This is a genomic window from Streptomyces sp. NPDC006512, assembly GCF_040611935.1.
Taxonomy (GTDB): Bacteria; Actinomycetota; Actinomycetes; order Streptomycetales; family Streptomycetaceae; genus Streptomyces.
On the sequence record NZ_JBEXPG010000065.1, the window covers coordinates 1 to 52,972 of the forward strand.

The 52,972-nt window shown below is 72.2% G+C and carries 48 protein-coding genes; 12 read left to right on the forward strand and 36 right to left on the reverse strand.

All coding sequences use genetic code 11. The annotated features are described in order from the left end of the window. Positions 1-124 precede the first annotated feature (124 nt). From ABZZ17_RS32800 to ABZZ17_RS32810, 3 genes are read right to left on the reverse strand one after another with little or no spacing between them, the layout of a single operon-like run. Positions 125-871: an SseB family protein gene (locus ABZZ17_RS32800; protein ID WP_356881615.1), complete on the reverse strand. Its 747-nt coding sequence runs from the start codon at positions 869-871 to the stop codon at positions 125-127. A 2-nt stretch (positions 872-873) separates the two neighbouring features. Further along, complete coding sequence (gene mycP / locus ABZZ17_RS32805; protein ID WP_356881617.1) at positions 874-2,112, reverse strand: type VII secretion-associated serine protease mycosin; 1,239 nt, start codon at positions 2,110-2,112, stop codon at positions 874-876. Further along, a complete protein-coding gene (locus tag ABZZ17_RS32810) occupies positions 2,109-2,930 on the reverse strand; it encodes a hypothetical protein (protein WP_356881619.1) in 822 nt (273 codons plus the stop codon). The genes mycP and ABZZ17_RS32810 overlap by 4 nt, the downstream gene beginning before the upstream one ends. Before the next feature lie 144 nt (positions 2,931-3,074). Between ABZZ17_RS32810 and ABZZ17_RS32815 the strand changes: the two genes are divergently transcribed. Further along, positions 3,075-4,268 carry an amino acid deaminase/aldolase gene (locus ABZZ17_RS32815; protein WP_356881621.1) on the forward strand — a complete coding sequence of 398 codons (1,194 nt, stop codon included), beginning with the start codon at positions 3,075-3,077 and terminating at the stop codon, positions 4,266-4,268. A gap of 49 nt (positions 4,269-4,317) precedes the next feature. Here ABZZ17_RS32815 and ABZZ17_RS32820 read toward each other — a convergent pair whose 3' ends face one another. The 4 genes from ABZZ17_RS32820 to ABZZ17_RS32835 form a co-directional block, all read right to left on the reverse strand. Then, complete coding sequence (locus ABZZ17_RS32820; RefSeq protein ID WP_356881623.1) at positions 4,318-5,613, reverse strand: HAD family hydrolase; 1,296 nt, start codon at positions 5,611-5,613, stop codon at positions 4,318-4,320. Between the two features lie 131 nt (positions 5,614-5,744). After that, a complete protein-coding gene (locus tag ABZZ17_RS32825) occupies positions 5,745-6,530 on the reverse strand; it encodes a 3-oxoacyl-ACP reductase (RefSeq protein ID WP_356881626.1) in 786 nt (261 codons plus the stop codon). Between the two features lie 5 nt (positions 6,531-6,535). Then, positions 6,536-7,915, reverse strand: a complete 1,380-nt coding sequence (locus ABZZ17_RS32830; RefSeq protein ID WP_356881628.1) for an aldehyde dehydrogenase family protein — start codon at positions 7,913-7,915, stop codon at positions 6,536-6,538. Positions 7,916-7,964: 49 nt separating this feature from the next. After that, complete coding sequence (locus tag ABZZ17_RS32835) at positions 7,965-9,338, reverse strand: glutamine synthetase family protein (protein ID WP_356881630.1); 1,374 nt, start codon at positions 9,336-9,338, stop codon at positions 7,965-7,967. 77 nt (positions 9,339-9,415) lie between these two features. Here ABZZ17_RS32835 and ABZZ17_RS32840 point away from each other — a divergent pair, with 77 nt between their 5' ends. The 3 genes from ABZZ17_RS32840 (at position 9,416) to ABZZ17_RS32850 (ending at position 12,701) form a co-directional block, all read left to right on the forward strand. Further along, positions 9,416-10,162 (forward strand): FCD domain-containing protein, encoded by a 747-nt coding sequence (locus tag ABZZ17_RS32840; protein WP_356881631.1) that lies wholly within the window; start codon positions 9,416-9,418, stop codon positions 10,160-10,162. A 197-nt stretch (positions 10,163-10,359) separates the two neighbouring features. Beyond that, positions 10,360-11,838, forward strand: coding sequence for an ethanolamine permease (eat, locus tag ABZZ17_RS32845; RefSeq protein ID WP_356881634.1), 1,479 nt, complete (start codon positions 10,360-10,362; stop codon positions 11,836-11,838). A gap of 128 nt (positions 11,839-11,966) precedes the next feature. Further along, entirely contained in the window at positions 11,967-12,701 is a 735-nt protein-coding gene (locus ABZZ17_RS32850) for a gamma-glutamyl-gamma-aminobutyrate hydrolase family protein (protein ID WP_356881636.1), read from the forward strand. A 97-nt stretch (positions 12,702-12,798) separates the two neighbouring features. Here the strand turns inward: ABZZ17_RS32850 and ABZZ17_RS32855 are convergent, their stop codons facing one another. Then, positions 12,799-13,722, reverse strand: coding sequence for a LysR family transcriptional regulator (locus tag ABZZ17_RS32855; RefSeq protein ID WP_356881638.1), 924 nt, complete (start codon positions 13,720-13,722; stop codon positions 12,799-12,801). A gap of 70 nt (positions 13,723-13,792) precedes the next feature. On the opposite strand from ABZZ17_RS32855, the gene ABZZ17_RS32860 reads away from it, so the two are divergent. Then, entirely contained in the window at positions 13,793-14,923 is a 1,131-nt protein-coding gene (locus ABZZ17_RS32860) for a TDT family transporter (protein ID WP_356881640.1), read from the forward strand. Between the two features lie 28 nt (positions 14,924-14,951). Here ABZZ17_RS32860 and ABZZ17_RS32865 read toward each other — a convergent pair whose 3' ends face one another. The 3 genes from ABZZ17_RS32865 to ABZZ17_RS32875 form a co-directional block, all read right to left on the reverse strand. Beyond that, positions 14,952-15,671, reverse strand: coding sequence for a helical backbone metal receptor (locus ABZZ17_RS32865; protein ID WP_356881642.1), 720 nt, complete (start codon positions 15,669-15,671; stop codon positions 14,952-14,954). A 4-nt stretch (positions 15,672-15,675) separates the two neighbouring features. Next, on the reverse strand, positions 15,676-16,224 hold the full coding sequence (locus ABZZ17_RS32870; RefSeq protein WP_356881697.1) for an XRE family transcriptional regulator: 549 nt from the start codon (positions 16,222-16,224) through the stop codon (positions 15,676-15,678). 240 nt (positions 16,225-16,464) lie between these two features. Then, a complete protein-coding gene (locus ABZZ17_RS32875) occupies positions 16,465-18,447 on the reverse strand; it encodes a peroxidase (RefSeq protein ID WP_356881644.1) in 1,983 nt (660 codons plus the stop codon). Between the two features lie 374 nt (positions 18,448-18,821). Between ABZZ17_RS32875 and ABZZ17_RS32880 the strand changes: the two genes are divergently transcribed. From ABZZ17_RS32880 to ABZZ17_RS32890, 3 genes are all read left to right on the forward strand, one after another. Then, positions 18,822-19,727 carry a 5'-3' exonuclease gene (locus ABZZ17_RS32880; RefSeq protein WP_356881699.1) on the forward strand — a complete coding sequence of 302 codons (906 nt, stop codon included), beginning with the start codon at positions 18,822-18,824 and terminating at the stop codon, positions 19,725-19,727. Positions 19,728-19,845: 118 nt separating this feature from the next. After that, positions 19,846-20,625, forward strand: a complete 780-nt coding sequence (locus ABZZ17_RS32885; protein ID WP_356881701.1) for a siderophore-interacting protein — start codon at positions 19,846-19,848, stop codon at positions 20,623-20,625. A gap of 229 nt (positions 20,626-20,854) precedes the next feature. Further along, on the forward strand, positions 20,855-21,835 hold the full coding sequence (locus tag ABZZ17_RS32890; protein ID WP_356881646.1) for a pseudouridine synthase: 981 nt from the start codon (positions 20,855-20,857) through the stop codon (positions 21,833-21,835). On the opposite strand, the gene ABZZ17_RS32895 is transcribed toward ABZZ17_RS32890, so the two are convergent. The 13 genes from ABZZ17_RS32895 to ABZZ17_RS32955 all read right to left on the reverse strand — a co-directional run bounded on the left by ABZZ17_RS32895 (position 21,832) and on the right by ABZZ17_RS32955 (position 34,746). Continuing rightward, complete coding sequence (locus ABZZ17_RS32895; RefSeq protein ID WP_356881648.1) at positions 21,832-22,488, reverse strand: helix-turn-helix domain-containing protein; 657 nt, start codon at positions 22,486-22,488, stop codon at positions 21,832-21,834. The genes ABZZ17_RS32890 and ABZZ17_RS32895 overlap by 4 nt on opposite strands. A 90-nt stretch (positions 22,489-22,578) precedes the next feature. After that, a complete protein-coding gene (locus ABZZ17_RS32900; protein ID WP_356881650.1) occupies positions 22,579-25,431 on the reverse strand; it encodes a DEAD/DEAH box helicase in 2,853 nt (950 codons plus the stop codon). A gap of 46 nt (positions 25,432-25,477) precedes the next feature. Next, a complete protein-coding gene (locus ABZZ17_RS32905; protein WP_356881652.1) occupies positions 25,478-26,365 on the reverse strand; it encodes a diacylglycerol kinase in 888 nt (295 codons plus the stop codon). Between the two features lie 17 nt (positions 26,366-26,382). Further along, positions 26,383-27,339 carry a twin-arginine translocase subunit TatC gene (gene tatC, locus ABZZ17_RS32910; RefSeq protein WP_356881654.1) on the reverse strand — a complete coding sequence of 319 codons (957 nt, stop codon included), beginning with the start codon at positions 27,337-27,339 and terminating at the stop codon, positions 26,383-26,385. A 56-nt stretch (positions 27,340-27,395) separates the two neighbouring features. Beyond that, entirely contained in the window at positions 27,396-27,692 is a 297-nt protein-coding gene (gene tatA, locus ABZZ17_RS32915; RefSeq protein ID WP_356881656.1) for a Sec-independent protein translocase subunit TatA, read from the reverse strand. Between the two features lie 220 nt (positions 27,693-27,912). Then, the gene (locus tag ABZZ17_RS32920; protein WP_356881658.1) at positions 27,913-28,113 is read right to left on the reverse strand and encodes a hypothetical protein; all 201 of its coding nucleotides are present in this window, start codon (positions 28,111-28,113) and stop codon (positions 27,913-27,915) included. Positions 28,114-28,135: 22 nt separating this feature from the next. Continuing rightward, positions 28,136-28,420 (reverse strand): hypothetical protein, encoded by a 285-nt coding sequence (locus ABZZ17_RS32925; RefSeq protein ID WP_356881660.1) that lies wholly within the window; start codon positions 28,418-28,420, stop codon positions 28,136-28,138. 15 nt (positions 28,421-28,435) lie between these two features. Further along, positions 28,436-29,404, reverse strand: a complete 969-nt coding sequence (locus ABZZ17_RS32930; RefSeq protein WP_356881662.1) for a WYL domain-containing protein — start codon at positions 29,402-29,404, stop codon at positions 28,436-28,438. A gap of 43 nt (positions 29,405-29,447) precedes the next feature. After that, positions 29,448-30,404 (reverse strand): WYL domain-containing protein, encoded by a 957-nt coding sequence (locus ABZZ17_RS32935; protein WP_356881664.1) that lies wholly within the window; start codon positions 30,402-30,404, stop codon positions 29,448-29,450. A 126-nt stretch (positions 30,405-30,530) separates the two neighbouring features. Beyond that, positions 30,531-30,926 carry an FKBP-type peptidyl-prolyl cis-trans isomerase gene (locus ABZZ17_RS32940; protein ID WP_356881666.1) on the reverse strand — a complete coding sequence of 132 codons (396 nt, stop codon included), beginning with the start codon at positions 30,924-30,926 and terminating at the stop codon, positions 30,531-30,533. Between the two features lie 28 nt (positions 30,927-30,954). Then, positions 30,955-31,893: an FKBP-type peptidyl-prolyl cis-trans isomerase gene (locus ABZZ17_RS32945; protein ID WP_356881668.1), complete on the reverse strand. Its 939-nt coding sequence runs from the start codon at positions 31,891-31,893 to the stop codon at positions 30,955-30,957. A 134-nt stretch (positions 31,894-32,027) separates the two neighbouring features. Then, positions 32,028-33,389, reverse strand: coding sequence for a Pup--protein ligase (pafA, locus tag ABZZ17_RS32950; protein WP_356881670.1), 1,362 nt, complete (start codon positions 33,387-33,389; stop codon positions 32,028-32,030). A gap of 58 nt (positions 33,390-33,447) precedes the next feature. Then, a complete protein-coding gene (locus ABZZ17_RS32955) occupies positions 33,448-34,746 on the reverse strand; it encodes an MFS transporter (protein WP_356881672.1) in 1,299 nt (432 codons plus the stop codon). Between the two features lie 135 nt (positions 34,747-34,881). On the opposite strand from ABZZ17_RS32955, the gene ABZZ17_RS32960 reads away from it, so the two are divergent. Beyond that, positions 34,882-35,880, forward strand: a complete 999-nt coding sequence (locus ABZZ17_RS32960; protein ID WP_356881674.1) for a LacI family DNA-binding transcriptional regulator — start codon at positions 34,882-34,884, stop codon at positions 35,878-35,880. A 73-nt stretch (positions 35,881-35,953) separates the two neighbouring features. On the opposite strand, the gene prcA is transcribed toward ABZZ17_RS32960, so the two are convergent. The 5 genes from prcA to arc all read right to left on the reverse strand — a co-directional run bounded on the left by prcA (position 35,954) and on the right by arc (position 41,823). Beyond that, complete coding sequence (gene prcA / locus ABZZ17_RS32965; RefSeq protein WP_351295700.1) at positions 35,954-36,718, reverse strand: proteasome subunit alpha; 765 nt, start codon at positions 36,716-36,718, stop codon at positions 35,954-35,956. 46 nt (positions 36,719-36,764) lie between these two features. Further along, complete coding sequence (gene prcB, locus ABZZ17_RS32970; RefSeq protein WP_356881676.1) at positions 36,765-37,604, reverse strand: proteasome subunit beta; 840 nt, start codon at positions 37,602-37,604, stop codon at positions 36,765-36,767. A gap of 277 nt (positions 37,605-37,881) precedes the next feature. Continuing rightward, positions 37,882-38,094, reverse strand: a complete 213-nt coding sequence (locus ABZZ17_RS32975; RefSeq protein ID WP_030016348.1) for a ubiquitin-like protein Pup — start codon at positions 38,092-38,094, stop codon at positions 37,882-37,884. Between the two features lie 200 nt (positions 38,095-38,294). Beyond that, positions 38,295-39,806, reverse strand: coding sequence for a depupylase/deamidase Dop (gene dop, locus ABZZ17_RS32980; protein WP_356881678.1), 1,512 nt, complete (start codon positions 39,804-39,806; stop codon positions 38,295-38,297). 250 nt (positions 39,807-40,056) lie between these two features. After that, positions 40,057-41,823, reverse strand: a complete 1,767-nt coding sequence (arc, locus tag ABZZ17_RS32985; RefSeq protein WP_356881680.1) for a proteasome ATPase — start codon at positions 41,821-41,823, stop codon at positions 40,057-40,059. Positions 41,824-42,087: 264 nt separating this feature from the next. Between arc and ABZZ17_RS32990 the strand changes: the two genes are divergently transcribed. Further along, complete coding sequence (locus ABZZ17_RS32990) at positions 42,088-42,408, forward strand: ferredoxin (RefSeq protein WP_356881682.1); 321 nt, start codon at positions 42,088-42,090, stop codon at positions 42,406-42,408. Between the two features lie 4 nt (positions 42,409-42,412). On the opposite strand, the gene ABZZ17_RS32995 is transcribed toward ABZZ17_RS32990, so the two are convergent. The 3 genes from ABZZ17_RS32995 to ABZZ17_RS33005 all read right to left on the reverse strand — a co-directional run bounded on the left by ABZZ17_RS32995 (position 42,413) and on the right by ABZZ17_RS33005 (position 45,291). Further along, positions 42,413-43,033, reverse strand: a complete 621-nt coding sequence (locus ABZZ17_RS32995) for a hypothetical protein (protein ID WP_356881684.1) — start codon at positions 43,031-43,033, stop codon at positions 42,413-42,415. 209 nt (positions 43,034-43,242) lie between these two features. Continuing rightward, positions 43,243-44,139 (reverse strand): tRNA (adenine-N1)-methyltransferase, encoded by an 897-nt coding sequence (locus ABZZ17_RS33000; protein ID WP_030233594.1) that lies wholly within the window; start codon positions 44,137-44,139, stop codon positions 43,243-43,245. 18 nt (positions 44,140-44,157) lie between these two features. Beyond that, positions 44,158-45,291 (reverse strand): site-2 protease family protein, encoded by a 1,134-nt coding sequence (locus ABZZ17_RS33005; RefSeq protein ID WP_356881703.1) that lies wholly within the window; start codon positions 45,289-45,291, stop codon positions 44,158-44,160. A 210-nt stretch (positions 45,292-45,501) separates the two neighbouring features. Between ABZZ17_RS33005 and ABZZ17_RS33010 the strand changes: the two genes are divergently transcribed. Together ABZZ17_RS33010 and ABZZ17_RS33015 are read left to right on the forward strand one after the other, a co-directional pair. After that, positions 45,502-46,419 carry a RecB family exonuclease gene (locus ABZZ17_RS33010; protein WP_356881686.1) on the forward strand — a complete coding sequence of 306 codons (918 nt, stop codon included), beginning with the start codon at positions 45,502-45,504 and terminating at the stop codon, positions 46,417-46,419. Between the two features lie 68 nt (positions 46,420-46,487). Continuing rightward, positions 46,488-47,162: a response regulator transcription factor gene (locus tag ABZZ17_RS33015; RefSeq protein ID WP_356881688.1), complete on the forward strand. Its 675-nt coding sequence runs from the start codon at positions 46,488-46,490 to the stop codon at positions 47,160-47,162. 79 nt (positions 47,163-47,241) lie between these two features. Here ABZZ17_RS33015 and ABZZ17_RS33020 read toward each other — a convergent pair whose 3' ends face one another. From ABZZ17_RS33020 to ABZZ17_RS33035, 4 genes are all read right to left on the reverse strand, one after another. Further along, positions 47,242-48,825 (reverse strand): ABC transporter substrate-binding protein, encoded by a 1,584-nt coding sequence (locus tag ABZZ17_RS33020; protein WP_356881690.1) that lies wholly within the window; start codon positions 48,823-48,825, stop codon positions 47,242-47,244. A 71-nt stretch (positions 48,826-48,896) separates the two neighbouring features. Continuing rightward, entirely contained in the window at positions 48,897-50,498 is a 1,602-nt protein-coding gene (locus ABZZ17_RS33025; protein WP_356881691.1) for an ABC transporter substrate-binding protein, read from the reverse strand. A gap of 481 nt (positions 50,499-50,979) precedes the next feature. After that, positions 50,980-51,681: an HAD family phosphatase gene (locus ABZZ17_RS33030; protein WP_356881693.1), complete on the reverse strand. Its 702-nt coding sequence runs from the start codon at positions 51,679-51,681 to the stop codon at positions 50,980-50,982. A 113-nt stretch (positions 51,682-51,794) separates the two neighbouring features. Further along, positions 51,795-52,972, reverse strand: a 1,178-nt coding sequence (locus tag ABZZ17_RS33035) for a vitamin B12 dependent-methionine synthase activation domain-containing protein (RefSeq protein ID WP_356881695.1), incomplete at its 5' end; no start/stop codon positions are given.

The window sequence follows — 52,972 nt, forward strand, 5'->3', positions numbered from 1 at the left end:
CGTCTGGTGCGTGCTCTCGGTGCGCCGGGCGGAAGCCCGCGTACTGGACGTACTTGGCTTTCGCCCGGTGCGGCGAGAGCGCGTGCCAGGCGTCGTGGGGCAGACGGGAGTTTGACGACAGGCCCTAGCGGCTGAAGAGCGGTTCGCCCGGCGGTACGGGCCCCTGCTGCGGGAGCAGCGCCAGGTCCAGGCCCCGTACGAGCCTGCCGCGCAGGGTTTCGTCGGCGGCGAGCGCCCCGGCCACCCGGCGGGCGGCGGCCGAAGCCCGCTCGCGGTCCTCGTCGGAGAGCACGACGGCGAGGGTGCCGTCGGAGCCGGGGCCGCCGGGGACCAGGTGGGCGCGGAGCACGGCGGGCTCGGCCGCCACGGCGGCCCGTACGGCCTCGCGCACGGCGGGGTCGGCCAGCGGGTCCGCGTCGGTGCGGCCCTCGGCGAGCGCGAGCAGCGCGGAGCCGGTGAGCTGGTACGGGACGGGGCCGGCGAGGTCGACGACGATCGTGTCGGCCTTCTCGTGCGCGGCGGCGGCGAGGGCCTGGTGCAGCGGGACGGCCACGGGCCGGGCCGCCGGGTCCCACAGGGCGAGCGAGGCGATCGAGGTGAAGGCGGGCAGGGCCCGCCGGTTCCCCGCCGTGAGGGTGGGGACGGCCATGTCGCTGGTCTTCTCGCGCTTCAGGCCGGTCTCGGGGTCGGTCTCGACCTCGCCGAGCATCGCCACGACGGGCACCAGCAGGCGGGCGTCCTTCAGGGCCGCGAGCACCTGCGGTTCGGCCGCCCGGTCCGCCGCCCAGGCGGCCAGGGCCGCGCTCAGCCGGGGATCGGCGGTGCCGTCGTCGTCGGAGAAACCGGGATCGGGAATGTTCTTGGTCGCCACAGTTACCCGAGCCTATCCCGCCGTGCGGTGCGCGGGCGCCGGGCCAGGACGCCGGCCACCCCGAGCAGGGCGATCCCCGCGACGGCGGCGGCCGGGGCGCCGAGCCGGGCGGGCCGCTCGGCGGGGCGGACCGGCTCGGGGCCGGGGCCGAACCAGCGGCCCGCGGCCGGGACGGGGGACGGCACCGGCGCCTCGGGGCGCAGCGCGTCGGCGGCCTGGAGGGCGGCGACGGGGTCCACGGTGCCGTGCCCGCGGGCGTCGTCGCGGCCGCCGGCCGGGCCGTCGGCGGCGGTGTCCTCCAGCAGCTTCTTGACCTGGGCCGGGGAGAGGTCCGGGTGGGCGGCCTTGACCAGGGCCGCGGCTCCGGACACGAAGGCGGCGGCGGCGCTGGTGCCCCAGCCCTCGTAGTAGGAGCGGTCCGGGTCGGCGATGACCACGTCGACGCCGGGGGCGCTGACGGTGGCGTACCAGTGCCGGGTGGAGAAGGGTGCCTTGTGGCCCTGCCGGTCGACGGCCGCGACGGCGATGACCCCGGGGTAGGCGGCGGGGTAGGAGGTGTGGTCGCCGCGCTCGCCGCCGTTGCCCGCGGAGGCGACGACGACGACGCCCTTGCCGAGGGCGTACTGGACGGCCTCGTCCTCGGCGGATTCGTGGTGGGCGGAGTCGCTGTCGTCGCCGAGCGACAGGTTGATCACGTCGGCGCCGTGGTCGGCGGCCCAGCGGATGCCCTCGGCGAGGGCGCCGGACTTGGCGTCGCGGGCCCGGGCGCGGCCGGGGTCGCCCTCTTCGAGGATCACCCGGACCGGCAGGATCTTCGCCTGCGGGGCGATGCCGAGGACGCCCTGGCCGCGGTGGGGGCCGTGGCCGCGGCCCGCGATGATACTGGCCATCGCCGTGCCGTGCCGGGCCCAGGCGCGGTCGCCCCGGCCGGCGCCCATGCCGACGAGGTCGGTGCCGTCGAGGACCTGGCCGGCGAGGTCGGGGTGGGTGGAGTCCACGCCGGTGTCGAGGACGGCGACGGTGACGCCGTCGCCCTGGGTGGTGCCCCAGGCCTCCTCGGCGCGCAGGGCGAGCAGGCCCCACTGGCGGTCGCGGATGGTGTCGGCGGCGGCGGGGTGCGCGGCGGTGGCGGCGAGCAGGGCGGCCAGGACCACGGCTCCGGCCGAGCGGACGGTCAGCCGGGCGGCCGTACGGGGGCCACGCGCGCCGGGGGTGGGCGGGGTGGTGGGGGTGGGGGTCATCGGGCGGCCGTCGCGGTGGGTGGGGGTGTGGAGGCGGGCGGGGCCGCGAGGGTGGCCAGGCCGCGCTCGAAGCGGGCCGCGAGGGCCTTGGCCTCGTAACCGAGGCCCGCTTCGGCGACGACCCCGGTCGCGCCCTGGGCCGCCGCCTCCTCGGCGGGGACGGGCGCGTCCATGCTGCGGCCGTCGGCGAAGGCGGAGACGGTGTAGACGAGGACCGGGGCCCCGGCGACGACGGCGGTGCTCCAGGCGGCGCGGCGGGTGTCGGCGTACGCGTAGGCGGGCGGGGCCGGCAGGCGGCCGCGGAGGCCGTCCATGGTGGCGGAGTCGGCGGGGGTGAAGACCAGGCCGACGGTGATCAGGGAGCTGCGGGTGGAGTCGGTGTAGGTGGCGCGGAGCACGCGGGTGCAGCCGGCGGCGGCGAGCGCGGCCCGCCAGTCGGGGGCGAGGGCGGCCCCGCAGTCCGCGTCGGGCGCCAGCGCGGTCCGGGTCCAGCTGCGGGCGGCTCCGCCCGGGCCGGCTTCGGGTCCGTCGAGCACGGGCGGGAACAGGCTGTCGACGGGGGCGGACCGCCACAGCGAGGCGGCCTGGCGGTAGGCGGCGTCCGGGGGCAACGGCCGGTGCGCGGCGCGGTGTTCGCTCCAGGCGGTGGCGGCGGCTCCGGCGAGCAGGCCGGTGCCGAGGAGGGCGCTCAGGACGGCGGCGGCGACGTGGCCGGGGCGGCGCGGCGGGCGGGCCTCGGGTGCGGGCCGGGGGTGGGGCTCGGGCTCGGGCGGGCCGGGCTCGCCGAGGAACGCGGCCTGTGGTGTCGACGTGGTCATCCGGCGGCTCCGCCCCCCGTTCCGTACGGCTGCCTGCCCGTACTCTACGGGGCCCGCGCCCCGGCGGGGACGGGGAAGGGTGCGGCCACCGCGCCCCGCGCCGGGGCCTACCCACCGGTAGAGGCGTCTGGCAAGCTGCCGGGCATGACTTCCGACCGGGCCCGGTACGACCGGGCGACGGCGCACCTCGAAGCGCCGCTGGCCATCGTCGACCTCGACGCGTTCGACGCCAACGCCGACGACCTCGTGCGCCGGGCGGGCGGGAAGCCGGTCCGCGTCGCGAGCAAGTCCGTGCGCTGCCGGGCGCTCCTCGAACGGGTCCTGGCGCGGCCCGGGTTCGCCGGGATCATGTCGTACACCCTCGCCGAGTCGCTGTGGCTGGCCCGGTCCGGCTTCGAGGACGTGCTGCTCGCCTACCCGTCCGCGGACCGGGCGGCCTTCGCGGAGCTCGCCGGGGACCCGAAGCTGGCGGAGGCCGTGACCGTGATGGTCGACGATCCCGCGCAGCTGGAACTGATCGACCGGGCGCGGGACGGCGGGTCGCAGGAGATCCGGGTCTGCCTGGAGCTGGACACCGCGCTGCACCTGCTCGGCGGCCGGGTGCGCGTCGGGGCGCGGCGCTCGCCGCTGCGGGAACCGGAGCAACTGGCCGGGCTGGCGCGGGCGGTCGCGGCGCGGCCCGGGTTCCGCGTGGTGGGGCTGATGGGCTACGAGGGGCACGTCGCCGGGGTCGGGGACGCGCTGGCCGGGCGGCCGGTGCGGTCGCGGATGATCCGGCTGATGCAGGGCGCGGCCCGCAAGGAGCTGGCGGCGCGGCGGGCCGAGGCGGTGCGGGCGGTCCGGTCGGTGGTGCCGGACCTGGAGTTCGTCAACGGCGGCGGCACGGGGAGCGTGCAGCAGACGGCCGCGGAGGAGGCGGTGACGGAGATCGCCGCCGGGTCGGGGCTGTACGTGCCGCGGCTGTTCGACAACTACACCTCGTTCCGGGGCCGGCCCGCGGCGCTGTTCGCGCAGCCGGTGGTGCGCCGGCCGGGGGTGGGCGTGGTGACGGTGCTCGGCGGGGGCTATCCGGCGTCGGGGGCTCCGGGTGCGGACCGGCTGCCGGTGCCGTACCTGCCGGAGGGGCTGCGCTACGACCCCCAGGAGGGGGCGGGCGAGGTGCAGACGCCGTTGCTGGGGAGCCCGGCGGACGATCTGCTGATCGGGGACCGGGTGTGGTTCCGGCACGCCAAGGCCGGTGAACTGTGCGAGCGGTTCGAGGCCCTGCACCTGGTCGAGGGCGACCGGGTGACGGCCACCGCCCCGACGTACCGGGGCGAGGGCCGCACCTTCCTGTAGCGGGCGCGCCGGCGGCGGGTGCGCCGGCAGGACGTGCGCGGTCACGGCACTAGAAGACGGTGTCCGTCTGGTCGGGGATGACGCCGCCGTCGCCCCGGCGGACGGGTCCGGGGGTTCCGTCGTGGTCGACGTAGCCCGTCGTGGAGCAGGGGTAGGGGCTGGTCTTGCGGGACTTCGGGTCGATGAACATCGGGTTCACGATCCACTTGCCGTCGCCGTTGTCGTAGGCCCGGCACATGAGCTCGTTCTTGTTGCGGTTGACGACCAGGCGCAGGGCGGTCGCGTCGCGCAGGAAGGAGATGTCGGTGTCGGAGTCACCGGCGGCGAATACCTGTCGGCGGGCCGCGGGCTGGACCTTCTCGGCGGCCGCGCCGCGGACGCCGAAGACCTCCTTGTTGATCCAGCAGCGCTTGCCGTCGATGTAGGTGATCATCGTGTCGGCGCCGTCCTCGACGGTTCCGCAGCCCTGGAAGTGCGGGGTGAACGTGCCGCCGCGGGTGGTGGTGTTGCGTATGCCGATGACGCGGTCGGCGTCGATGCCGACGCCCCGGGCCCAGACCTCGACGACCGGCTGCGGTGAGGCGGAGCTGATCCAGACGTCGAAGCCGGCCCGTCGGAGCTGTTCGACGAGGTCCTTCTGCTGGTCGTAGTAGCGGACCCAGCCGGTGGCGGTGCCGGTGCCGACCCGCTGCGTGGCGCCGACGGGCGCGGCGAGGTTCTCGGTGCGGGCGGCGGCCGCGAAGCCGCGTACCTCGCGTGCGGTCCAGCCCTGCATCAGCTGGGGCAGCCAGGCGTACGCGGGTTCGGTGGTGCGGCGGTCCCAGCCGGCGAAGGCGGCGGCTCCGGTGCGGGTGGCGGCGGTGCCGTAGACGGCGTTGATCTCGTCGGCGCAGGCCGCGCCCGCCGGGGTGCCGGTGGGCAGGGGGGTGCCGGGGCGGGCGAGGGGGCCGCAGGCCGCGGCGAGGGCCCGGGCGGCCGCCGGGGTGAGGTGGCGGCTGGTGGTGGCCCAGTTCCCGCCGGCGGGCTGGCGGATCTTCCCGTTGCGCAGCAGCCAGAACATGGTGGCGTCGCCGACGTCGTTCTTGACGACGGTGTTGTCCCAGTCGAAGACGGCGACGGGCTTGGCGCGGCCCGGGCGGTGCGGGCCGCAGCTGCCGTACCGGTCGATGAGCTGCTGGAGCCGGGCCTGGTTGTCGCCGTACCAGCCGGCCGCGAGCTTCGGGGTGGTGCAGTGCGCGGCGGGGCGGGCCGCGTGGGCGGCGGGCCCGGCGGCGAGGAGGCCGCCGGCGGCCGCGGCGGCGGCGGCGAGGGCCTGGAGGCGCCGGGTGGTGCCGGTTCTGGTCACGGGGTGGACGCTCCTGATTCCGGTGAAGGTCGTCGGGGACGGTGGAGCACGACAGCCGGGCGTCGTGCGACGCCCGGCTGTCGGGAGGTGCGGTACGGGTGGACGCCCGGGGCGGCGTCCGGCGGGGCGGGCTACAGGGGGGTGACGTAGGCGCCGGCGATGCCGCCGTCGACGAGGAAGTCGGTGGCGTTGACGAAGGAGGAGTCGTCGCTGGCGAGGAAGGCCACGGCGGCGGCGATCTCGGTGGGTTCGGCGAACCTGCCGAGCGGGATGTGCACGAGGCGGCGGGCGGCGCGCTCGGGGTCCTTGGCGAAGAGTTCCTGGAGGAGGGGGGTGTTGACCGGGCCGGGGCACAGGGCGTTCACGCGGATGCCCTCGCGGGCGAACTGCACGCCGAGTTCGCGGGACATGGCGAGGACGCCGCCCTTGGAGGCGGTGTAGGAGATCTGGGAGGTGGCCGCGCCCATGATGGCGACGAAGGAGGCGGTGTTGATGATGGAGCCGCGGCCCTGGCGCTGCATGTAGGGCAGGGCGGCCTTGCAGCACAGGTAGACGGAGGTGAGGTTGACGTCCTGGACGCGGCGCCAGGCGTCGAGTTCGGTGGTGAGGATGGAGTCGTCGTCGGGGGGCGAGATGCCCGCGTTGTTGAAGGCGATGTCGACGGAGCCGTAGGTGTCGTAGGCCGTCTTGAAGAGGGCGTCGACCTGTTCCTTGTCGGTGACGTCCACCTGGACGAAGGTGCCGCCGACCTCTTCGGCGGCGGCCTTGCCGGCGGCCGGGTCGATGTCGGCGCAGACGACGTTGGCGCCTTCGGAGGCCAGTCGGCGGGCGGTGGCCAGGCCGATGCCGCTGCCGGCTCCGGTGATGACGGCGGTGCGGCCGACGAGGCGGCGGCAGATGATCTCTTCGTTCGACATGCTGGTCAGGCCTCCGTGCTGATGAAGACGTTCTTGGTTTCGGTGAAAGCGGTGAGGGCGTCGGGTCCGAGCTCGCGGCCGAGGCCGGACTGCTTGTATCCGCCGAAGGGGGTCCAGTAGCGGACGCTGCTGTGGGAGTTGACGGAGAGGTTGCCGGCGGCGACGGCGCGCGAGACGCGCAGGGCGCGGCCGACGTCGCGGGTCCAGAGGGAGCCGGAGAGGCCGTACTCGGTCGCGTTGGCCAGGCGTACGGCGTCCTCCTCGTCCTCGAAGGGGAGGACGACCGCGACCGGCCCGAAGACCTCCTCTACGGCGACGGGCGCCGTGGGGGCGACGTCGGTGACGAGGGTGGGCGGGTACCAGAAGCCGGGGCCCTCGGGGGCGGTGCCGCGGACGGCGGTGAGGTCGTCGGTGACGTACGCGCGGACGCGGTCGAGTTGCGCGCGGGAGATGAGCGGGCCCATCTGGGTCTTGTCGTCGAGCGGGTCGCCGACGCGGACGGACTCGACGGCGGGGGTGACGAGCGCGAGGAAGCGGTCGTAGACGGAGCGCTGGACGAGGATCCGGGTGCGGGCGCAGCAGTCCTGGCCGGTGTTGTCGAGGAAGGCCATGGGGGCGGCGGCCGCGGCGGCTTCGAGGTCGGCGTCGGCGAAGACGATGTTGGGGCTCTTGCCGCCGAGTTCGAGGGTGACGCGCTTCACCCGGTCGGCGCACTTGGACATGATCTGCTTGCCGACGCGGGTGGAGCCGGTGAAGACGATCTTCGCGATTCCGGGGTGCTCGACCAGTGCGTTTCCGGTGACCGCTCCGTGGCCGGGGAGGACCTGGAAGAGGTGCTCGGGGATCCCGGCTTCGAGGGCGAGTTCGGCGAGGCGCAGGGCGGTGAGCGGGGTGGTTTCGGCGGGCTTGAGGATGACGGCGTTGCCCGCGGCGAGGGCGGGGGCCAGGCCCCAGGCGGCGATCGGCATGGGGAAGTTCCAGGGGGCGATCACGCCGATGACGCCGAGGGGTTCGAGGAAGGTGACGTCGATGCCGCCCGCGACCGGGATCTGGCGGCCGGAGAGGCGTTCGACTCCCCCGGCGGCGAAGTCGAGCAGGTCGCGGACGTTGCCCGCTTCCCAGCGGGCGTTGCCAAGGGTGTGGCCGGCCTCGCGGACCTCCAGGAGGGCGAGTTCCTCGACGTGCGCGTCGACGGCCGCGGCGAAGCGGCGCAGGACTCTGGCCCGGTCCGCGGGGGCGGCGGCGGCCCAGCCGCGCTGGGCGGCGGCGGCTCTCAGGACGGCCGCGTCGACGTCGTCCCGTGTGGCGGCCGGGACGGTGGCGACGACCTCCTCGGTGGCCGGGTTCAGCACGGTCAGGTGGACGGGGGCCCGCTCGTCGGACACGTGGTGCCTCTCTGGTTCTTCGGGTGGGGCGGTGCGTGGGGTGCGGCCGTTACAGGCGTTCGAAGGAGCGGCGCAGCTCCCAGTCGGTGACGGCGGAGTCGTAGGCGTCGAGTTCGACGCGGGCCATGTTGCGGTAGTGGGCGACGACTTCGGGGCCGAAGGCGGCCTTGGCGATCTCGCTGTTCTCCCAGAGTTCCGCGGCCTCGCGCAGGGTCGCGGGGACGTGCGCGTAGTCGGCGGTGTAGGCGTTGCCCGGACAGGACTCGGGGAGTTCCAGGCGGTTCTCGATGCCGTAGAGGCCGGCCGCGACCAGGCCGGCGACGGCGAGGTAGGGGTTGACGTCGCCGCCGGGGAGGCGGTTCTCGAAGCGCATGGAGCGGCCGTGGCCGACGACGCGCAGGGCGCAGGTGCGGTTGTCGACGCCCCAGGCGACGGCGGTCGGGGCGAAGGATCCCGGGCGGAAACGCTTGTACGAGTTGATGTTCGGGGCGTAGAGAAGGGAGAAGTCGCGCAGCGCGGCCAGCTGGCCGGCCAGGAAATGACGCATCACGGGTGACATGCCGTGTTCCTGGCCGTGTCCGTCGCCGGCCATGGCGTTGTGCCCGTCGGCGTCGGCCAGGGAGAGGTGGATGTGGCAGGAGTTGCCCTCGCGCTCGTCGTACTTGGCCATGAAGGTGAGCGAGACGCCCTCCTGGGCGGCGATCTCCTTGGCTCCGGTCTTGTAGACGGAGTGCTGGTCGCAGGTGGTGAGCGCCTCGTCGTAGCGGAAGGCGATCTCGTGCTGGCCGAGGTTGCACTCGCCCTTGGCGGACTCGACGACGAGCCCGGCGGCCTGCATCTCGTTGCGGATGCGCCGCAGGAGGGGTTCGACGCGGCCCGTGCCGAGCACGGAGTAGTCGATGTTGTACTGGTTGGCGGGGGTCAGGCCGCGGTAGTTGGCGTTCCAGGCCTGCTCGTAGGTGTCCTGGAAGACCATGAACTCCAGCTCGGTGCCGACCATCGCGGTGTAGCCCTGTTCGGCGAGGCGTTCCAGCTGGTGGCGCAGGATCTGCCGGGGGGCGGCGACCACGGGCGTGCCGTCGCTCCAGGCCAGGTCGGCGAGGAGGAAGGCGCTGCCGGGGTTCCAGGGGATGCGGCGCAGGGTGGCGAGGTCGGGGTGCATGGCGAAGTCGCCGTAGCCCCGGTCCCAGGAGGACATCTCGTACCCGTCGACGGTGTTCATGTCGGTGTCGACGGCGAGGAGGTAGTTGCAGCCCTCGGTGCCGTGGGCGAGGACCTCGTCGAGGAAAAACTGTGCGGCGAACCGCTTGCCCTGGAGCCGCCCCTGCATGTCGGGGAAGGCCAGGACGACTGTGTCGATCTCACCGCTGGCGACGAGGGCACGGAGCTCCTCGGGCGCGAGCGGCGGCTTGCGGTCTACCACTGGAATCTCTCCTTCGGTGAGCCGAGTGCGCCTAAGGTATTGAACAGAACCATTGCTTGGGAAGGGGAGGAGCCGAGATGACCGACACGGCGAGCGAGGACGGCGCGATCGCGCGGCTGAATCCCGTGCTGCGGCAGGTGCGGGCGGGCAACGGTTTCGAGGAGGCGCTGGAGCAGATCCTCCAGGTGGTCCGGCTGGGTCTGGTGCCGGGCGGGGAACGACTTCCGCCGGAGCGTGAACTGGCCGAGCGGATGGGGATCAGCCGGGTGACCCTGCGCGAGGTGCTGAAGGTGCTCCAGGACCAGGGCCTGGTAGAGGCCCGGCGCGGCCGGTACGGCGGAACGTTTGTGCTGGCCCGCCCGGACACCCCGGCGAGCGGCGCCGAGGAGGAGCTGCGGCGGCGGGTCGCCGGTGTGGACATCGAGGACGCGCTGCGGTTCCGCGAGGTGCTGGAGGTGGGCGCGGCCGGGCTGTGCGCCGCGCACGGGCTGACCGAGGAGGGCTCCGAACGGCTGCTCCGCGCCCTGGCGGCCACCCACGACGCCCCGCTCGCCGACTACCGCCGCCAGGACACCCTCTTCCACCTGACCCTGTGCGAGCTGGCGGGCTCCCCCACGCTGACGGCCCAGTACGCGGCCGTCCGCGCGACCGTGAACGACCTGCTGGACTGCATCCCGCTGCTGGTGCGCAACCTGGAGCACTCCCAGCAGCAGCACACGGCGCTGGTGGAGGCGGTGCTGGAGCGCGACGCCGACGGGGCGCGCGAGACGATGCGCGAGCACTGCTGCGGCACGGCGGCTCTGCTGCGCGGGTTCCTCGCGTGAGGGCGGGCTTCCTCGCGAGGGGGCCGGTTTCCCCGCCTCCTCGCGTCCGCCCCGGCGCGCACTCCCCGTGACGAGGGGTGGGCAGCCGGGTGACGGGAGAGGTTTTCGTAACCCCTGTTTAACGCACGGGTCTTGCGCGCTCCACTCACCTGACGCAAAGGTACGCCTCACAACCATTGCCCTAGGCAGGAGCGCACATGGCCGACGACATCGCACCCGTGCCCGTCAAGACACCCCCCGGGTCCGGCTCCGGCTCCCCCGGCGGCGCTGACGCGGAGTACCTGCAACGCCGCACCCTGCGCCGCGGCAGCGCCGGCTGGCTGCTGCTGACCGGACTCGGGGTGGCCTACGTGGTCTCCGGGGACTTCTCCGGCTGGAACGTCGGCCTGGACAAGGGCGGGTTCGGCGGCCTCGCCATCGCCACCGTCCTGATGGGCGTCATGTACGCCTGTCTGGTGTTCTCCCTCGCCGAGCTGTCCACGATCCTCCCGACGGCGGGCGGCGGCTACGGCTTCGCCCGACGGGCACTGGGCCCCTGGGGCGGCTTCCTGACCGGCACCGCCATCCTGATCGAGTACATCCTGGCCCCGGCGGCGATCGTCATCTTCATCGGTGACTACGTCGAATCCCTGGGCCTGTTCGGGCTCACCTCCAGCTGGCCCGTCTACCTCGGCTGCTTCGTCGTCTTCATCGGCGTCCACCTGTGGGGGGTGGGCGAGGCCCTGCGCTTCAGCCTGGTGGTCACCGCCATCGCCGTCGCCGCGCTGCTGATCTTCGCGATCGGGGCCTTCACCGAGTTCGACGCCTCCTCCCTGAACGACATCGCGGTGGACACCAGCGCGTTCGGCGCCGGCTCCTGGCTGCCCTTCGGCGTCCTCGGGATCTGGGCCGCCTTCCCGTTCGGCATGTGGTTCTTCCTCGGCGTCGAGGGCGTGCCGCTGGCCGCCGAGGAGGCCAAGGACCCCGTCCGCTCCATGCCGAAGGCCCTCGCCATCTCCATGGGCATCCTCGCCCTGCTCGCCCTGATCACCTTCTTCGCCGCGACCGGCGCGCAGGGCGCCGACGCCGTGAGGACCGCCGGCAACCCGCTGGTGGTGGCCCTGGAAGGGGACGGCGGGCCGACCGCGCTGAGCCGGTTCGTCAACTACGCGGGCCTCGCGGGTCTGGTCGCCTCCTTCTTCTCCCTCATCTACGCCGGTTCGCGCCAGCTGTTCGCGCTCTCCCGGGCCGGATACCTGCCGCGGTTCCTGTCGCTCACCTCGAAGCGCAAGGCCCCGTACCTCGGTCTGGTGATTCCCGGTGCGATCGGTTTCGCTCTCGCGGCGTCCACCGGCAACGGCGCCCGCATGCTGAACATCGCCGTGTTCGGCGCGACGATCTCGTACGCGCTGATGGCCCTCTCGCACATCGTGCTGCGCCGCCGCGAGCCCGGCCTGGAGCGCCCGTACCGCACCCCGGGCGGCGTCCTGACCTCGTCCGTCGCCTTCGTGCTGGCCCTGTCGGCGCTGGTCGCCACCTTCCTGGTCGACAAGGACGCGGCGTTCATCGCGGTCGCCGTGTACGCCGTCGCGCTCGCCTACTTCGCCTTCTACAGCCGGCACCGGCTGGTGGCCTCGGCTCCGGAGGAAGAGTTCGCCGCGCTGGCGGAAGCCGAGGCGGAGTTGACCCGCGACTGAAATCCTGGGCCCGACCGGCAGGCCCGGACCGGCCCCGGCAGAACCGTCCGCAGATCCGTCAGCAGGCCCGTCGACGGGCCCCCGACCCCTGAGCCCCACCGTTCGGCACCACCTTCGGAGGTAGAACCGTGCCCAGGCCGCTCATCGGCATCACCACGTACGTGGAGGAATCCACCCGCTACGGCGTGTGGGACCTGCCCACGTCCCTCGTCCCCACCGGGTACCACGAACTCGTCCAGGCGGCGGGCGGCTCGGCCGTGCTGCTGCCCCCGGACGAACCGGGGCGGGCGGCGGAGGTGCTGGAGCGGGTGGACGGCCTGGTCGTCGCGGGCGGACCCGACGTGGACCCGGTCCACTACGGCGCCCCGCGCGACCCGCGCACGGGCGCCCCGGCGACGGTCCGCGACACCTGGGAACTGGCCCTGCTCACGGCCGCCCTGGAATCCGGCCTGCCGGTCCTGGGCATCTGCCGGGGCATGCAGGCGCTGAACGTCGCCCTGGGCGGGACGCTGGTCCAGCACATCGACGGCCACGTCCACACCCCCGGCGTCACCTCCTGGCACCCGGTCCGGCCGGTCCCGGGCACCCGGTACGGGGCGCTCGTCCCGGAGGAGGCGGACGTACCCACCTACCACCACCAGGCGGTGGACCGCCTGGGCCGGGACCTGCTCGTCTCCGCGTACGCCCTGGACGGCACGGTGGAGGCCATCGAGCTCCCCGCCCCCGGCCCGTGGGTGCTCGGCGTCCAGTGGCACCCGGAACGCGACAAGGACACCCGCGTGATGGCGGCCCTGATCGAAGCGGCCGCCGACCGCTCCGCGCACACGGACACCCCGGTCCTCACGGGCGCCACCGCCGGCTGACCCGGCCCGCCGGATCACGCGCACCGCCCGCGGGACCCGGCGGCCGCGCGCCGGACCAGGGCCGGAACCTCCCGCGGGCCGCGGGCCGGGGCCGGAACTAGGGGCGGGCCCGGGTCAGTGACAGGAGGTCGCGGGCCGGGCCCGCCGGGCGGGAGCCGGTGGGCCACACGGCGCGCAGCGCCCGGTCCAGCCCGGCCCCGGCCACCGGGACCGCCACCAGCCGGCGCCCGGCCAGTTCGTCCCCCAGCGCGAGCTCCGACAGCACGCACGGCCCGGCGCCGCTGACCGCGGCCGCCTTCACCGCCGTGGTCGACGCCAGTTCCAGCAGCGGATCCGCCAGCCCGCCGCAGCCGGCCAGCGCCGCGTCCAGGACCTGCCGGGTGCCCGAGCCCCACTCCCGCAGGATCAGCGGGGTCTGCGCCAGCTCGGCCGCGGACACCGGCCGGGTGCGCCGCGCCCAGGGGTGCGAGGGGGCCACGGCCACCACGAGCCGGTCCTGCGCGATGACCGCCGAGTCCAGTCCCTCCGGCACGGACAGCCCCTCCACGAAGCCGAGGTCCGCGCCGTGCGCGAGGACCCGCTGCGCCACGTCCGCCGAGTTCCCCGCGTACAGGGACACCGCCGTTCCGGGCCGCGCCCCGCGCAGGGCGATCAGCCACCCGGGCAGCAGGTACTCGGCGATGGTCATGCTGGCCGCCACCCGCAGCCGCGAGTCCCGCCGGCCCCGTAGCGCCTGCGCCCCCGCGTCGAAGGCCTCGGCCGCCTCCACGACCCGCCGGGCCCAGTCCGTGACCAGCGCGCCCTCCGCCGTGAGGGTCGACCCGCGCGGGGAGCGGTCGACGAGCGCCACGCCCAGCCGGACCTCCATCGCCCGGATCCGGCTGCTCGCCGCGGGCTGCGTGATGCCCATCCGCCGCGCCGCCCCGCTCAGACTGCCGACGCGCGCGACTTCGAGCAGCAGCTCCAGCGCGCCCAGGTCCGGCACGCGGTGCGCAAGCGGAACCCACTCCTCATTACCCATAACATCAGTTTATGGCCTCATAGGGATGCGACCTCTGCCCGCCCGCTCCCGCCGGGGCGACGCTGGACCCATGGCCACCACCCTCGCGCCGACCCGCGCCACCCGCACCACCCGCACCGCCCCCCGGACCCACAAGGTCCCGGCCCTGCGTCACCTCGGCCCCAACTGGTACGCCTCCGTCATGGGCACGGCCATCATCGCCAACGCCGGCGCGACCCTCCCGTACCAGCTCCCCGGCCAGCGCCTGGTCTGCCAGGGCATGTGGGCGCTGTCCGCCCTCGCCCTCGCCGTCCTGCTCACCGCCCGCGCCGGACACTGGCTCCACCACCGCGACCAGGCCCGGGCCCACCTGCTCGATCCCGCCGTCGCGCCCTTCTACGGCTGCCTGTCGATGGCACTGCTGGCCGTCGGCGCGGGCACCCTGCTCGTCGGCAAGGACCTGATCGGGGAGCCCGCAGCCCTCGCCGCCGACGCCGTGCTGTTCTCCGCCGGAACCGCGATCGGCCTGGTCATGGCCGTCGTGGTGCCCTACCTGATGGTGGTCCGCCACAAGGTCGAGGCCTCCCAGGCCACCCCCGTCTGGCTGCTGCCCGTCGTCGCCCCCATGGTCTCCGCCGCCGTGGGACCCCTGCTGATACCCCACCTGCCCGCGGGCCAGGCCCGCGAGGCGATGCTGCTGGCCTGCTACGCCATGTTCGGCGTCAGCCTGCTGGCCACCCTGCTGCTGCTCCCCCTGGTCTTCGGCCGGCTGATCGTCAGCGGTCCGCTGCCGCTGGCGCTGACCCCCGCGCTGTTCCTCGTACTGGGCCCCCTCGGCCAGTCCACCACCGCCGTGAACCAGCTCGCCGACGTGGCCCACCAGTCCATCCAGGGCCCCTACGCGGCCGCGTTCGGCGCCTTCGCGGTCGTCTACGGGGTCCCCGTCATGGGCTTCGCCCTGCTGTGGCTGGCCCTCGCGTCGGCGATGCTGGTCCGCGCCGCCCGCGCCGGAATGCCCTTCGCGATGACCTGGTGGGCCCTGACCTTCCCCGTCGGCACCTGCGTCACCGGCGCCGCCGGACTGGCCCGCCACACCGGCCTGACCGCCTTCTCCTGGCTGGCCGCGGCCCTCTTCCTCGGACTGCTCACCGCCTGGCTGCTCGCCGCCGGTCACACCCTGCGCGGCCTGTTCAGCGGCCGGCTGCTCGCCGCCCCGCGCTGACCACCCCCGCGGACGCCCCGGGAGGGATTCAGCGCAGCGCCGCCCGCAGGGCCGCCGCCAGTACCGCCGGAGCCTGCGCCAGCGAGGGCCCGTACCAGGTCAGGTGGCGGCCGCTGAGCAGCGCCGCGGGCAGGCCCGGGAAGGCCTCGGGCCCGTCGTCGGCGGTGAACCGGTAGGGCTCGTCCGGGAGAACCACCAGGTCGCAGCCGCTCGCGGCGAGCTCGGCCGCCGCGACCTTCGGGTACCGCTCGGCGTGCCCGGCGTAGGCGTTGCGGACCCCGAGCCGGGCCAGGAGGTCACCGGCGAAGGTGTCCCGGCCCAGCACCATCCAGGGCCGCCGCCACACCGGTACGAAGGCCGTGAGCTCCCCCACCGGCTCCGCCCGGGCCCAGGCCTCCTCGGCGTCCGCCAGCCACGCGGGCCGCTCCAGCCCCAGCGCCCCCACGAGGACCCGGTCCAGTTCGGCCAGTGCCTGCGGGAGGTCCCGGATCTCGGTGACCAGTACCTCCGCCCCGGCCGCGCGCAGCGCCGCCAGGTCCGGGGCCCGGTTCTCCTCCTCGTTGGCGATGACCAGGTCGGGGCGCAGTTCCAGGACGGCCCGTACGTCCGGGTTCTTGGTCCCCCCGATGCGCACCGCGCCCCCGAGGTCCGCCGGGTGCGTGCACCAGTCGGTCACCCCTACCAGCAGGCCCGGCGCGCTCACCGCGACCGCCTCGGTCAGCGAGGGCACGAGCGAGACGACGCGCACGGGCTCAGTTCCCGGGCGAGGGGGGCTCGGACGTGGCGTGGATGTGGTCGCCGACCGCCACGACCAGGATCCGGGTGTCCTCGCCGGCGGCCCGCCAGCGGTGGCGCACCCCGCCCGACAGGAAGAGGGCGTCGCCGCTCTCCAGCCGGTACGCCCGCCCCTCGGCCTCCACCTGGCAGGAGCCGGAGACCACGTACATCAGCTCGTCGTTGCGGTGCTGGTACTCCCGTCCGGCGTCCTGCTCCCCGGTGAACTCCAGGGCGTGCAGCTGGTGGTGTCCGCGGACGAGGGGGCGCACGCCGGGCACCGGTGTGAGCGCGGATTCGTCGCCCGCCCGTACGAGGTCCACGGTGCGGGCGGTGTCGGAGGCGGCCAGCAGCTCGACGGCGGTGGTCTCCAGGGCGTCGGCGACCCGCTCCAGGGAACGCATGCTGGGGCGGGCCCGCTCGTTCTCTATCTGGCTCAGGAAGGGCACCGACAGGCCGCTGCGGGCCGACACGGCGGCCAGCGTCAGGTGCAGGGCGCGGCGCCGCTTGCGGACGGCCACTCCCACCCGGAGCGGTTCCTTGGAGTCCTTCTCCTTGTCGTTTCCGACGGCGGGCCCGTTCCCGAAGCTCCCGCCGTCCGTGCCGTCCGCGATGTTCCCGTCTTCCTTGTCGTTCATGTCGGGGCTGCCCTCCCCTGTCCTCGGCGCACATCGGTGTGCTGTAAGCACCTTACGCAGCTACCGCCCCCGGATTCGCGTGCAAGAGCGGACCGGACCCCGCCCCGGCGACGTCCCGCGCCTCCTCGGTCACCCTGCGTGGCCGTCGGGGGCCCGCCACAGCACACGGTCGCCGTCGACGATCACCACGTCACCCTCCGGCCGGACGAGCAGCCGGGCCCCGGGGTGGCCGCCGGTGCCGCTGCTCCACACCGTCCGGGCGGCGTCGTCGCGCACGGCCAGCTCCCCGTCGCGGAAGACGGCGTCGTGCCCGCCGCCGCCGGTGCCCGCGCTCCAGGGGCGGCCGCCCTCGGGGTCCAGCAGGACGAGGTCGCCGTCGGCCCCGAAGGCCAGGCGGGCGTCGCCCGCGTCGAGGACGTCGCCGGCGCGCAGGACGGTGCCGGGGTGGACCTCGACGGAGGCGTCGAGGTCGCCGTCGACGAGGGCGCGGAGGGTGGGCAGGGAGGGGGTGAAGGCGTAGAGGGCGCCCTCGGTGCGCACGAAGCGGCCGAAGTGCAGGGGGGTCGCCCGGCTGCCGCTCTGCGCGGGGGTCTCGAAGGTGGCCGGGGTGTCGGGGCCGAGCACGGGGTCGGCGCCGACGCGGGGGTTGCGGCCGGGCGGGAAGTCGGCGTCGTTGATCCACCGTTTGGCGACGAACTCGAACTGCTGGACCAGGTCGGCCTGGTAGCCGATGAACAGCAGGCCGCGCGGGGTGTCCGGGCCGCCCTCGCCCTCCTTCGCGGCGGGATCGTAGGCGGGGCCGAAGGGGATGCCGCGCCGGATGATGCGGCGCCCGTCGAGTTCGGCGGCGGCGAGCGGGGGCCGGCCGGGGACGGTGACGAGGCCGTCGCGCGGGTTGCCCTTGCGGATGTGCGCGAAGAGCGGGGTGCGCCAGCCCTGCGGGTCGTCGGCGTACGCGAGGTCAGCGTCGGGGTCCCGGCCGGGCGGACCGGGCCGCTCGGCGGCCGGGCAGCCCGCGATGGGGGTTCCGCCGGGCCAGCGGCCCACCATGCGGGCGGCGAACCAGGTCGGGTCCGCCTCGGGCGGCGCCGCCCCGGCCTTCTTCAGTCCGGCCACCAGTTCCCCGGCCTGCTTCCACCACCCGGGGACGTCCTGCGCGAGCCGGCGGACCACCTGGAAGGAGCCTCCGGTGGCCCAGGCCGGCAGCCCGGCGGGCCGCTGCCCCGCCTTCTCCTGCCCTACGAGGAACTCCCCGGCCGGCACCAGCCGGGTGCCGGGCTTCCCCAGGACCGTGGCCGTACTCGCCGGGTCGGGGGCGTCGAAGCCGCGTACGCCGGGCTGGCTCATCCCGTCCGCGAAGCCGAAGTGCTCGTGCCCGCGCAGGGCTCCGGTCAGGGTCGCCCCGTCCTGCCGGAACACGACCGAGCCTCCACCCGCTCTGACGGCGTCCCTGTGGCGGGCCACGGCTTCGGCGAGCCGGTCCGGTTCGTCGGCGGCCAGGCTGAGGACGGCGTGGACGGCGCGTCCGGGTTCCTCGGCGCCGAACAGCCAGGAGTCGGGGGCGCTGGCGCCGGTGTCCCCGAGGGCCTCGGCCCGCTGGGCGGCGCCCTGGCTGAACGCCTCGGCGGTGCCGCCGGCGGGCAGGGCCGGGAAGGGGTCGCGCCCGGCGAGCAGGCGCAGCCCGGGGTGGGTGAGGGACAGGCCCGTCCAGAGCGCGGACAGGGAGGCCGGGTCGGTGCCGCCGGACTTCACCCGGGCCGCGCTGAAGGCGGCGTTGAAGCGGGCCATCTCCTCGGTGGTGGAGATCTCGGGCAGCAGCCGGCCGAGCCAGCGGCGGGCCATGGCCGCGCCGCGGAAGTGCAGGAGCAGCAGGCAGGCGTGGTCCTTGCGGGAGCCGGCCAGGATGTCGCCCTGGCTGTCGCGGTCGGCGCGCAGCGGCAGTTCGGCGGCGGCCGCGCGCCCGTCGGCGCGGACGGCGGCGGGCGCCGCCGGCGGAGCGGCCGCGGGGACGGCCGCCGCGGCGGCCCGGGGGCACGCCGTGAGGGCTGCGGTGGCGGCTCCGGCCACCAGGACGGATCTGCGGGCGGGGCCGAAGGGCGGGGCGGCGTCCATGAGGGCTCCTGGGTGGGGGGCGGGGGAAGAGCGGCGACGCGGAGGAACGGGGTGCGCGGCCGGCGACCGGGACGGGCCGCGCCTGCCGGGGGCCGGCGCGCGGGGCCACCCGGCGGTTCCGGCCGCCAATTCGCCGTCGGCGACGGCGGGATGACGGGACGGCGGGGCCGTCTCGATGGCGGGGACGGGCGTCGGGACTCCTCGCGTCGGGGGCCGGGCGGGCAGGACCTCCCGGCAGTGATCACACCCTCCGGGAAAGATCGCGGACGCGCGCGGCGGACGACCTGTTGGAGTGACGAAACGATCACCCCGGGTGACCCGCGGGGCGGTGCGCACGGTGCGGCATCATCGTCTGCGTGACGACACGACGCCTGATGCTCCTCGACACCGCCTCCCTCTACTACCGCGCCTACTTCGGCGTCCCGGACTCCGTGAAGGCCCCCGACGGCACCCCGGTCAACGCCGTGCGCGGACTCCTCGACTTCATCGGCCGGCTGGTCCAGGACCACCGCCCGGACGACCTGGTGGCCTGCATGGACGCCGACTGGCGGCCCCACTGGAGGGTGGAACTGATCCCCTCCTACAAGGCGCACCGGGTCGCCCTGGAAACGGAATCCGGGCCCGACGTGGAGGAGACCCCGGACACCCTCGCCCCCCAGGTGCCGATCATCGAGGCGGCGCTGGACGCCTTCGGCATCGCCCGCGTGGGCGTCGCCGGGTACGAGGCGGACGACGTGATCGGTACGCTCACCGCCCGGGCGACCGGCCCGGTCGACATCGTCACCGGCGACCGGGACCTGTACCAGCTGGTGGACGACGCCCGTCAGCGCCGCGTGCTGTACCCGCTCAAGGGCGTGGGCACGCTCCAGGTGACGGACGAGGCCTGGCTGCGCGAGAAGTACGGCGTGGACGGCCCCGGATACGCGAACCTGGCGCTGCTGCGCGGCGACCCGAGCGACGGCCTTCCGGGGGTTCCCGGAGTCGGCGAGAAGACCGCCGCCAAGCTGCTGGACGCGTACGGTGACCTGGCCGGGATCATCGCCGCGATCGACGATCCGAAGTCGAAGCTGACCCCCACACAGCGTAAGCGGCTGGACGAATCCCGGCCGTATCTGGCGGTGGCCCCCAAGGTCGTCCAGGTGGCCTCGGACGTACCCCTTCCGGCCTTCGACCCCGCTCTCCCACGGGTTCCGGCGCAGCCCCAGGTGGTCGACGCGCTCGCCCATCGGTGGGGTCTGGGCGGAGCGATCTCGCGCCTGAGCAGCGCACTGCTCCCATGAGGTGCTAACTTAGGTAATCCTAAGTTTCAGGGGAGTCCAGGGAGACGCCGTGGCAGAAGGACGCGCCCGCACAGTCGGCACCGCAGTGGTCGTACGCACCGAGCGGCTGACGCCGCACATGGTCCGGATCGTGCTGGGCGGTGACGGACTGTCCGGCTTCGGCGCGGGCGTCCACACCGACCACTACGTGAAGCTCCTGTTCGCACCGGAGGGCGTGCGGTACGCGGAACCCTGGGACCTGGAGCGGATCCGCGCCACCCACCACCGGGAGTTCTGGCCGCGCCAGCGCGCCTACACGGTCCGCGCCTGGGACCCGGCGCACCAGGAGCTGACCCTCGACTTCGTCGTCCACGGCGACGAGGGCCTGGCCGGCCCCTGGGCGGCCCGGGTGCAGCCCGGCGAGACGGTGCGCTTCCTCGGCCCCGGTGGTGCGTACGCGCCCGACCCGACGGCCGGCTGGCACCTGCTGGCCGGTGACGAGAGCGCCCTGCCGGCGATCGCGGCCGCGATGGAGCGGATGCCGGTGGGCGCGCGGGTGCACGCCTTCGTGGAGATCGACGGCCCGGCCGACGAGCAGAAGGTCGCCACCCCCGACGGGGTGGTACCGGTGTGGCTGCACCGCGGCGACCGTCCAGTGGGCGAGGCCCTGGTGGAGGCGGTGACCGGCCTCGACTTCCCCTCGGGGGACGTGCACGCGTTCGTCCACGGCGAGGCGGGCTTCGTGAAGGAACTGCGCCGGCACCTGCGCCTGGACCGGGGCGTCCCGCGGGAACGCCTGTCGATCTCGGGCTACTGGCGCCAGGGCGAGACGGACGAGGGCTGGCGCGCGATCAAGCGCGACTGGAACGCCTCGGTCGAAGCCGAACAGGACCTCCACCCCACCCGCGCCGCCGCCTGAGCCCCTGAGCCCCTGAGCCCCTGAGCCCCTGAGGGAACCTTTCCCCGGACCGGCCCCGGCCCCCGAGCCCGCGGCCCCACCGGGGAAACCCCGGCCACGCCCCCCGTGCCGAGACCCGGGCGGACCTCCGCCCACCGGCGGAGCCGAAGGGCGGGCGCGGGGGTCCGGCGGGACGGTATGCGTACGCTCCGCGTCTTCACCCGAAGGCAGCCGCCTACCCTGGTCCCTGATGACCCGCAGATCCCACGTGCCGCCCTCGCCCCTGCCCCAGCTCTCCGGCATCGACCCGGTCCGGCTGCGGCTTCCCCCCGACCCGGAGGGCAGGTGGCCGGCCCTCGGCAGCTACCTGGCCGAGCGTTATGCCGGCACCCGCGGCGCCGAGTCGATGGCCCGGCTGCTCGCCGCGGGCCGGGTCCTGGGACCCGGCGGCCGGGTGCTGCGCCCCGAGGACCCGTACGAGCCGGGCGGCTGGATCTTCTTCCACCGGGACATGCCGCCCGAGCCGCGGGTCCCCTTCCCGATCCGCGTCGTGTACCGGGACGGGCACCTGCTGGTGGTGGACAAGCCGCACTTCCTGGCGACCACCCCGCGCGGCAGCCACGTCTTCCAGACCGCGCTGGCCCGGCTCCGCGAGGAACTGGACCTGCCCGCCCTGAGCCCGGCGCACCGGCTGGACCGGATGACTGCCGGGCTGGTGATGTTCAGCATCCGGCCCGAGGACCGCGGCGCCTATCAGCTGCTGTTCCAGAACCGTCAGGTGCGCAAGGAGTACGAGGCCCTCGCGGTCCACGACCCGGCCGTGGAACTCCCCCGCACGGTCCGCAGCCACATCGAGAAGGTCCGCGGGGTCATGGCGGCGGCCGAGGTCCCCGGCGCGGAGCCCAACGCGGAGAGCCTGGTCGAACTCACCGCGGTCCGCGAGGGCCTGGGCCGCTACCGGCTCACCCCGCGCACCGGCCGCACCCACCAGCTGCGGGTGCACATGAACGCCCTCGGGCTGCCCATCCTCGGCGACCCGGTCTACCCGGTGGTCGCGGAGCCCGCCGACCCGGCCGACTACCGCCGGCCGCTCCAGCTCCTGGCGCGGACCCTCGCCTTCACCGACCCGGTGACGGGCCTGTCCCACCAGCTGGAAACGGGCCTCACCCTCCAGGCCTGGGACGACCGCCCCGGCTGGGAGACCGGCCCGTTGCCGGAAGAGACGGTCTAGGCCGGCTCCGAGACGCCCGCGATCCGCAGCGCGGCGTCCGCGGCGGCCTCCGCGAAGGCGGCCACGGGGCGGGCCGGATCGGAGCGGTGGATCAGCATGACGCCCTCGATGAGTCCGAAGACGAGGTCGTTGCGCAGCGTCAGCCCCGCCCTGTCCCCGGCCAGTTCGGCTCCGACCGAGGTCCCCTTCAGCAAGGCCCGGTAGGTGTCGCGCAGTTCGGCCCGCATCCGCCGGAACTGCCCGAAGCGCGGCCCCCGCAGCTCGGGGAGGAGGTACAGGGCGCCCAGGTCGTGCGGCCCGCCGCACAGCAGCAGGACGTCCGAGCGGCACAGCTCCCACAGCCGGCGCGCGGCCGGGCGTCCGGTCTCGGCGAGCAGCCGCCGGGACAGTGCCAGGGAGGGCGCGACCGTGGACTCCAGCAGTTCGGCGAGGAGTTCCTCCTTGCCGCGGAAGTAGTGGTACATCGTGGCCTGGCGCATCCCGGCCCGTTCGGCCACCGCCCGCGTGGTGGTGGCCGCGTATCCCCGCACCGTGAACAGCTCGGCCGCCGCGCAGAGGAGTTCCTCGCGCGGCGGCCGGCCGGTGTCCGGTCTCAGCCGGTCGGCGCGTGGCCGACCGACCCGTCTCGGTCCTTCGTCCGTTCCCCCGCTCATACGCCGATCGTCGCACAGCGCGCGGCGAATCGATCATGGCAAGAGATGAGATCCGGCCAGGCCGGGTCTCGGAGGAAGCCCCAAAAGCGCCTAGCCGACGGAGCTGTAGGCCACTACACCCCGAAGCAGTGCGTCCACGGCCTTACGGGCATTTCGCGCCACCGTGCTCCCAGCGGCCGAGGACGGCGGGGCGGAGGACGACGGGGCGGCCGCCGCGATCTGCCCGAGGACGTCGATGACCTGCTTGCACCAGCGGACGAAGTCGCCGGCCGGCATCTCCGCCTCGCGCAGCACCTCGTCCAGGCTCTTGTCGGAGGCCCACTGGTACGCCGCCCACGCGAAGCCGAGGTCCGGTTCCCGCTGGCCCACGCCCTCCGCCTGGTTGATGCGGTGCTCCTCCTCCAGCGCGTCGAGCCGGCCCCAGATGCGGACCATCTCGCCCAGCGCCGCCTTCGCCGCGCCGTTCGGCACCTTCGGTGCCACCGCGTCGTCGGACTGCCGCGATTCGAAGACCAGCGCCGATACGCAGGCGGCCAGTTCGGCCGGGTTCAGGCCCTCCCAGACCCCCTCGCGCAGGCACTCCGACGCCAGCAGGTCGAGCTCGCCGTAGAGCCGGGCGAGCCGCTTGCCGTGCACGGTGACCTCGTCCTCGCGCAGGTAGTCCAGCTCGGTGAGCAGCGCGTGGATCCGGTCGAAGGTGCGGGCGATGGTGTTCGTCCGGCCCTCGATGCGCCGCTCCAGCTGCTGGGTGTCCCGCTTGAGCCGGTGGTAGCGCTCCGCCCAGCGGGCGTGGTCCTCGCGCTCGTCGCAGCCGTGGCAGGGGTGGGCCCGCAGTGCGGCCCGCAGCCGGGCGATCTCCCGGTCGTCCGCCGCCGCGGCCCGGCCGGGCCGGTGCCGTTCGGGCGTGTGGTGGCCCGCCTTGGTGCGCAGGGCGGTGGCCAGGTCCCGGCGGGACTGCGGCGAACGGGGGTTGAACGTCTTGGGGATCCGCATCCGGTCGATGGCCTCGACCGGGACCGGGAAGTCGATCGCGGCGAGCCGCTTGACCTGCCGTTCGGCGGTGAGGACGAGCGGACGCGGCCCTTCGGTGTACTCGTGCCCGCGGTGCCCGTTGACCCGCCCGGCCGGCACGCCCGGGTCCAGGACCAGGGCGAGCCCGGCGAACTTGCCGGTCGGCACGTGGATGACGTCGCCCGGCTTGAGCCGCTCCAGGGAACCGGCGGCCTGCGCGCGGCGCTGCGCCGCGCCCTGCTTGGCCAGGTCGGTCTCGCGGTCCTTGAGGTCGCGGCGCAGCCGCGCGTACTCCTCGAAGTCGCCGAGGTGGCAGGTCATGCCCTCCTGGTAGCCCTCCAGGCCCTCCTCGTTGCGCTGCACCTGCTTGGAGATGCCGACGACGGAGCGGTCGGCCTGGAACTGCGCGAAGGAGGTTTCCAGGAGCTCGCGCGAGCGGTGCCGCCCGAACTGGCTGACCAGGTTGACGGCCATGTTGTAGGAGGGCTTGAAGCTGGAGCGCAGCGGATACGTGCGCGTACCCGCGAGGCCGGCCAGGGCCACCGGGTCCATGCCCCGCTGCCACAGCACCACCGCGTGGCCCTCGACGTCGATGCCGCGCCGCCCGGCCCGGCCGGTCAGCTGCGTGTACTCGCCGGGGGTGATGTCGGCGTGCTGCTCGCCGTTCCACTTGACGAGCTTCTCCAGGATGACCGTGCGCGCGGGCATGTTGATGCCCAGCGCGAGGGTCTCGGTGGCGAAGACGGCCTTGACGAGGCCGCGGACGAAGAGCTCCTCGACGACCTCCTTGAAGGTGGGCAGCATGCCCGCGTGGTGCGCGGCGATGCCCCGCTCCAGGCCTTCGAGCCACTCGTAGTAGCCGAGGACGTGCAGGTCCTCCGTGGGGATGGAGGCGGTCCGCTCCTCGACGATCTCACGGACCTTCAGGCGCGCCGAGTCGTCGTTGAGGCGCAGGCCCGCGTACAGGCACTGCTGGACGGCGGCCTCGCAGCCCGCCCGGCTGAAGATGAAGTTGATGGCCGGGAGGAGGTTGTCGTTCTCCAGGCGTCCGATCACCTCGGGGCGGCCGGGGGTCCAGATCCGGCTGCGGGAGCGGCGTTCGCGCTCGCGGTCGGCCTCGCGGACCATCTTGCCGCGCCGCCGGTCCTTCGGGCTGTAGGTGCGGCTGTTCTCCTCGCGGGCCATGCGCAGCAGGTCGGGGTTGACCTCCCGGCGGGCGGAGCCGCGGCCTCCGTGGTCGGACTCCTCCTCGAAGAGGTCGTAGACCCGGCGGCCGGCCATGACGTGCTGCCACAGCGGTACGGGCCGCTCCTCGGAGACGATGACCTCGGTGTCGCCGCGCACGGTGTCGAGCCAGTCGCCGAACTCCTCGGCGTTGGAGACGGTCGCGGACAGCGAGACGAGGGTCACCGACTCGGGGAGGTGGATGATCACTTCCTCCCAGACGGCGCCGCGGAAGCGGTCGGAGAGGTAGTGCACCTCGTCCATCACGACGTAGCCGAGGCCGCGCAGCGACTGCGAGCCCGCGTAGAGCATGTTGCGGAGCACCTCGGTGGTCATCACGACCACGGGAGCCTCGGAGTTGACGCTGTTGTCGCCGGTGAGCAGGCCCACCTTGTCGGCGCCGTAGCGCTTGACGAGGTCGGCGTACTTCTGGTTCGACAGGGCCTTGATGGGCGTCGTGTAGAAGCACTTGCGGCCCTGCTGGAGGGCCAGGTGCACGGCGAACTCGCCGACGATCGTCTTGCCCGAGCCGGTCGGGGCGGCCACGAGGACGCCCTTGCCCGCCTCCAGTGCCTTGCAGGCCTCGACCTGGTACGGATCCAGGTCGAATTCGTACATCTCGCGGAAGGGGGCCAGGGAGGTGGCCTCTTCGGCGGCGCGGATCCGGGCAGCGGCGTACCGCTCGGCGGGGGAGAGTTCTTCGGTCATCTTGGTATCGAGCCTACCCGCCGCCTCCGACAACAGTCGCGGTCATTTAAGTGAGCAGGCGCAGGGCTCCCGGGACGCACTCGGCGGTCACCGGCAGGGCTCCGAGCGGTTCGCCGTCCGCGTAGGCGGTGAGCCCGGGCGCCTCCAGGGTGACCTTGGCGGCCCGGTGGACCGTCACCGCCGGGTGGCCGAGGTGCGTGCCCTTGTAGACCTGCGGGAACACCCGCAGGAGGGTCGTGCGGGTGCAGTCCCCGACGACCGTGACGTCGAAGAGCCCGTCGTCGGGGACGGCGTCCGCGCAGATGCGCATCCCGCCGCCGTACGAGGATCCGTTGCCGACGGCCACCAGGGCGGCCTCGGTCTCGACGGGCGGCCCGTCGTCGAGGGTGATCCGGTAGGGCACGGGCCGGAAGGCGGCCAGTTCCAGGGCGATGGCCAGGTCGTAGCGGAAGCGGCCGAGCGGCAGCCGCATCCGGTTGCCGCGGTCGTTGACCCGGGAGTCGAAGCCGGAGCACAGGACGGTCCCGTAGAAGGCGCCGTGGGCGCGGCCGAGGTCGACCTCGCGGATCCGGCCCTCCTTGAGGGCTCCGGCGGCCAGCCGCCCGGCCCGCGCGGGTTGCCGTACGGGCAGTCCCAGCGCGCGGGCGAAGTCGTTGCCGGTGCCGGCGGCGACCACGCCGAGGGGGACGTCCGTGCCGGCCAGGGCCTGGAGCGCGAGGGAGACCAGCCCGTCGCCGCCGACCGCGATCACCGCTCCGGTGCCGCCGCGGACGGCCGTGCGCAGCCGGGCGAGCGCGTCGGCGGCGTCGGTTCCGACGACGGTCCGTACGGCGTATCCGGCCGCCCGGAGCGCGGCGGCGGCCGGCTGCGCGGCCTGCGCGCCCCGGCCGCGTCCCGCGGTGGGATTGACGAAGAGGGTGATCTCAGCGGTCACCCTGCGGAATGTACCCGTCAGGTCGCGTCGTCGTAACCGTTGATCCGCTGGCGCCCGCCGTCGGCCTGTTCGGGCAGCGTGGAGGGGGCGGCGACCGGCTCCATCGCGCCGATCGGCGCCGGGGTCAGGTCCAGCGGGGCGGCTTCGTCGTCGTCGAGGCCCGCGTCGGGGTTGTTGCGGGCGCGGCGGCGGTCGTTGACGAGGCAGACGCCGAGCGCGATGAAGTAGAGGGCCACGATCGGGGCGGCCAGCGACAGCATGGTGAGCGGGTCACCGGTGGGGGTCGCGAAGGCGGCGAAGACGGTGATGCCGAGGACCATGGCGCGCCACCAGCTCGCCAGCCGCTTGCCGGTCAGCACACCGGTGAAGTTCAGCAGGATCAGCAGCAGCGGCAGCTCGAAGGCCAGGCCGAAGACGACGACCATGCGCGTGACCAGGTCGAGGTAGTCGTCGACCGGCAGCAGGTTGCGCGCGTGATCGGGGGTGAATTCGAGCAGGATCGTGGCGGTCTGCGGGAGGATCTTGTACGCGAGGACGGCACCGGCGCCGAACAGGGGCGCGCCGATCGCGACGAAGCTCATCGCGTACTTCTTCTCGTGGCCGTGCAGGCCGGGGGCGGTGAACGCCCACAGCTGGTAGAGCCACACCGGAGCGGAGAGCACCACACCGGCGGCGAGCGAGACCTTGAGGGCGATCGAGAACGGCGCGATGAGGCCGTTGACGGTCATGTCGGCGCAGGGGCGGCCGTTGCGCTGCGAGACGACGCCGTCGGTGCAGCCGACGGAGTCCAGCATCGGCTTCAGCATGAAGTCGATGAGGTCCTTGTAGAAGAAGGCCGCCACCACGGTGATCACGAGGATCGCCAGGACCGACTTCAGCAGACGGTTTCTCAGCTCACGCAGGTGCTCGACAAGAGGCATCCGCCCTTCGGCGTCCTTGTCCGCTTTCTCCTGCTTGCGGGCAGACTTGAGCAACCCACGTCCCTTGTCTCGTTGCAGATGACTGGCGTGACGGCGGTGACCGCCGGGTGTCAGCCCTTGGAGGTGTGGTTGGGCTCGCTGACGGGACGGGCGCTGGTGACGTCACCGGGGGCGGCCTGGATGGTGCGCGGGGCCACGGGCTGCTGGGGGGCCTGGTCGGCGACCGGGGCGGACGCGGCCTGGTCCTCGGCCTCGCCGTCCTTCTTCATGGCCTTGGCCTCGCTCTTGAGGATGCGGGCCGACTTGCCCAGGGACCGGGCCATCTCGGGGAGCTTCTTGGCGCCGAACAGCAGCACGATGACAGCGATGATCAGAAGGATCTCAAGGGGCTTCAGATTGCCGATCATGTGTGTCTTCCTTCTCACCGAAACGGCTGGTTGTGGTGGCCTGGCGGCCTCCGGACCAAGATCCGGTGCCGCTCTGACATCGATCGTAACCCCCGAGGGTTAACGCCCGGCAATCCCCAGGGGTACCCGCGCTGGTGCGCGGCTTAGACGGTACGGGTCCGGCCCGGCCTTTTCCATGGGCGTGCGGCCTCGGTCGTACGGGCTCCCCGCGCGCGCCCGCCTACGTGCGGGCGGCCCCGCCCGCCCTGGCCAGGTCGGACGCGGCCCGCTCCAGGTCGCCCGAGGCCTCGGTGATCCGGCGGCTGGCCTCGGCCACCTGACCGGAGAGCCGCCGTACCTCGACGAAGACCCGGACGGCCAGGACGGAGAGGACGGCGACCCCGAGGAAGCCCAGGGCAATTGCGAGCATCGGCCACAGCATGGGCAAGAGCCTATCCCCTGCCTCAGATGCTGCGCAGAGTGCTCACGCCGCCGCCGGTCAGCAGCTCCACGATGCGCTCACCGGCCGGTTTGCGGACCTGGGCGGCGCACTCGGGACAGGTGAAGGAGTAGAAGGTGGTCCGCCGGCTGCCGCCGATGGCCAGCCGCAGGGCGCCGGCCGCGAGCTCGAAGCCCGCCCGGCACTCGGGGCAGGCGGCCTTGAAGGTGACCGGCCCGGCCGCGGCGCCCGCCGCCGGGTCCGGCGCACCGGAGGTCCGGCCCGCCCGGGGCCCAGATGTTGCCGCCATCGCTGCCCGCTCCCCCTAGACCTGTTCCCCGTACCCCGCGAGCGCCTCCGCCGCGGCCTTGCGCGCGCTCTGCGCGAGCTCCGGCGGCGACACGATCCGCCCGTCCCGTCCCAGGCGCAGCGCGAGGCGGCGCAGGGAGGCCGGGTCGGGGCTGCGCAGGGTGATCCGCAGGCCGCCGTCGGTCTGCTCCTCGGCGCTGTCGTGCGGGTAGTACTCGGCGACCCAGCGGCCGCCGGGGCCGACCTCGACGACCACTTCCGGGTCCTCGGCGGCGGGCTGGACCAGCCCCACCGACAGGTCCCGGGGCTCGATCGCGGGCGGCTCGGAACGCTCGTCGAGCAGCCGGATCTCGGCCACGCGGTCGAGGCGGAAGGTGCGCCGGGCCTCCGAGAGGTGGCACCACCCCTCCAGGTAGGTGTGGCCGACGGCGAAGAGGCGGATCGGGTCGACGGTCCGCTCGGTCAGCTCGTCCCGCGCGGGCGAGTAGTAGCGCAGCCACAGCCGGCGGCGTTCGGCGATGGCCCGGTCGACGTCGGCGAAGACCCCGCCCTCCGACTCGAAGGTCACCGAGAGCCGGGAGCTGGCGCCCGCCACCTCGCCGGCGGCGGCCTCCAGCTTCGCGGTGGCCCGCAGCAGCGCGTCGCGGTCGCTCTCGCGCAGCCCCGGCAGGGTGGACACGGCGCGGGCGGCGACGAGCAGCGCCGTCGCCTCGTCCGCGGCCAGGCGCAGCGGCTCGGCGGTGGACTCCCCGGAGGCGTCGGGGTTGCGCCACCAGATGCGCTCGCCGTCGGTGTCGATGTCGAGCAGGTCCCCGCCGCGGAAGCTGGTCCCGCACATGGGCAGCACGTCGAGGTCCGAGATGAGCTCGTCCTCGGTGATCCCGAACGCGCGGGCGACGTCGGCGACGTGCGCCCCGGGGCGCTCGCGCAGGTAGGTCACCAGGGACAGCATCCGGCGGGTCTGGTCGATGGCGTTGGCAGCCATGCTGGTACGTCTCCCCCTCAGGGCGTTGCTACGGATGTTCCGGTCAGCCCTGGGCGACGGCGCGCAGCCGGTCCACGACGTCGGCGCGCAGGTCCGCGGGCTCCACCACGACGACGTCCGGGCCGAATTCCACGAGCCAGGCGTCGAGCCCGTGCCCGTAGGGGATCTCCAGCTCGTCCCAGCCGTCCGCGCCCTCGCGGACGGCGGTGGCCTTGGCCCGCAGCGGGTAACCGGCCCCGGCGCGCAGCCGGATCAGCGCCGAGCGTTCGGCGCCCTCCCCGGCCCAGCTCGCCACGGTCTCCCGTACGGTCACCACGTCGGGCACCTCGGCGGTGTACTTCCCGGCCCGGGAGCGGACCTTGCCGGTGATCCGGGACAGCCGGAACACCCGCTCCGCGCCGCGGTCGCGGTCGAAGCCGGCCAGGTACCAGTGGCCGCGCCAGCACTCCAGCGCCCACGGCTCCACCTGGCGGGGCTCGGGGCGGGCGGCGTTGGACTTGCGGTACTCGAAGACCACGGGCCGCCGGTCCCGGCAGGCGAGCATCAGCGGCTCGAACGCCGCCTCGTGCACGGGGATGCGCGGTTCGATGGCGCTGTGCTGGCCCTCGTACGGGTCACCGGCCTCCGGCATGCCGCCGGCGCGCAGTTTCTGCAGGGCGCCGCTGGCCGCGCCCGCGAGGCGGGCCTGCTGCCAGACCTTGGCCGCGAGCCCGAGGGCGGCCGCCTCCTCGGCGTCGAGGGAGACGGGGGGCAGGCGGTTGCTGTCCCGGCGGGCCAGGTAGCCGGTTTCGCCCTCGATGTTCTCCACCGTCTCGATGACGAGGCCGAGTTCGCGCAGGTCGTCCTTGTCCCTCTCGAACATGCGGTTGAAGGACTCGTCGTTGCCCGCTTCGAGGTAGGCCTCGATGGAGCCGCGCAGCTCGCGCTTGCTGAGCGGACGTCGGGTCCCCAGCAGACACAGCGCCAGATTCATCAGCCGCTCGGCCTTGGCAATCGCCATCGACGCCTTCCCCCCGTTCTGTGCACACACTCGTGACCGCCGACCGTACCGTCCCGGCGGTCCCGGACAAAAGCGAGGGCCCCCGCCTGACGGCGGGGGCCCCTCTGCGGATCGCGGTGGCCCGGATCAGCCGACCTTGACCAGGTCGCAGACGAAGATGAGCGTCTCGCCCGGGGCGATGGCGCTGCCCGCGCCGCGGTCGCCGTAGGCGAGGTGCGCGGGGATCGTCAGCTTGCGGCGGCCGCCGACCTTCATGCCCTGGACGCCCTGGTCCCAGCCGGCGATGACGCGGCCGGCACCGAGCGGGAACTGGAGGGCGGAGCCGCGGTTCCAGGAGGCGTCGAACTCCTCGCCGGTGGAGAAGGCCACGCCCACGTAGTGCACGGAAACCTGGTCGCCGGCCTTGGCCTCGGCGCCGTCGCCCACCACGATGTCCTCGATCACGAGGTCCTTGGGCGCGTCGCCCTCGGGGAAGTCGATCTCGGGCTTCTCGAGCTGCTGGCTCACGGAACTTCTCCTCATACGTACGAAACGGTCAACCGGAACAGTCTTACATCACCGCGAGGATGTCGAGGCTGAAGACGAGCGTGGACTTGGCCGGGATGGTGCCCTGCTCCTTGTCACCGAAGCCCTGGTCCGGCGGGATGACCAGCAGGATGCGGCTGCCGGTCTTCTTGCCGACCAGGCCGTCCTTCAGACCCTTGACCGAGAGCTCGGACATCGGCCAGGTGACCGTGGAGTCCGTGGCGTACGTGCTTTCGAAGGACTTGTCGTCCTTCCAGGTCTTGCCGTTGAACTTGACGACGACGCTGTCGGTGTCCTTGACGACCGGGCCGTCGCCCTCGATCACGTAGTTCGAGACCAGCTTGCCGGGCTCGGCGACGTCCTTCGGGACGGTCACGGAGACTTCCTTGCCGTCCGTGTTGGTGCCGACCTTGGGCAGGTCCTTGTTGTCCTGCGCGACTTCCTTGCCCGTGGCCGAGGCCGGGACGGAGGCGCCCTTGACGATGTCGACGACGAAGACCAGCGTCGCGTTCGGCTTGATCTTCTCACCGGAGCCCTGGGCCCCGTAACCGAGCTCCGGGGGGATCACCAGCTCGACGCGGCTGCCGACCTTCTGGCCCTCCAGGCCCTGGTCCCAGCCCTTGATGACGGCGCCGGCGCCGATGTTCACGTCGAAGGTCTTGCCCTTGCCGAAGCTGGCGTCGAACGGCTCCTTGCCGTCCCACACCTGGCCGGAGTAGTTGACCTGGGCGATGTCGCCCTTCTTCAGCACCGGGCCCTTGCCCTCGCTGATGACCGCCACCTTCAGTTCCTTGGGAGGCGTGCCCTTGCCCTGGGCGAGGGTGGGGGTCTCACCGAACTTGGCGCCCTTCGTGATCGCGGGCACCCCGTTCGTGTTCTCGGCGGAGTCGGAGCCACTGTCTTCCCCGCAGGCCGCCGTGAGCAGCAGCATCGGTACGACAAGAAGGCCGGCAAGTCGGCGCACGTGTTCCTCAGATCTCAGACGGCTGGGCGGTCGCCCGCCACTCTAAGCCGTGACGAGGGCCCCGTACGAGATCCGTACGGGGCCCTGGCCGAGATCAGTGAGATGTCACACTTTACTGTTCTGGCATCCCGCCGCTACATCCCGGCGATCAGCTTCTCCACCCGGTCGTCGACCGACCGGAAGGGGTCCTTGCACAGCACGGTGCGCTGTGCCTGGTCGTTCAGCTTCAGGTGCACCCAGTCGACCGTGAAGTCACGCCGCTGCTCCTGCGCCCGGCGGATGAAGTCACCGCGCAGCCTGGCCCGGGTCGTCTGCGGGGGCACCGACTTGCCCTCGAAGATCTTCAGGTCGTTGCAGATCCGCGCCGCCTGCCCCTTGCGCTCCAGCAGGTAGTACAGCCCTCGCCGGCGGTGGATGTCGTGGTAGGCGAGGTCTATCTGGGCGACCCTCGGGTTGGACATGGTCATGTTGTGCTTGGCGCGGTACCGCTCGATCAGCTGGTACTTCATGACCCAGTCGATCTCGGTGCCGATCCGGTCCAGGTCCTCCGCCTCGATCGCGTCGAGGGTGCGGCCCCACAGCTCCAGGACCTGCTCCACGACCCCGGTACGGATCCCCCGGCGCTCGGCGAAGTCCAGGGCCTTCTCGTAGTACTCGCGCTGGATCTCCAGGGCGGAGGCCTCGCGGCCACTGGCCAGGCGCACCTTGCGCTGGCCGGTGATGTCGTGGCTGACCTCGCGGATGGCCCGGATCGGGTTCTCCAGGGTCAGGTCCCGCATCACGGTGCCCGCCTCGATCATGCGCAGCACGAGATCGGTGGCGCCCACCTTGAGCAGCATGGTCGTCTCGGACATGTTGGAGTCCCCGACGATCACGTGCAGGCGCCGGTAGCGCTCGGCGTCGGCGTGCGGTTCGTCGCGGGTGTTGATGATCGGCCGGGAACGGGTGGTGGCCGAGCTGACGCCCTCCCAGATGTGCTCGGCCCGCTGGCTGACGCAGTAGACCGCACCCCGGGGGGTCTGCAGCACCTTGCCCGCGCCGCAGATCAGCTGGCGCGTGACGAGGAACGGAATGAGGATGTCCGCCAGGCGGGAGAATTCTCCGTGCCGGGCCACGAGGTAGTTCTCGTGGCAGCCGTACGAATTGCCCGCCGAGTCGGTGTTGTTCTTGAAGAGGTAGACGTCGCCCGCGATTCCCTCCTCGTGCAGGCGGCGTTCTGCGTCGACGAGCAGGCCTTCGAGAATGCGCTCGCCGGCCTTGTCGTGGGTGACCAGTTCGATCAGGTTGTCGCATTCCGGTGTTGCATATTCCGGATGCGAACCCACGTCGAGGTAGAGGCGGGCGCCGTTCCGCAGGAAGACATTGCTGCTGCGGCCCCATGACACAACACGGCGGAAGAGGTAGCGCGCCACTTCGTCAGGAGACAGTCGGCGCTGTCCCCTGAACGTGCACGTGACGCCGTACTCGTTCTCCAGCCCGAAAATGCGGCGGTCCATGACTGAACATTACGCCTTCTGCCCTCTTCTGAAACCGGGTTCGAGAGCGGCGTTCCGATCAGTTTTCGGCGAACGGGTCCGACGGACCCCCGGTACGGGCCCCTTCGGGGCCCTCCACGGGACCTCCGGCGGGACCGGCGGCGGCGCCCTCCGCGGAACCCGCGACCGCCCGGCTGCGGCCCGGCGAGGCCAGCACCCGCTGAGTGGCCGTCAGGACCACCAGGGCCGCGGCCCCCGCGGCGCCCGCGACCGCGAAACCGGCCGCCGTACCGCCCAGTTCCACGGCCGGACCGGCCGCGGCCGTACCCATCGCCGCGCCCACCCCGAAGAAGGTCACCAGCCAGGAGAAGGCCTCCGTCACCGTGCCGGCCGGCGCGTGCCGGTCCACGACGATGAACGCGCACGCGATGGCGGGCGCCAGGAACACCCCGGCGAGCGCCGACAGCGCCGTCATCGCCACCGGACCCACGCTCAGCATCAGCGGCAGGTAGCACACGGCCAGCAGCCCCACCAGCAGCCGCAGCCGCCGCTCGGGAGCCCCCGCCCACTGGCGGGCGCCGTACGTGACGCCGCCGACCAGCGCGCCCAGTCCCAGGGCCGCCATCATCCAGCCGTACACCGCCGCGCCGCCGTGGTCGTCGGAGTACGCGACCGCCGCCACCGTGATGGAACCCAGCGCCGTGCCCACGAAGAAGAACGCGCCCAGCAGGGCCAGCAGCCCGCGCGAGCGCAGCGCCCCCAGCCAGTGGGCCTCGCGCGGCGCGGAGCGCCACGTACGGGACGGCTCGGAGACGACGACCGACAGCGCGCCCAGCACGCCGATGACGTTCAGGGCCACCAGCGCCACGGCCGGGGACCACAGCGCGACGAACACCGTCACCAGCAGCGGCCCGACGGTGAACATCACCTCCTGCGCCACCGCGTCCATCGCGTACGCGGCGTGCACCCGCTCCTCCTTGCCGCCGAGCACGCTCGGCCACAGGGCGCGCAGCCCGCCCTCCAGCGGCGGCGTGAACAGCCCGGCCACCACCACCGCCGTGTAGGCGGCGGCGGCCGACCCGATCCCGGCGAAGGCCAGCCAGATCATGCCGAGCGCCGAGAGCACCGCCGCGGGGAGCTGCACCCGGGGCTGCCCGTACAGGTCCACGGCCCGGCCGAGCAGCGGCTGGCCGACGGCGTTGGCCACGCCGTACGCGGCCGCGAGCGCCCCCGCCAGGCTGTAGCTGCCGCCCTCCGCCCGGACGAACATCACGATCGCGATCGACGCGATCCCGTTCGGCAGCCGCCCGACCAGCGTGCCCACGAGCAGCCTCGCGGCGTGCCGGGTCCTGAGCAGCTCCACGTACCCCGCGGCCATGTCCGCCCCCTTCTGCCCGGACCAGCCGGAGTAATACGTATAACGTGACGGGGTCATACGTACCATGTCCGCAGTCGCCCGGTCCAGCCCGCGGACCCGCGCACCCCCTCCCACCTCGCACTTCAGGAGCCCCCTGTGACGAGACCCACCAGCCGGGACGTGGCGAGCGCCGCCGGGGTCTCCCAGGCCACCGTCTCCCTCGTCCTCGGCGACAAGTGGCGCGGCCGCGTCTCCGAACGCACCGCCGGGCTCGTCCGCGACGCCGCCGCCGAACTCGGCTACCGGCCCAACCTCGCCGCCCGCAACCTCCGCCTCGGCAGCACCCGCACGGCCCTGCTGGTCGTCCCCGCCCTCACCAACGAGTTCTTCGCCCGCGTCTACACCGGCGCCGCCCGCGTCGCCGCCGAGCACGGCTTCGGCGTCGTCCTCTACCCCTCCCCCGACGGCACCGGCCCCGCCCGCGACCCCTTCGCCTCCGCCCGCGCCGCCCTCGACGGGGTCATCGCCTCCTCCATGGCCGCCGACGCCCTCGACGCCATCGGCGGCGACGGCCTCCCCCTCGTCATGCTCGACAGCGACCCCGCCTCACCGGGCGCCGCCGCCCACGTCAACCTCGCCATGGCCGACGGCATGCGCCAGGTCGCCGAACACCTCCTCGGCCTCGGCCACCGCCGCTTCCTCCACCTCGCCTCCGCCGTGGACTCCTGGACCTTCGACGTCCGCGCCGAAGCCCTGGCCACCCTCCTCCCGGCCGCCGCCGAACTGCGCACCGTACGGGCGCCCCTCACCGTCGACGGCGCCCGCAGGGCCGTGGAGGCCGCGCTGGCGGCCCCCCGGGACCGGCCCACCGCCGTCGTCTGCGACGACGACATCCTGGCCGCCGGCGCCTGCAAGGCCGCCCGCCGCCTCGGCCTGCGCGTCCCCGAGGACCTCTCCGTCACCGGCTTCGACGACCTCGCCCTGGCCACCGCGGTGGAACCCGAGCTCACCACCGTCGCCCTCCCCGCCGAACGCGTCGGAGAACAGGGCATAACCGCCCTCCTCGCCGCGCTCGACGGCGCCCCCTGGACCGCCCACGACATCCCCGTCGAACTCGTCGTCCGCGACTCCTCGGGCCCCGCCCCGGCCGCCTGACCGGCCGCCTCCGGACACGACGGAGCCCCGGCCCGCCCCCTCGGGGGCGGACCGGGGCCCTCGTACCCGGTTCCTACTCGGCGTCGTCCTCCGGCGCCTCGTCGTTCGACACGGCGTCCGCCTGGGCGGCCGCCGGAACGTCCGCCTCCAGCAGCCGCGACAGCTGCCGGCCCCGGATCCGCTTGAACTTCCGCTGCTGCGCCCGCGTACGGTCCAGCACCGCGACCTCCAGCCGCTCGGCCGGGATCGCCTTGTCGGCGCCGTTGGCCTGGCTGGACAGTGCCTGCACCGCGAGCTTCAGCGCCTCCGACAGGGTCATCCCGTCCTGGTGGCGCTGGTCGAGGAACGTGCTGATCTGCTCGGCGTTGCCGCCGACCGCGACCGAGCCGTGCTCGTCCACGATCGAGCCGTCGTGCGGCAGCCGGTAGATCTGGTCCCCGGCGGCCGTCGCACCGACCTCGGCGACGACCAGCTCCACCTCGTACGGCTTCTCACCGGCACTGGAGAAGATCGTGCCGAGGGTCTGCGCGTAGACGTTCGCCAGCCCACGGGCCGTCACGTCGTCGCGGTCGTAGGTGTATCCGCGCAGATCGGCGTAGCGCACGCCGCCGATCCGCAGGTTCTCGTACTCGTTGTACTTGCCGGCGGCCGCGAAGCCGATCCGGTCGTAGATCTCGCTGAACTTGTGCAGCGCGCGGGACGGGTTCTCGCCGACGAACACGATGCCGTCGGCGTACTGCAGCACGACAAGGCTGCGACCGCGGGCGATGCCCTTCCGGGCGTATTCCGCCCGGTCGGCCATGGCCTGCTGGGGTGACACATAGAACGGAGTCGACACCGGCTGTCCGTCCCTTTCTTCTGGGCTCCTACGGGGCGACGGATGGTCAGAGCAGGGCGGCGCGCGGGCCGTCGGGCTGCTCCAGCCGACGGTTGGTGACCGTACGGGCCAGTTCCTGCGACTGGTCGTCGGTCAGCCTGCGGAACCCCTCGTCCGTGATGACCGTGACGATCGGGTAGATGTGGCGGTACAGGTCCGGCCCACCGGTCGCCGAGTCGTCGTCGGCGGCGTCGTACAGCGCCTGCACGACCAGGGTCGTGGCCTGCTCCTCCGTCAGGTCGGGACGGTAGAGCTTCTTCATGGAGCCGCGGGCGAAGATCGAGCCCGATCCGGTGGCGGCGTAGCCGTGCTCCTCGGAGCGGCCGCCGGTCACGTCGTAGGAGAAGATCCGGCCCTTCTCCTTGGCCTCGTCGTACCCGGCGAACAGCGGGACGACGGCCAGCCCCTGCATCGCCATGCCCAGATTGCTCCGGATCATGGTGGAGAGCCGGTTGGCCTTGCCCTCCAGGGAGAGGGTCGTCCCCTCCACCTTCTCGAAGTGCTCCAGCTCCAGCTGGAACAGCTTGACCATCTCCACGGCCAGGCCGGCGGTGCCGGCGATGCCCACCGCGGAGTACTCGTCGGCCGGGAACACCTTCTCGATGTCCCGCTGCGCGATCATGTTCCCCATGGTCGCCCGCCGGTCACCGGCGAGGACGACCCCGCCGGGGAAGGTGGCGGCCACGATGGTCGTCCCGTGCGGCGCCTCGACGACACCCTCCGGCAGCTTGCGGTTGCCGGGCAGCATCTCCGGCTGGTGCGCGCCCAGGAAGTCCATGAAGGACGACGACCCCGGCGTCAGGAAGGCTGCCGGTAGACGCCCTGTGCTACGAGTGTTGGGTTCCACAGGTTTCCTTCCACGTAAGCGGCTGCACGCCGTATGACGTCCGGCCGATCCTTGAACTGCTCCCGAGGCTGCGTCGCAGCCGAAGCGCGGTACGCCTCGGACCTTACCCGTCCGATGATCGCGATCAACATGCCCGGCGGGAGCCTTCGCGACCCGGCCCCTCCGCACCCGGGGCACCGCCTTCGGCCGGACGGCGCGGTCGCCCTCACCCGCACCGTCCGCCTCGCCTTCTCACACGACCCTTCGACAGGGCCTTTGTTTCGAAGGTCGGATGGCCTTACTGGCCACCCTTTTGCACGAAGCTCCGCACGAAGTCCTCGGCGTTCTCTTCGAGCACGTCGTCGATTTCGTCGAGTACGGAGTCGACGTCGTCGGAGAGCTTCTCCTGGCGCTCCTTGAGGTCGGTCGATTCCTCGACCGCCGCCTCCTCGACCTCCTCGGTCGAGCGCGTCGCCTTCTGCTGTCCGCCGCCGGTGTCCTTGGTCGCCATGTCTACCTCACCCCGCTCGGTTCGCACGCTCACGTGGAGAGACCCCGGGATTTCGGGATCTCTCAAGATCAGACCCTACGCCGGACCCTACAAGGAGGGTCCGGCATTCGTCCCCGCAGTTGTCCAAGTGATCCGGAACAACGTCCGGCTTTCCTTCATGATTCCCTTACCGGGGCCCTTTCAGGCCCTTTCGGCGCCGCTCACTGCCCCGAAAGCACCCGCACCAGGTCCTCGGCCGTTCGACAGCGGTCCAGGAGCTCCTTGACGTGGTTCCGGGTCCCCCGCAGCGGCTCCAGGGTCGGGACCCGCTGGAGCGAGTCGCGGCCCGGGAGGTCGAAGATCACCGAGTCCCAGGAGGCCGCGGCCACGTCGTCCGCGTACTGCTCCAGGCAGCGGCCCCGGAAGTACGCCCGGGTGTCCTCCGGGGGCTTGCTCTCGGCCCGCTCGACGGCCGGCTCCTCCAGGAGCCGCTTCATCTTCCCGCGGGCGACCAGACGGTTGTACAGCCCCTTCTCGGGCCGTACGTCGGAGTACTGGAGGTCGACCAGGTGCAGCCGGGCCGCGTCCCACTCCAGCCCGTCGCGCCTCCGGTAACCCTCCAGGATCTCCCGCTTGGCGATCCAGTCCAGCTCCCCCGACAGGCTCATCGGGTCGCTCTCCAGCCGGCCCAGCACGTCCTCCCACCGAGCGAGGACGTCCTTGGTCTGGTCGTCCGCGTCGGAGCCGAACCGCTCCTCCACGTACTTCCTGGCCAGCTCGAAGTACTCCATCTGAAGCTGTACGGCGGTCAGGGTGCGGCCGCTGCGCAGCGTGATCAGGTACTGGAGGTCGGGGTCGTGGGAGACGTGGTGGAGGGTGCGCACGGGCTGGTCCACGGCGAGGTCGACGTTGATGAAGCCGTCCTCGATCATGGACAGGACGAGCGCGGTCGTGCCGAGCTTGAGGTAGGTGGAGATCTCGGAGAGGTTGGCGTCCCCGATGATCACGTGGAGGCGGCGGTACTTCTCCGCGTCCGAGTGGGGTTCGTCGCGCGTGTTGATGATGGGGCGCTTCAGGGTGGTCTCCAGCCCCACCTCGACCTCGAAGTAGTCCGCGCGCTGGCTGATCTGGAAGCCGTGCTCGCGGCCGTCCTGGCCGATGCCGACCCGGCCCGCGCCGGTCACGACCTGGCGCGAGACGAAGAAGGGGGTCAGGTGGCGCACGATCTCCGAGAAGGGGGTCTCCCGCTTCATCAGGTAGTTCTCGTGCGTGCCGTAGGAGGCGCCCTTGTTGTCGGTGTTGTTCTTGTAGAGGTGGATGGGCTGGGCGCCGGGCAGCTGGGCGGCGCGCTCCGCGGCCTCGGCCATGATCCGCTCGCCGGCCTTGTCCCACAGCACGGCGTCGAGCGGGTTGGTGATCTCCGGCGAGCTGTACTCGGGGTGCGCGTGGTCGACGTAGAGCCGCGCGCCGTTGGTGAGGATGACGTTGGCGAGGCCGATGTCCTCGTCGGTCAGCTGGCTGTTGTCGGCGGCCTCGCGGGCGAGGTCGAAGCCGCGGGCGTCCCGCAGCGGATTCTCCTCCTCGAAGTCCCAGCGGGCGCGTCGCGCCCGGTGCATCGCCGCCGCGTAGGCGTTGACGATCTGGGACGAGGTGAGCATGGCATTGGCGTTCGGGTGCCCCGGAACGGAGATCCCGTACTCCGTTTCGATCCCCATTACTCGCCGTACGGTCATGCGGCCCTCCTTGCCCGGCGGCGCTCCCGTTCGGGAGCGGCGCTCAAGTACCGCTGGTGCTCCGGTGCGTCATGTGCGGTGCCCGTCCCGCACTGCGCGACCGGCGGTACGGAAGAGCCTAGAACCACTCCGCGCTGGTGGGGAGATCATTTCAGTCATTGACTTCGCCCTGTCACCGGCCGAAAGAGGCGGGCGGTAAAACGGGCGGCTGCGGGTGCCCGGTGAGGGCACCCGCAGCCGCCCTCGTTTGTCAGAGGTACTGACCGGTATTCGCCACCGTGTCGATGGAGCGTCCCGTGTCCGCGCCTTGCTTTCCGGTGACGAGCGTGCGGATGAATACGATCCGCTCGCCCTTCTTGCCGGAGATCCGGGCCCAGTCGTCGGGGTTGGTGGTGTTGGGCAGGTCCTCGTTCTCCTTGAACTCGTCCACGCACGCCTGGAGGAGGTGGGAGACCCGGAGGCCCTTCTGGTTGTGCTCGAGGAAGGCCTTGATGGCCATCTTCTTCGCACGGTCCACGATGTTCTGGATCATCGCGCCCGAGTTGAAGTCCTTGAAGTAGAGGACTTCCTTGTCGCCGTTGGCGTACGTGACCTCGAGGAAGCGGTTCTCCTCGGTTTCGGCGTACATCTGCTCGACGACGGTCTGGATCATGCTGTGGACGGTGCCCGGCCGCGAGTCCTGGTGCTCGGACAGGTCGTCCGTGTGCAGGGGCAGCGAGGCCTTGAGGTACTTCGCGAAGATGTCCTTCGCCGCCTCCGCGTCCGGGCGCTCGATCTTGATCTTCACGTCGAGCCGGCCGGGGCGCAGGATGGCCGGGTCGATCATGTCCTCACGGTTGGAGGCGCCGATGACGATGACGTTCTCCAGGCCCTCCACACCGTCGATCTCGGCGAGCAGCTGGGGGACGATGGTGTTCTCCACGTCCGAGCTGACACCGGATCCGCGGGTGCGGAAGAGGGATTCCATCTCGTCGAAGAAGACGATGACGGGGGTGCCCTCGCTCGCCTTCTCCCGTGCACGCTGGAAGACGAGGCGGATGTGCCGCTCGGTCTCGCCGACGTACTTGTTGAGGAGCTCGGGGCCCTTGATGTTCAGGAAGTACGACTTCCCGGCGGGCTGGCCGGTCACCTCGGCGACCTTCTTGGCAAGGGAGTTGGCCACCGCCTTGGCGATGAGCGTCTTGCCGCATCCGGGCGGGCCGTAGAGCAGGATGCCCTTCGGCGGCCGCAGTTCGTGCTCCTTGAAGAGGTCCGGGTAGAGGTACGGGAGCTCGACGGCGTCGCGGATCAGCTCGATCTGGTCGCCCAGGCCGCCGATCTTGTCGTAGTCGATGTCCGGGACCTCTTCGAGGACGAGTTCCTCGACCTCGCTCTTGGGGACCACTTCGTAGACGTAGCCGGAGCGGGGTTCGAGCAGCAGGGCGTCGCCGGGGCGGATGGTGATGTCCAGGAGCGGCTCGGCGAGCCTCACCACCCTTTCCTCGTCGGTGTGCCCGACCACCAGGGCGCGCTCGCCGTCCTCGAGGATCTCCTTGAGGGTGACGATGTCCCCGGCCCGCTCGAACTCCATGGCCTCGACCACGTTGAGCGCTTCGTTGAGCATGACCTCCTGGCCGCGCCGGAGGTGCTCCGGTTCGACGCTGGGGCTCACGTTCACGCGGAGCTTGCGGCCGCCGGTGAAGATGTCGACGGTGCCGTCCTCGTTCGCCTGAAGGAAGACACCGAAGCCGGCCGGCGGCTGTGCGAGCCGGTCGACTTCCTCCTTGAGGGCCACGATCTGGTCGCGGGCCTCACGGAGGGTATTCGCCAGTCGTTCGTTCTGCGCGGAGACGCCTGCCAGATTCGTCTGGAGCTCGACGATCCGCTCTTCGAGAATCCTCGTGTGACGCGGAGAGTCGGCGAGCTTACGTCGCAGGACGGCGATTTCCTGCTCGAGATAGGCAACCTGGCCAGCGGGGTCCTCAGACCCTCGCCCGGGCCGGATGCCGCGGTTGATGTCGTCGTCGTGGGCTGCCACGGTCCTCACCTCCTCCAAGGGGAGCTGGACGCTTCCTGACCCTACCTGGGCTGGTGGTGATTGAAACCCCTAGATCACAAAGACGGTAGAGGTGTGTCCGATCTTCACCCTTGCGTACTCCCTCACGCCAAGGAAATACCCACCCATCAACATCGGAAAGCAGCCGGTTGTAAGGTCGAACTGTTCAACACCCGTCAGAGCTCGCGCGACTTGCCTCGAGTTGTGGCCGGGGCGGATCACTCAGAGCAGGAAACGGCAGGAGATATGACCGTGCAGCAGGAGGCCCCGGCGGGTGGTTCCGGCGAGGCCGGACAGCCGCTGGAGGTCTGGATCGACCAGGACCTCTGCACCGGGGACGGCATCTGCGTGCAGTACGCCCCGGAGGTGTTCGAGCTGGACATCGATGGTCTGGCGTACGTGAAGAGCCCCGAGGACGAGCTCCTCCAGGAGGCGGGGGCGACCACTCCGGTTCCGCTGACGCTGCTCCGGGACGTGGTCGATTCCGCGAAGGAATGTCCGGGTGACTGCATCCACGTAAGGCGCGTTTCGGACAGGGTCGAGGTGTACGGCCCCGACGCCGAGTGACGGTTCAAACACTTCCGGCGGACGAGTCCGTCAGCTCCTGGCGGAATTTCCCGCCCGTCCAGCGCCACTTGGCGAGCTGTTTCACATCGGGGCTGTAGCGCGGAACCTCCGGCGAGGAGTATCCGAGGAGACTGGCGGTGACGACGCCGTCGCGCACGGTGAGATCGGCGGCGGTCTGCCGCCTGGCCGGTTCGAGCAGGGTGGCCACGACGCGGGGGGCCGAGCCCGCCGCCGGGTCCTGGACGAGGACGTAGACCGCGTGGGGCGGGGTTCCGGAGCCGGCCTCGCAGCGTACGGCGGCGACCGTCTCGGGGCGGCCGTCGCCGTCGAGATCCCCTTGGGCGGTGGCCGTGACGGCCTGCGGGGCGCCCTTGCAGTCGAGGGGGTACGCGACCGCCCGCGCGTCGGGTGCGCCGGCCTGCGGGCCGCTCCCGGCGGCGGCTCCCAGGGAGGCTCCCGGGGCGGCCGCGGGGGTGGCTCCGGTGGCGGGCCCCGGCTGGAGCAGGCCCGCGCCGGCTATGACGGCGGCCACGGCCGAGGCCGTGGCGACCCAGTGGACGGGCCGGGCGCGGCCGTGCGCCAGGGTTTCCGATGTGGGCTCCAGCTCGGTGGGGCTGTGCAGCACGCGGGGTGTCTCCTGTGCGAAGGGTGACGGGGAGCCAGCATCGTGCCACACCTCACACGGCGGTGGAACGGGCGGGTCCGGACCGGCCGGGCGGTGTTCGGGCCACAACGAAAAGGCGCTGCGGCGCAGTTCCCTGATCGTCGGGGGAACTGCGCCGCAGCGCCTTCGTGTTGAGCGGGCCGGGCCCGGCGGGGGTCCCGGTGGAGCGGCTACGCGGAGCGGTCGCTGCCGGGGCCGTCGTAGTCCTCGCCGTAGGCGCCCTTGGAGGGGCGCCGGCGGCGCATCGGGGGCTCGACGCCGTCCGCGAGGCGGCGGGCGGTGACGAGGAAGCCGGTGTGGCCGATCATCCGGTGGTCGGGCCGGACCGCGAGGCCCTCCACGTGCCAGTTGCGGATCATCGATTCCCAGGGCTGCGGCTCGGCGTAGCAGCCGAACTCGCGGATGGACTCGACGGTGCGCGAGAGCTGGGTGGTCGTGGCGACGTAGCAGCACAGGATGCCGCCGGGGACCAGGGCCTTGGAGACGGCCTCCAGGCACTCCCAGGGGGCGAGCATGTCGAGGATCACGCGGTCGACGTCGGTGTCGGACAGGTTGTCCTGGAGGTCGCCCACGGTCAGCTGCCACGCGGGGTGCGGGCCGCCGAAGTAGCGCTCGACGTTGGCGGTGGCGATCTCGGCGAAGTCCGCGCGGCGCTCGTAGCTGTGGAGCATGCCCTGGTCGCCGATGGCGCGCAGCAGGAAGCTGCTCAGGGAGCCGGAGCCCACTCCTGCCTCCACGACGCGGGCGCCGGGGAAGATGTCGGCGAAGGCCAGGATCTGGCCCGCGTCCTTGGGGTAGACCACGGCGGCACCGCGGGGCATGGACAGGACATAGTCGGGGAGCAGGGGACGCAGCGCGAGGTATGCGACGTTGCCCGTGGTACGGACAACGCTGCCCTCGGGGGCGCCGATCAGCTCGTCGTGCGGGAAGGAACCCTTGTGGGTGTGGAAATTCTTCCCGGCTTCGAGCGTGAACGTGTAGTGGCGGCCCTTGGGGTCGGTGAGCTGAACCTGGTCCCCGACCTCGAAGGGCCCGCGTCGGCGGGCGGCACCGGTCGGTTCGGACATGTGACCAGTGTATTGGCTTCAGGACTGGGGCCGCGCCATGGCCTTCACGAAGGCCTTCTCGACGTCGAGGGTGGACAGGACGCCGTAGATGGAGCCGCCGGTTTCGAGGACGAGGTACTCGGTGGCGGGGGTGGCGCGGAGGTGGTCGAGGAGTTCCTCGCCGGTGAGTTCCGCGGAAACCTTCATGCCGTCGGTGAGGTCCTGGGCGAGGGTGCTGACGGCGACCCAGGGGCGGCGGTGTTCGGGTACGGAGGCGATGGCGGTCTCGCGGACGATGGCGACGGGGTCGCCGAGTCCGTCGACGACGACGAGGGCGCGGGCTCCGGCGTCGTTGGCGCGGCGGAGGGCCTCGGAGAGCGGGGTGGCGTTCTCGACGGGGATGGCCCGCCGGGTGAGGGCGCGGGCCTGGAGTTCGGGGAGGTGCTGTCGCAGGCGGGCCATGCGCAGGCTGTTGCCGGCGCCGGTCCAGATGATGGCGGCCAGGATCGCGGCGAGGAGCGCGTCCATGACGGTGTTCATGCCGCCGATCTCGTCGGTGCGGTTGCCGAGGATCCCGGTGTGGGTGAGCAGCGGCAGGCCGAGGAGGACGGCGACGGCGAGGCCGCGGCCGACCCAGGCGGCGGCGACGGTGCCGGCCATGGGCTTGCCGGTGATGCCCCAGATGACGGCGCGGAGCATGCGGCCGCCGTCGAGGGGGAGGCCGGGGAGCAGGTTGAAGGCGGCGACGAGGAGGTTGGAGATCATCAGGCCCGCGAGGAGGACGCCGGGGACCGTGGCGGGGTCGACGGCCTTCATGCCGAGGTAGAAGATCCCGGTGAGGCCGAGGGAGAGCAGGGGGCCGACGAAGGCGAGGACGAACTCGCGGGCGGGTGTCTCGGACTCCTTCTCGATCTCGGAGACTCCGCCGAAGAACTGGAGCTGGATGCGGCGCACGGGGAGCTTGAAGCGGAGCGCGGCGATGGTGTGGGCGAGCTCGTGGACGAGGACCGAGGCGTAGAAGGCGACCGCGAAGAAGAGGGAGACGAGGTAGCGGACCGGGCCGAGGCCGGGCAGGATCCGGTCGAGCTGGTCGCCGAAGACCCAGGTGATGAGGGCGGCGACGAGGAACCAGCTGGGGGAGACGTAGACGGGCACGCCGAAGGGGCGGCCCATGAGGATCCCGCCGCCCGGATCGGAGCGCTTGGGTGCGCGCTCGCCGGTTTCGTCGGTGTCTGCCACGGCTTTCCTTCGTTCGGTGCTTGTGCTTCCAGTGTGGTTCAGGTGCTGTTGTTGCGGGGTGTGATGCTCCGATCATGCAGTGCGAGGGGGCCCGGCGTCGATGGTATGCGCGTGCTGTCGGCGGCGGGCCGTAGGGTTTCACGCATGACGACGAGTCCCGGTGCCGTGCCAGGCGCTGCCGATGCCGGCGTGGCGCCGGTCGCCGCGGCGCCCAGTTCCCTGTCGCCCTCGCGGGCCGGCGATTTCATGCAGTGCCCGCTGCTGTACCGGTTCCGGGTGATCGACAAGCTGCCGGAGAAGCCCAGTGCCGCCGCTACCCGCGGGACGCTGGTCCATGCGGTGCTGGAGAGGCTGTTCGACCATCCGGCGGAGGAGCGGACGGCGCCGCGGGCGAAGGCACTGATCCCGGGGCAGTGGGACCGGCTGCTGGAGTCGAAGCCGGAGCTGGCGGAGCTGTTCCCGTCGGGGGACGAGGGGGCGGGGCTGGCGCGCTGGCTGACGGAGGCCGAGGCGCTGGTGGAGCGCTGGTTCACGCTGGAGGACCCGACGCGGCTGGAGCCGGTGGAGCGGGAGTTCTTCGTGGAGACGGAGCTGGAGTCCGGGCTGCGGCTGCGCGGGATCATCGACCGGGTGGACGTGGCGCCGACGGGCGAGGTGCGGATCGTCGACTACAAGACGGGCAAGGCGCCGAGGCCGGAGTACGCCGAGGGCGCGCTGTTCCAGATGAAGTTCTACGCGCTGGTGGTGTGGCGGCTGAAGCAGGTGGTGCCGCGGCGGCTCCAGCTGGTGTACCTGGGCAGCGGGGACGTGCTGACGTACGACCCGGTGATCGCGGATCTGGAACGGGTGGAGCGGAAGCTGCACGCGTTGTGGGAGGCGATCCGGGAGGCGACGGAGACGGGTGAGTGGCGGCCGCGGCCGACCAAGCTGTGCGGCTGGTGTGATCATCGCTCGGTGTGTCCGGAGTTCGGGGGGACTCCCCCGGTCTATCCGCTGACCGTCGTCCCGAGGGCGGCGGAGCGGCCCGCGGGTGTCCCCGGTGATCGCCCGGCGGAATCCTGATCTTCCGATCAGGGCAGAATGGGCGGCGTCCGCCGATGCTGCCGTCCGACGAATACGAGGTACACCCCGTGGCCATTCGCGTCCTGCTGGTCGACGACCAGCCACTGCTGCGCACCGGGTTCCGGATGATCCTGGAGGCCGAGCAGGACCTGGCGGTGGTGGGCGAGGCCGGGGACGGTCTGCAGGCGCTGGACCAGGTGCGGGCGCTGCAGCCCGACGTGGTGCTGATGGACATCCGGATGCCGCGGATGGACGGGGTCGAGGCGACGCGCCAGATCACCGGTCCGGAGCGGAACGGGCCGGCGAAGGTGCTGGTGCTGACGACCTTCGACCTGGACGAGTACGTGGTGGAGGCGCTGCGGGCGGGGGCGAGCGGGTTCCTGCTGAAGGACGCTCCGGCGAACGAGCTGGTGCAGGCGATCCGGGTGGTCGCGGCGGGCGAGGCGATGCTCGCGCCGAGCATCACGCGGCGGCTGCTGGACAAGTACGCGGGGCACCTGCCGTCGGGTGAGGACAGCGTGCCGGACACGCTGGGGACGCTCACGGAGCGCGAGGTCGAGGTGCTGAAGCTGGTGGCCCGGGGGCTGTCGAACGCGGAGATCGCGGCGGACCTGTTCGTGAGCGAGACGACGGTCAAGACGCACGTGGGCCACGTGCTGACGAAGCTGGGCCTGCGCGACCGGGTCCAGGCGGCGGTGTACGCGTACGAGTCGGGCCTGGTGCGTCCGGGCGCCACGCCTTAGGCCGTCCCTTCCGGGTACGGGAACGGGCCGGCGGCCGCGCGGAGCGGCTGCCGGCCCGTTCTCTTGCCCGGGGAGGGGCTCAGCCCTTGCTGATCTCCCAGAAGCGGAAGACGGTCGAGGCGTCGAGGGACCACTGCAGGCCGGTCACGTTCTGGCGGGTGACGGCGTACTGCTTGCCCTGCCAGAGCGGGAGGATCGGGACCTCGTCGGCGACGATGTCCTGGAGCCGGTTGTAGTCCATGTTGGCCGCGGTGCGGTCGGACTTCGCGGAGGTCGACGGGATGATGGTCCCGCTGATCTCCTTGTTGTCGTAGTTGTTGTGCAGGACGTTGTCCGGTCCGAAGAACGGCTGGGTGAAGTTGTCGGCGTCCGGGTAGTCCGGCACCCAGCCCTTCACGTAGATGCCGTACTTGCCGTCCTGGATGTCCTTCTCGTACTGCTCGAACTCGACGGACTTCATGTCGGCCTCGAAGAGGCCGCTGTCGTTGAGCTGCTTGGCGATGACCTGGAACTGCTGGTCGGTCGAGGGGCCGTAGCGCGACGGGGTCGAGTAGAGGGTGACCTTGACCTTGTTGTTGATGCCGGCGGCCTTCAGGACGGCCTTGGCCTTCTCGGGCTGCGGGCTGCCGCCGTAGCGGTCGAAGAACGGGGTGGTGTGTCCGGCGATGCCGGCCGGGACGATCGAGTAGAGCGGGGCGGCGGTGCCCGCGTACACGTCCTTGACGAGTGCCTCGCGGTCGACGAGGTAGGCGATGGCCTTGCGGACCGGCAGCTTGCCGACGACGGGGTCGCTGACGTTGAAGACCATGTGCTCGACCTCGGCGCCCGTGCCCTGGACGACGTCGACCTTCTGGTCGCCGGTCTTGGTGGAGGCGAGGCCGGCGATGTCCTTGGCGGCGAGGCCGCGGAAGGCGAAGTCGACGTCTCCGCTTTCCAGGACGGTCTTGAGGGCGGCCTGGTCGCCGTTGAAGAACTTCAGCGTGACGCCGGTGTTCTTGGCCTTGGCCTTGCCGCTGTAGGAGTCGTTGACCGAGAAGCTCGCGCTCTTGTCGCTGAAGGAGTCCAGCTTGTAGACGCCGGAGCCGACGGCCTTGTTGTCGCTGCGGAGCTTGTCGGCCGGGTACTCGCGGTGGTCGACGATGGCGCCCGCGCCCGAGGCGATCTTGCTGGGGAAGGTCGCGTCGGAGGTCTTCAGGCGGAAGACGACGGTCTTCTCGTCGGGGGCCTCGATGGACGCGATCGAGCCCAGCATGACGGCGGGACCGTTGTCGTCGTTGATCTTCAGCGTGCGCTCGAAGGAGAACTTGACGTCCTTCGAGGTGAGGCTGTTGCCGTTGCTGAACTTCAGGCCGCTGCGCAGGGTGCACTTGAACACCTTGCTGTCACCGCCCTCGAAGTTGCAGGCCTGGGCGGCGTCGGGCTCGGGCGTGGTGCCGCCCTTCGGGAAGCTCAGCAGCGACTGGAAGACGTTGTTGAAGAGCAGCCAGGAGCCCGGGTCGTAGCCGGAGGCGGGGTCGGTGGACTTCACCTTGTCGGATATGCCCATCACGACGCCCTTGCCGCTGCCGGCGTTCGAGCCGTCGGTCGAACCGCAACCGCTGAGCAGCGCGGCGGCGGTGGCTGCGCCGAGCGGGGCCGCCAACCACTGGTTACGTCGGTTCACGCGAGTGTCCTTCTCAGTCTTGTCTGAACGTTGCGCCGGCCTGCGACTCCCGCTGCCGGTTGTTGCCGGTCTCAGCCGCTGACACCCCGGCCGAGTTCCCACAGCTGGAGGTCGGAGATGGCGTTGACCGACCACTCCACTCCGGTGATCCCATCGCGTGCGGCGACGTACTGCTTGCCCTGCCACAGGGGCAGGACGGGTACGTCCTCGGCCACGATGTCCTGCATCTCCGTGATCGCGGGGGCGGCGACGTTGCGGTCGACCGCGCGCCGGGATTCGGGGATGAGCCTGGTGCGCACCGTCGGGTTCGCGTACGGCGTGCCCAGGAAGTTGTCCTGCTCCAGGAACGGGGCGAGGAAGTTGTCGGCGTCCGCGTAGTCGGGGAACCAGCCGAGCCCGTAGGCGGCGTAGTCGCCCTTCTTCTGCGCGGGCCGGAAGTCGGCCCAGTCGGTGCCCTGGACGGTGATGTCGAACAGCCCGGTGGAGTTGAGCTGGGTCTTGAGGGCCTCGAACTCGGCGGCGGTGCCGTCGCCGTAGTGGTCGGCGGTGTAGTTCAGGGTCAGCTTGACCGGGGTCTTGATCCCGGCGTCCTTGAGGAGCGCGGCGGCCTTGGGGGTGTTGGCCTCGCCGTACTTGTTGAAGAACGAGTTGACGTGCCCGGTGACGGTGGTGGGGACCAGCGAGTACAGGGGCTGCGCGGACTTGCCGTAGACCTTGGAGATCACGTTGTTGCGGTCGACGGCGGCGGCGAGCGCCTGGCGCACGGCCTTGTCCTTGACGACCGGGGCCTCGGTGTTGAAGCCGATGTAGCGGATCTCCAGACCGGGCATCGGGACGAGCTTGACGCCCTTGGGGGCCTTGGCCGAGAACTCGGTGATCTGGGCGGGCGACAGGGTGCGGGAGACCATGTCGATGGATCCGCCGGTCAGGGACTTGCCCATGGCGGCGGAGTCGGCGAAGGTGCGCAGTTCGACCTTGTCGTTCTGCAGCTTGATGTCGCCCTTGTAGTGCGGGTTCTTGGTGAAGACGGCGCGGACGAGGTGGTTGTCCTTGACCTCGGCCTTCATCGTGTAGGGGCCGGAGCCGTCCACGGAGAAGCCCGGGCGGAGCTTCTTGGCCTCGTAGTGCTTCTCGCTGACGATGCCCGCGGCGGGGGTGGAGAGCTTGTAGGGGAAGGTCGCGTCCGGGGTCTTCAGGTGGAAGACGACGGTGTCGGCGCCCTTCGTCTCGACGTTGTCGAGGGTCGAGAGCAGCGAGGAGGGGCCGTTCTCGTCCTTGATCGCGAGGACGCGGTCGATGGAGAACTTGACGTCCTTGGCGGTGAGCGGGTCGCCGCTCGCGAACTTCAGCCCGGGGCGCAGGGTGCAGCGGTAGCTCTCGTTGCCGGTGTCGGTGAAGCGGCAGTCGGAGGCTGCTTCGGGGACGGGCTGGCCGCCGCCGCGCGGGGTGTGCATCAGCGTCTGGACGGTCTGGCGCAGGACGTTCCAGGCGCCGGCGTCGTAGGCGTACGCGGGGTCGAAGGGGGCGGGGGCGTAGTCGGCAGCCTCGAACCGGTCGGTGGTGCCGACGACGATCGCTCCGGATCCCGCTCCTCCGGTCGCCGTGCCGCAGGCGGCCAGCGTGGGGGTGAGCAGTCCGGCCGCGGCCGTCAGCACCATGGTCTTGCGGTTCATTCTGGAAGTACTCCCTCACCCGGCACTTGCTCAAAGCGGCGTAGAGGGCACTGCGCGGCGGTCGCCCGTTCAGGGCGGAACGATCGGGCCGGTGTTTGACGATCGGTCCACGCGCGGACCGGCCACAGGGGTGTGTGTCCGGTCCGGCAGAGGTGCGGCGTAGTGCCCGCGTCGACATTAGTGGCCTGGGACGGGATGGCTGGAACTGGCAGGAGTTGGGGCGTAATCGCACGGTGATGGGTGCGGACTGACCGCTCACACCGGAGACTTCGCAGATGGGGTCAGGAGCTGATCAATCCGGACACATGGGGAGCCCTCGGGGCCTCCGGGATGGCCCGGTGAACGCTCTGCGGGTGACCAAGGTCACCCGTCACAACTGTTCCCTGAAGCGTGGAATTTCGGCCTCCGGGGCCGGGCACGGAAGATCCTCCGCCAGGACCTCCGACCCACCCCCATTCCGTTCGGTACGGAGCGTGCGCGCTCAGTTCATGGGAGTGATGAGGGAGCGCAGGAAGGTCAGGTCGACGTCCTCCAGCGAACGTACGACGGTCCGGCCGGGCGCGGGTTCGATCCGGCCGACGGAGGGGATGGCCACGACCCGGCAGCCGGCGGCCTCGGCGGCGGCGACGCCGGTCGCGGTGTCCTCGATGACGGCGCAGCGCGAGGGGTGCGCGCCGAGGGCGCTGGCGGCGAACAGGTACGGGTCGGGGTGCGGCTTGGTCCGGGGGACCTCGTCGCCGGCGACGGTCATGGTGAACCGGTCGCGGCCGAGGGTGAGGAGGACCTGGTCGATGACGCGGCGGTGGGAGGCGGAGACCAGGGCGGTGGGGACGTTGTTGCGGGCGAGCTCGGCCAGCAGGCGCTCGGCGCCGGGCATGAGCGGGACCTGGTCGGCGATCCGCGCCTCGAAGCGCTCGTTGAGGAGCACGCTGAGCTCGGCGAGCCCGATGGCGGCGCCGGTGGACTCGATGAGGAAGGCGGCGCTGCGGCTCATGGGGCCGCCGACGACGACGTCCCGCCAGGCCTCGTCGAGCCGGTGCCCGAGCTCATGGAAGATCTCGGCCTCGATCTCCCACCAGAAGCCCTCGGTGTCGACGAGGGTGCCGTCCATGTCCAGCAGCACCGCCTGCAGGGCGTGCCCGTCGGCCGTGCGGGTGACGGGGGCGGGAACGGTGCTGGTCAATGCGCACGCCTCTCTCAGGGGACGATAAGGCCGGTCACCTCGACCCGTGGGGACGTGCCCCGGGGAACAGGTGACCGGCCTGTATGGGACCGACCAGTGTACGCCGATCCGCCTCAGCGTGCGTTGAAATACTTCGCTTCGGGGTGGTGGATGACGATGGCGTCGGTGGACTGTTCGGGGTGGAGCTGGAACTCCTCCGAGAGGTGGACGCCGATGCGCTCCGGCTGGAGGAGGTCGGCGATCTTCGCCCGGTCCTCCAGGTCGGGGCAGGCGCCGTAGCCCAGGGAGAAGCGGGCGCCCCGGTACTTGAGGTCGAACATGTCCTCGACGGCGGCCGGGTCCTCGCCGCCGAAGCCGAGCTCGGCGCGGACGCGGGCGTGCCAGTACTCGGCCATGGCCTCGGCGAGCTGGACGGAGAGGCCGTGCAGCTCCAGGTACTCGCGGTAGGAGTCGGACTCGAACAGCTTGGCGGTGGCCTCGCCGATCTTCGAGCCGACGGTGACGACCTGGAGGCCGACGACGTCGGTCTCTCCCGACTCCTCGGGGCGGAAGAAGTCCGCGAGGCACAGGCGCCGGCCGCGGCGCTGGCGCGGGAAGGTGAAGCGGGTCCGCTCGTTGCCCTGCTCGTCGAGGATGATCAGGTCCTCGCCCTTGGAGACGCAGGGGAAGTAGCCGTAGACGACGGCGGCTTCGAGGAGGTTCTCGGTGTGCAGCTTGTCGAGGAGGCCGCGCAGCCGGGGCCGGCCCTCGCTCTCGACGAGCTCCTCGTACGTCGCTCCGCCCGCGCGGGCCTGCTTGAGGCCCCACTGCCCCTTGAACAGGGCGCCCTCGTCGAGCCAGGAGGCGTAGTCCTTGAGCGGGATGCCCTTGACCACGCGGGTGCCCCAGAACGGCGGGGTGGGGACGGGGTTGTCGACGGCCACGTCGGAACGGCCGCCCGTCTCCTCGGGCTCCTCCACCTGGAGGGCGGGGGTGTCGCGCTTGGGCACCCGCCGCTGCTTGAGTTCGGGCAGGGCCGCGCCCGGGACGCCGCGCTTGACCGCGATCAGGGCGTCCATCAGCCGCAGACCTTCGAACGCGTCGCGGGCGTAGCGGACTTCGCCCTCGTAGATCTCGTGGAGGTCCTGCTCGACGTAGGCGCGGGTCAGGGCCGCGCCGCCCAGGATGACCGGGTAGTCGGCCGCCAGCTTGCGCTGGTTCAGCTCCTCCAGGTTCTCCTTCATGATCACGGTGGACTTCACGAGGAGACCGGACATGCCGATCACATCCGCCTTGTGTTCCTCCGCGGCTT

Coding starts and splice junctions, on each gene's coding strand:
- mycP (WP_356881617.1), bottom strand. CDS start 2,112: ATGACCCCCACCCCCACCACCCCGCCCACCCCCGGCGCGCGTGGCCCC.
- ABZZ17_RS32810 (WP_356881619.1), bottom strand. CDS start 2,930: ATGACCACGTCGACACCACAGGCCGCGTTCCTCGGCGAGCCCGGCCCG.
- ABZZ17_RS32815 (WP_356881621.1), top strand. CDS start 3,075: ATGACTTCCGACCGGGCCCGGTACGACCGGGCGACGGCGCACCTCGAA.
- ABZZ17_RS32825 (WP_356881626.1), bottom strand. CDS start 6,530: ATGTCGAACGAAGAGATCATCTGCCGCCGCCTCGTCGGCCGCACCGCC.
- ABZZ17_RS32840 (WP_356881631.1), top strand. CDS start 9,416: ATGACCGACACGGCGAGCGAGGACGGCGCGATCGCGCGGCTGAATCCC.
- eat (WP_356881634.1), top strand. CDS start 10,360: ATGGCCGACGACATCGCACCCGTGCCCGTCAAGACACCCCCCGGGTCC.
- ABZZ17_RS32855 (WP_356881638.1), bottom strand. CDS start 13,722: ATGGGTAATGAGGAGTGGGTTCCGCTTGCGCACCGCGTGCCGGACCTG.
- ABZZ17_RS32860 (WP_356881640.1), top strand. CDS start 13,793: ATGGCCACCACCCTCGCGCCGACCCGCGCCACCCGCACCACCCGCACC.
- ABZZ17_RS32875 (WP_356881644.1), bottom strand. CDS start 18,447: ATGGACGCCGCCCCGCCCTTCGGCCCCGCCCGCAGATCCGTCCTGGTG.
- ABZZ17_RS32880 (WP_356881699.1), top strand. CDS start 18,822: ATGCTCCTCGACACCGCCTCCCTCTACTACCGCGCCTACTTCGGCGTC.
- ABZZ17_RS32885 (WP_356881701.1), top strand. CDS start 19,846: ATGGTCCGGATCGTGCTGGGCGGTGACGGACTGTCCGGCTTCGGCGCG.
- ABZZ17_RS32890 (WP_356881646.1), top strand. CDS start 20,855: ATGACCCGCAGATCCCACGTGCCGCCCTCGCCCCTGCCCCAGCTCTCC.
- ABZZ17_RS32895 (WP_356881648.1), bottom strand. CDS start 22,488: ATGAGCGGGGGAACGGACGAAGGACCGAGACGGGTCGGTCGGCCACGC.
- ABZZ17_RS32900 (WP_356881650.1), bottom strand. CDS start 25,431: ATGACCGAAGAACTCTCCCCCGCCGAGCGGTACGCCGCTGCCCGGATC.
- tatA (WP_356881656.1), bottom strand. CDS start 27,692: ATGATCGGCAATCTGAAGCCCCTTGAGATCCTTCTGATCATCGCTGTC.
- ABZZ17_RS32920 (WP_356881658.1), bottom strand. CDS start 28,113: ATGCTGTGGCCGATGCTCGCAATTGCCCTGGGCTTCCTCGGGGTCGCC.
- ABZZ17_RS32925 (WP_356881660.1), bottom strand. CDS start 28,420: ATGGCGGCAACATCTGGGCCCCGGGCGGGCCGGACCTCCGGTGCGCCG.
- ABZZ17_RS32930 (WP_356881662.1), bottom strand. CDS start 29,404: ATGGCTGCCAACGCCATCGACCAGACCCGCCGGATGCTGTCCCTGGTG.
- ABZZ17_RS32935 (WP_356881664.1), bottom strand. CDS start 30,404: ATGGCGATTGCCAAGGCCGAGCGGCTGATGAATCTGGCGCTGTGTCTG.
- ABZZ17_RS32940 (WP_356881666.1), bottom strand. CDS start 30,926: ATGAGGAGAAGTTCCGTGAGCCAGCAGCTCGAGAAGCCCGAGATCGAC.
- pafA (WP_356881670.1), bottom strand. CDS start 33,389: ATGGACCGCCGCATTTTCGGGCTGGAGAACGAGTACGGCGTCACGTGC.
- ABZZ17_RS32955 (WP_356881672.1), bottom strand. CDS start 34,746: ATGGCCGCGGGGTACGTGGAGCTGCTCAGGACCCGGCACGCCGCGAGG.
- ABZZ17_RS32975 (WP_030016348.1), bottom strand. CDS start 38,094: ATGGCGACCAAGGACACCGGCGGCGGACAGCAGAAGGCGACGCGCTCG.
- dop (WP_356881678.1), bottom strand. CDS start 39,806: ATGACCGTACGGCGAGTAATGGGGATCGAAACGGAGTACGGGATCTCC.
- ABZZ17_RS32990 (WP_356881682.1), top strand. CDS start 42,088: ATGACCGTGCAGCAGGAGGCCCCGGCGGGTGGTTCCGGCGAGGCCGGA.
- ABZZ17_RS33000 (WP_030233594.1), bottom strand. CDS start 44,139: ATGTCCGAACCGACCGGTGCCGCCCGCCGACGCGGGCCCTTCGAGGTC.
- ABZZ17_RS33005 (WP_356881703.1), bottom strand. CDS start 45,291: ATGGGCCGCCCCTTCGGCGTGCCCGTCTACGTCTCCCCCAGCTGGTTC.
- ABZZ17_RS33010 (WP_356881686.1), top strand. CDS start 45,502: ATGACGACGAGTCCCGGTGCCGTGCCAGGCGCTGCCGATGCCGGCGTG.
- ABZZ17_RS33025 (WP_356881691.1), bottom strand. CDS start 50,498: ATGAACCGCAAGACCATGGTGCTGACGGCCGCGGCCGGACTGCTCACC.